Raw genomic sequence first — 41,190 nt, forward strand, 5'->3', positions numbered from 1 at the left:
ACCCGGCAGCACGCGTGGCCGAGCTCACGCCACGGCTGTGGAAGCAGCACTTCGCCGCCAGCCCGCTGCGTTCGGCCTTGCACGGCGTGAGCGTTTAGGCAAGGACGCCGCGCAGCGGCCGCTTACGAGCGTCCGAGCGGGCGGTAGCCTGCTTCCGCTGCCTTGGCTGTCGCCTTGTCGGGCTGGTCGTTCAGGTAGGTCTTAAGTTCGACATAGACGCTGTAGCGGCGACGGTCTGCACGGAAGTCCGCCAAGCGTTGGAAAGTCGCCCCTGCCGGGTCAACGAAGATCGCTGGCAGTGCCTCGGTGCATCGGTGGACACCGATTGGTCCGTACACGAAGGACTCACGGGCTTCGGCTTCGGAATCGTGCTCGGTGCCGTCGAAGCCAATGAGTGGGCGGGTCTTGTCATAAGCCGGACTAGCCGGCGTGGAAGTTGTACGAGTCATGAAAATCCTTTCGGATGGCACTTCGTTGAGAAGAAGCAAGCGTGCTAGGTCTGCACGGCTTGCACACTCACGTAAGTTGTTGATTTACAAGGAAATTTTTGGTTTACAGGGCTGCACAGACCCCTGCACGCGGGTTGCACAGACCCCTGCACAAGATCAGAAAGCCGGTTCTTTGTAGGCGGCTCGGATTTCTTCCAGCGTCATCCCTACCGGGTGGTAGATCGAGACTTGATTGCCGTTGATCCTTGGTCGGCTTCGTTCCATACCTGCCTCAGTGAGCAAGTGGCCCAAGTGCAAATCATTCGGCTTGGACAAGCCTTCTTGTCCGATAGCGGAAATCAAGTCCGCGTATGTGAACACCTTGTTCTCGACCAAGTAGTCAGCCAGGAAAGCAGCGTGCGGGTTCTTGCTCAACGCAATCACTTCTCGCAGACCGTCGCTCACCGGGACCGACTTGTGGTTGAAGCCAGCCAACGGGTATGTGCTGAAGAAGTTGAACACCCTGTCCAACGAGCCGGGCAGCTTCAGCCATGCATCAAGCGAGGCGATGAACTGCTGAGTCTCTTGAAGGCTTTCCCGATGCACTGCACGGGTTAGGACGTACCAACGCCGTTCATCCGCGTCCAGGTATAGCGGACGAGCTTCGTTGCTCGCCAAGATGAAGCGGGTAAAGCACTGCACCATGCCGCCCGCAGCGTACTTCTGCTCGACGAACTGGCGTTCTTCGGTGAGCAAGGACTTCAGTTCAGTCTGTGTCTCGACGGACTTGGCCTTGCAATCGTCCAGCAGAACCAGCAGGTTGTTCTCCAGCAGTGAAGAATGCTTGCCAAGAACGCGGGAGTAGCTGGCGACAACCGATGTGTGGTGCAGCAGCGGCTGAAGAATGTGCTCAACGAGATAGCCCTTGCCGGTGCCAGGAACGGACGGCAGCATGATGTGCCAGGACGGGCGTTCTTCGGGCTTCTGGAAGATGTGAGCCAGCCACTGCAAGAACGTATGCCGTTCGCTATCGGACGGTGCCAGCCGGGCAAAGAACTCATGGAACACCGGTGACACATCGGCATCTTCAGTTGCCGGCTCGTATGCCCGGTACGTGTTGACCCAGGTGCAGCCAGTCAGCGGTTCTTCGTAGAACGGGCCAGACCTTGGGCAGAACTTGGTGCCGACGACATGAGGTAGCGTCCGCGTGATGTAGCTGGCGGAACGCTGCACGCACTCTTTCTTCTGCGTGTGCAGCCACTTGTCGAAGTCGTTGTCGATGAACGAGAACGGAAGAAGCTTGCCGTTGAAGCGGTTGAACAGGCGGGTCTGGTTCGATCCCTCGCTGTCCATCTTGGTGAAGCCCCGAAGCTTCAAGCCTTGGCTGTATTCCTTGTGGAGTGCCTTCTCGTCCTCAGTCAGTTGTCGTTGTTCGGTCTGCACGGTCATTCACTGTCCCCCGGTGGTTGTTGTTCGTCATGGTTTCAATCAGTCGTTCGATGGCAATGGAAGGTGAGGCAATGCCTTGGGCTCGCATGAAGTCATGCAGCACGAGCCAGTGGCCTTCACGAAAGTGAATCGTCTTCTTCAGCATGGCTTCACATGGTCTGAAGCAGCGGCTTGCACTGGGCTGGCGTCATCTTTCCATCGAAGCACAGTTCAAGGATTGCGTTCCAGTGCGGACCCGAACGGGCACGAAGTCGCTTGAGCACTGACTTCACAGACTCGGGCGTCCAAGGTGCTCCGGTAGATGCTGGGATGCCGGATTGGTTGAGTGCATCAGCGATGGCGGCTTGACGCTGGCGGGACGTGATGCCGTTGAGAAGGATGCGAAGCACGCCTTCGTAGTAGGCGAGGCTGTGCCGCGTGTTGCGAGGGAAGATCGTTGTCATGTTTCAAAGCTCCAATGAAAAAGGGCCAGCCGGTAACGGTCTAGCCCTTGGTTAACGAAGAAGTAGCGGGACGTATCGGTACCCGACCACTTGTGTAATGATACAGCATGAGTGTCATATTGTCAATACCCTCAGACGCCTAGCAAGAATGATGCCAATGATGCAGTTTTCGGCTGTTTCCCAAGCGGCCCTAACACGCATGACTGCCAAACAGAACTAGGCTGTCGGTGGCGAGCGGACAGACAGCCGGCCCCTGTTGTGGCTGGCGTCTGACTCTGAAAAATCCGCAGGAAGCGGCCCGGCTTTCCTTGGAAACGAGGCAATCCACACCAGAAATATGAGCCTGCCCGGTGACGGTGCTCGACACAGACCGTACCGGGGTCGGTGGCTGACCTTAGCCCCAAAAATATAGAGATGGCTTGGTGACTGGTGCTGCTTGCCCGGTGGTGCTTTCAGTCCGGTTCGATCTGCTTTGCCAGCAAGGAACCGCTCAAGACCGATCCGAAGGAGTGCGGTGTAGCAGGACGCACGGTGCCGCCAGGAGGCCCGTAGAGGCCCATAGCGGGCTTGTGGGACGGCAGCAGTGGGTAACACCGCCGGTTGTTGGTGTAATCTGCCAGACCATCTTGACGTTCTGCCCGCCCGCACCCTGCGCGCGCACCGCCGTGCAGTGCACCTCGTGCGGCTGGACGCGCAGGCTCGGCTTCATGGCCACGCTCAGGCCTTGGGCGCCCTGGCCGTCTTGGCCGTCTTGGCGGTCTTGGCCGCCGCAGCGGCCGGCGCCGGCATAGCCGTCTCGCGCAGGGACTGCGAGCGCTGTTCCAGCTCCTGGCGCAGCGCGCGGCGCACCTTGGCCTGCTCGAAGCGGCGCTTCTCCTCGGGCGAGAAGGGCCGCAGCGGCGGCACCGGCGCGGGCTTGCGGTCGTCGTCCACGGCCACCATCGTGAAGAAGCAGCTGTTGACGTGGCGCACCACCTGGGTGCGGATGTCCTCGGCAATGACCTTGATGCCGATCTCCATCGACGAGGTGCCGGTGTGGTTGACGCTGGCCAGGAAGGTGACGAGCTCGCCGACATGGATGGGCTGGCGGAACATCACCTGGTCCACCGACAGCGTCACCACGTAGCGCCCGGCATAGCGGCTGGCGCAGGCGTAGGCCACCTGGTCGAGCAGCTTCAGGATCGTGCCGCCGTGCACGTTGCCCGAGAAGTTGGCGGTGTCCGGGGTCATCAGCACGGTCATGCTGAGTTGATGAGCGGGCAGGTGGTTCATGGGCAGACAGCTGGGTGAAGAAAGGGAAGGGGCCGCCGCGCCGTGCGTTCAGTCCACGGCCACCGGCACGCGCGCGGCCAGCGCGCACATCAGCTCGTAGCCGAGCGTGCCGGCGGCATGCGCGACCTCGTCGATCGCAAGCACCGTGCCGCGCGGCCCGCGGCCCCACAGCGTGACCTCGGCACCGGGCTGCGCGCCGGGCACGGGCGTGAGGTCCACGGCCAGCATGTCCATCGACACGCGCCCGATCGTGCGCGTGCGCACGCCCTCGACCAGCACCGGCGTGCCGGTGCCGGCGTGGCGCGGGTAGCCGTCGGCATAGCCGCAGGCCACCACGCCGATGCGCATCGGCTGCCCGGCCGTGAAGGTGCTGCCGTAGCCCACGCTGTCGCCGGGCTGCAGCTGCTGCACGGCGATCAGTTGCGAGCGCAGCGTCATGGTCGGCCGCAGGTCCCAGTGGGCGATGTCGTGCTCGGGGAAGTCCGGCGCGCTGCCGTAGACCATGATCCCGGCGCGCAGCCAGTCGGCGCGCACGCGCGCGTCGCCTCCGGCATGGCGCAGCGTCGCGGCGCTGTTGCTCAGCGTGCGCTCGCCGGGCAGGTCGGCCGTGGCGTCCTCGAAGCAGCGCAGCTGCCGCTCGATGCCGCGCGGGCCGTCGGCGTCGGAGAAGTGGGTCATGAACGAGATCTCGTCCACCTGCGGCAGCGCGTTGAGCCGGGCCCAGGCCGAGCGGAAGGCCTGCGGCGTGAAACCCAGGCGGTTCATGCCGCTGTTGAGCTTGAGGAACACGCGGTGCGGCAGCTGCGTCTTGTGCGCGGCGAGCCAGTCGATCTGCGCCTCGCGGTGCACCGCGTGCCACAGGTCCAGCCGCGAGCACAGCTCCAGGTCGCGCGCTTCGAAAGTTCCTTCGAGCAGCAGGATCGGCCCGCGCCAGTCGAGGCTGCGCAGCCGCTGCGCCTCGTCCAGGTCGAGCAGCGCGAAACCGTCGGCGCCGCGCAGCGCCTGGAACACGCGCTCGATGCCGTGGCCGTAGGCGTTGGCCTTGACCACCGCCCAGACCCGCGCGTCGGGCGCGGCGGCGCGCGCGCGCCCCAGGTTGTGCGTCAGGGCCTCGGTGTGGATCAGGGCTTGGATGGGGCGCGGCATGGCACGGCAACGGACAAAGTGAGCAGCAATTCTGCCTTTGGCCCGCAAGGCGCTTTCACGATGCGGGAGGCCCAAAAGCCGCGTGCTATAACCCCGCGCTTTGGCCCCAGGTGTCCCTCAGGCATTTTCTGGCGCAGGTGCGGGTCCAGGAATGTCCTGACCGGCGCATGCCCAGCGCCCGCTGCGCATGAAAAAAGGCTTCTACACGATCATGTCGGCGCAGTTCTTCAGCTCGCTGGCTGACAACGCGCTGTTCGTCGCGGCGGTCGAACTGCTCAGGAGCTCCGGCGCGGCGGAGTGGCAGCGCGCGGCGCTGGTGCCGATGTTCGCGCTGTTCTACGTGGTGCTGGCGCCCTTCGTGGGCGCCTTTGCCGACGCGGTGCCCAAGGGCAAGGTGATGTTCATCGCCAACAGCATCAAGGTCGCGGGCTGCCTGCTGATGCTGTTCGGCGTGCACCCGCTGGCGGCCTACGCCATCGTCGGGCTGGGCGCGGCGGCGTACTCGCCGGCCAAGTACGGCATCCTCACCGAGCTGCTGCCGCCGTCGCAGCTGGTCAAGGCCAACGGCTGGATCGAGGGGCTGACCATCGGCTCGATCATCCTGGGCGTGCTGCTGGGCGGGCAGCTGGTGGGGCCGCGCCTGGGCGCGGCGCTGCTGGGCTTCGACCTGCCGCTGATCGACACCGGCGTGGACACGCCGGCCGAGGCCGCCATCGCCTCGATGATCCTGTTCTACGCCATCGCCGCGCTGTTCAACCTGCACATCCCGCGCACCGAGGCGCCGCTGCAGCCGCTGGACCTGGGCCCCGCCGGCCTGGTGCGCGACTTCTCGCAGTGCAACGCCCGGCTGTGGGCCGACAAGCTCGGCCAGATCTCGCTGGCCACGACCACGCTGTTCTGGGGCGTGTCCGGGAACCTGCGCTACATCGTGCTGGCCTGGGCCGCCGCGGCGCTGGGCTACAGCACCACGCAGGCCTCGTCGCTGGTGGGCGTGGTGGCCATCGGCACGGCCGTGGGCGCCGTGGTGGCCTCGCTGTTCATGCGGCTCGACCGCGCCACCAGCGTGATCCCGCTGGGCGTGCTCATGGGGCTGCTGGTCATCGGCATGAACTACATCGACGACGTGTGGGTCGCCGCGCCGTTCCTGATCCTGCTGGGCGGCATCGGCGGCTACCTGGTGGTGCCGATGAACGCGCTGCTGCAGCACCGCGGCCACAACCTCATGGGCGCGGGGCGCTCCATCGCCGTGCAGAACTTCAACGAGCAGGCCTGCATCCTGGGCCTGGGCGCGTTCTACACCGGCATGACCAAGCTGGGCATGTCGGCGTTCGGCGCCATCACCATCTTTGGCCTGGTGGTGGCGGCCACGATGGCGCTGATCGGGCGCTGGCACCGGCGCAACTGCCGGCGCCACCCCGACGAGGTCGAGCGCCTGCTGGCCATCGCGCGCACGGACCGGCATTGACGCATTGCGTTCGTCCTGAGGTATCGAAGGATGGACGGCCCTGGCCGGGGTGCTGCCATCGCAGCCTGGCGGATTCACCCTTCGATACCTCAGGGCGAACGGATGGGTAGGCGTCCGTTGGCCGCGAACCCTCCATGACTCCTTCTCTCCTGCCCGCCCTGGCTCTCGTCTTCAACGCCTTCGTCTGGGGCGTGTCGTGGTGGCCGTTCCGGCTGCTGCAGGCGCAAGGGCTGCACCCGCTGTGGGCCACGGCACTGATCTACGTGCTGGCCGTGGCGGTGTTCGCCGTGGGGCGGCCCGGCGCGCTGGCGGTGCTCGCGCGCACGCCGGCGCTGTGGCTGCTGATGGCGTCTTCAGGCACCACCAACGCCGCCTTCAACTGGGGCGCGGCCACCGGCGACGTGGTGCGCGTGGTGCTGCTGTTCTACCTGATGCCGCTGTGGTCGCTGCTGCTGGCGCGGCTGCTGCTGCACGAGCGCCTCGATGCCGGCGCCGCGCTGCGCATGGCGCTGGCCGTGGCCGGCGCGGCCACGGTGCTGTGGCCCGAGGGCGGCGGGCTGCCGCTGCCGCGCGACGGCGCCGAAGGGCTGGGGCTGCTGGGCGGCTTCACCTTCGCGCTGAGCACGGTGCTGCTCAAGCGCCAGGCGCACCAGAGCCCCGCCGCGCGCGGGCTGGCCATGTTCGTCGGCGGCGCGCTGGTGGCCGGCACGCTGGCGGCGCTGCTCACCGCCGCGGGCCGGGCGCCGGTGCCCGTGCTGCCGCCGCCGGGCTGGAGCGCCGCGGCGCTGGCCTTCGCGCTGTGCTTCATCGCCGCCAACCTGGCGCTGCAGTACGGCGCGGCGCGGCTGCCGGCGCACACCACGGCGCTGATCCTGCTCAGCGAGATCGTGTTCGCCTCGGTCTCGGCCTTCGCCCTGGGCGCGGGGCATTTCACGCCGGGGCTGCTGGCCGGCGGTGCGCTCATCGTCTCGGCCGTGGTGCTGGCCGCGCGCCGCGGCGATTGACGCGCCGCGGCGGCGCTACGATTTGCCGCTCCCCACGGCAACGAAGAAGAGTCCGCCATGCACAACAACCACAACGGCAACGGCACGGTCTACGGCTTCGAGGCCCATGCCATCGACGGCCGGCCGGTGTCGCTGATGGAGTACCACGACCGGGTGCTGCTCATCGTCAACACCGCCAGCCGCTGCGGCTTCACGCCGCAGCTCGCCGGGCTGGAGGCGCTGTGGGAGCGCTACCGCGCGCGCGGCCTGGTGGTGCTGGGCTTTCCCTGCAACCAGTTCGGCGGCCAGGAGCCCGGCACCGAGGCGCAGATCCAGGAGTTCTGCAGCACGACGTACGCGGTGAGCTTCCCGCTCATGAGCAAGGTCGAGGTCAACGGCGCGCACGCGCACCCGCTGTGGAAGTGGCTGTGCGCGCAGGCGCCGGGGCTGCTGGGCAGCAAGGCCATCAAGTGGAACTTCACCAAGTTCCTGGTCGGGCGCGACGGGCGCGTCATCCGCCGCTACGGCCCCGCCGAGACGCCCCGGAAGCTGGAGCAGGACATCGAGCGCGCGCTGGGCGCGGGCTAGGCATAAGACTCATTCCCGGCGCCGGGGCGGAGCCTGCGGGGGCAGCACCTATCATTTCGGGTTCTTCGGAGTCCGCCCCATGTTCCAGCACCTCGAGCCCTACGCCGGCGATCCCATCCTCGGCCTCAACGAGCAGTTCCAGACCGACCCACGCCCGCACAAGGTCAACCTGTCCATCGGCATCTACTTCGACGATGCCGGCCGCATCCCGGTGCTGGAGAGCGTGCGCCGCGCGGAAAGCCAGCTGCTCGAAGCCGGCGCGCCGAAGTCCTACCTGCCCATCGAGGGCGCCGCCGCCTGCCGCGCCGAGGTGCAGAAGCTGCTCTTCGGCCCCAAGCACGAGGCCGTCGCCAGCGGCCGCGTCGCCACGCTGCAGACCGTGGGCTCCAGCGGCGGCCTCAGGGTCGGCGCCGACTTCCTGAAACGCTGGTTCCCCGACGTCGCCGTCTGGGTCAGCGACCCGACCTGGGACAACCACCGCGCCATGTTCGAAGGCGCCGGGCTGCCCGTTCACACCTACCCGTACTACGACGCCGCCACCGGCGGCCTGCGCTTCGACGCCATGTGCGCCGCGCTGCGCGAGGTGCCGGCCGGCTCCGTCGTGCTGCTGCACGCCTGCTGCCACAACCCCACCGGCGTGGACCTGACACGCGAACAGTGGCTGGAGCTGATCCCGATCCTGAAAGAGCGGCAACTGCTGCCCTACCTGGACCTGGCCTACCAGGGCTACGGCGACGGCATCGAGGAGGACGCCTTCGCCATCCGCGCGCTGGCCGACGCGGGGCTGCGCTTCTTCGTCGCCAACTCCTTCTCCAAGAGCATGAGCCTCTACGGCGAGCGCGCCGGCGCGCTGAGCGTGGTCTGCGCCGACGCCGCCGAGGCCGAGCTGGTGCTCGGCCAGCTCAAGGCCACCGTGCGCCGCAACTACTCCAGCCCGCCCATCCACGCCGGCTTGGTGGTGGCGCGGGTGCTGGGCGACACGCAGCTTCGCGCGCAGTGGGAGGGCGAGGTGGCGGCCATGCGCGAGCGCATCGCCGCCATGCGCCGCAGCCTGCACGGCGTGCTCACCGCCCAGCTGCCGGGCCGCAACTTCGACTACTTCCTGACCCAGCGCGGCATGTTCAGCTACACCGGCCTCTCCGCCGGGCAGGTGGACCGGCTGCGCGAGGAGCACGCCGTCTACCTGGTGCGCTCCGGGCGCATGTGCGTGGCGGGCCTCAACACCGGCAACGTGCAGGCCGTGGCCGACGCGATGGCGGCAGTGCTGGCCTGAGCCCCGTCAGGCGGTGGCCGGCGCCACCGCCTCCAGCAGCCGCTGGCGCAGCCAGCGCAGCGCCGGGTTGGCGTCCTGGCGCACGTGCCACAGCATCTCCACCTGCACGCTGGCCAGGTTCAGCGGGATGGGCTGCACCGCCAGCTCGTCGTGGTAGCCGGTGGCGGGCAGGAAGTGGCGCGGCAGCACCGTCAGCAGGTCCGAGCGCGTGACCACCAGCCCGGCGGTGAAGAACTGGTTCACCGTCAGCACGATGCGGCGCTGGCGCCCCACTGCCTGCAGCGCCTCGTCCACCAGGCCGTGCGGACGGCCCGAGAAGCTCACGAGCAGGTGGTGCGCCTCGCAGAAGGCGTCGAGCGTGAGCGGCCCCTGCGCCAGCGGATGCCCGCGGCGCATCACGCACACGTACTCGGTCTCGTACAGCCGCGCGTGGCGCAGCGTGGCCTCGGGGCCCTGCGCCTGCAGCGCCGGGATCACCCACGGGAAGTGCCCGATGGCGATGTCCACCTCCGCGCGCTCGACCAGCGGGCGCGGGTCGCGGGTGGTCAGCGGCACGAAGCGCAGGTTGGCCAGCGCGCGCTCGCGCTCGATCGTCTCCACCAGCGCCGGCGCCAGCAGTGCCGCCGTGGCGTCGGCCAGCGCGACGCGAAAGCTCACCGCGTCGGTGGCCGGGTCGAAGCTGTCCGGCGCCAGCGCCTGGCGCAGCGCGGCCAGCGCCGCGCGCACCTGCGGCCACAGCGCCTGCGCGTGCGCCGTGGGCACCATGCCGCGCGCGCCGCGCGTGAACAGCTCCTCGCCCACGGCGTCGTGCAGCCGCTTCAGCGCGTGGCTCAGCGCCGGCTGCGTCATCGACAGCACGGCCGCGGCGCGCGTGAGGCTGCCCTCGGCCATCACCGCGTCAAAGACGCGCAGCAGGTTCAGGTCCAGCGTTCGAAAGTTCATGGTCCACAGTGTTATGCGCGTCGTTTATACCGCTGTTGCCCACTCTTCAATTGTGTAAATTAGGTGGAAACCCTAATCTTCAGTCCGTCGAGAGATTCGATGTTTGTCTGAAACGAAGGAACCACCATGACTGCCATCACTGCTTCCGCTTTCAGCCGCGTGGCGCCGCGGGGCGCCGTGGTCGCGGCCGAGGTCTTCACCCGTGTCCTGAACGGCCTGCGCGTGATGTTCGCGCCGGCGCCGCGCAGCTTTGCCCAGGAAGTCGCCGAGGTGCGCGCCCTGGCCCATGCCCTGCGCAACGAAGACCCGCGCCTGTCCACCGAGCTGATGTGCGCCGCCGACCGCTACGAGCGGCACTACGTCGGCTGATCGAGCCGATGCTGGGCGGCCCGTGAGGGCCGCCGCACACCATGAAGAATTCGGGCCCGTCAGGGCCCGATGCCTTTCTGGGGTCACCTGGGTGCGTTGTCGTAGCCAGTTCGTGATGCAACCCGTTCGTCCTGAGGTATCGAAGGACGAATCCGACAGGCTGGGACGCAGCCCGGAAAAGGCTGGATCAGTGACCCGTTCGCACTGAGGTATCGAAGTGCGAAGCCGGCAGGCTGCAATGGCGGCATCGCGGCGTGGGCCGTTCATCCTTCGATACCTCAGGACGAACGGACCTCGTTCACACCAGCGGCGCCTCGATCCCCTCCGCCGCGAACAGCCGCTGCACCGCCGGGCGCGCCAGCAGCCGCTGCAGGTACGGGCCCAGGTGCGGCAGGTCGCGCGCCGGGCGGTCGAAGTGGCGGGTCCAGCGGCACAGCATCAGCGCGTAGGCGTCGGCCGCGCCGTAGTCGGGGCCCAGCAGCCAGTCGCCGCCGCCTTGCGCCACCTGGGCCACCTGCGCGTCGAGCTGCTGCAGCATGCGGTGGATCTGCGCCTCGGCCTGGGCGCGCACCTGCGCCGCGGCCACGGCGTCGCCGCTGTCCACCATGCGCTCCGGGTAGAACCAGTGCATGAGCATGGCCTGCAGCGTGTTGCTCAGCCACAGCATCCACTGATACAGCCGCGCCCGCTCGGCCGTGCCCACCGGCGGCGCCAGCCGCGCCTGCGGAAACCGGTCGGCCAGGTGCAGGCAGATGGCCGCCGACTCGTACAGCACCAGGCCGTCGTCCACCAGCACCGGGATGCGCCCGTTCGGGTTGAGCTTGAGGTAGGCCGGCGACTGGTGCTCGCCGCGGTCGCGGTCCACGAACTTCAGTTCGAAGGGCACGCCGATGTCCAGCAGCAGCAGGTGCGGCGCCATGCTGGCGTTGCCGGGGTGGTAGTAGAGCTGGATCGAGGGCGGTGTCGGAGAGGGCTGCATCGCGCGGTCAAGTCACTGCAAAAGGGAGTGAAGGATGCACCGGCCGCGGCGACGTGGCCGGGCCGGCGCGGCGCGCGCGCGGGCATCGGGCAGGGGCGGGGCAGCGCGCGCGGGTGCCGGGCTAGGATGGCCGTGCACAAGTTCACACCGAGAAGGAGAGCCGCCGATGCCTGGACGCCGCGATTGTCTGGCCGCCCTGGGAGCGCTGGGGGCCCTGGCCGCGCTGCCGGCCTGGGCCGCCGCGCCGCCGCCGCCCATCCGCGTGCCGCCGCTGCAGATGCGCGAGCGGCGCCTGGCCAACGGGCTGCAGGTGCTGACGCTGCCCGACCGCAGCACCGCCACCGTCAGCGTGCAGGTCTGGTACCGCGTCGGCGGCAAGGACGACCCGCCCGGGCGCTCCGGCTTCGCGCACCTGTTCGAGCACATGATGTTCAAGGGCTCGCGCCACATGGGCGCGGCCACCTTCGACCGCCTCACCGAGGACGTCGGCGGCAGCAACAACGCCTTCACCGCCGAGGACGTCACGGCCTACTTCAGCACCGTGCCGTCGAACCACCTGGAGCGCATCCTGTGGGCCGAGGCCGAGCGCATGGGCTCGCTGGTCATTGACCAGGCCAACTTCGACAGCGAGCGCGCCGTGGTGCAGGAGGAGTACCGCCAGCGCGTGCTCGCCGGCCCCTACGGGCGCCTGTTCAACGCGCTGCCGCAGCACGGCTACATCGCGCACCCGTACAAGCGCCCGGTCATCGGCAGCATCGAGGACCTCAATGCCGCCACGCTGGAGGACGTGCGCGCCTTCCACGCCACCTTCTACCGCCCGGACAACGCCACGCTCATCGTCTCGGGCGACTTCGACCAGGGCCAGCTCGACCCCTGGGTGGACCGCTACTTCACCCGCATCGCCCGGCCCGGCACGCCCATTCCGCGCGTGACGGTGCAGGAGCCGCGCCGCACCGAGAGCAGCCGCGTGCAGGTGTTCGGCCCGAACGTGCCGCTGCCGGCGGTGGCGCTGATCTGGCAGGGCCCGCGCGCCGACCACCGCGACACCGCCGCGCTGCACGTGGCCTCGTCACTGCTCTCCGGGGGCGAGTCCTCGCGCCTGAACGAGTCGCTGGTGTACCGCGAGCAGTCGGCGCAGGCCGCCGGCTTCAACACCGACTTCAACGCCGACGCCGGGCTGCTCATGGCCTACGCCATCGCCGCGGGCGGGCGCGAGCCGGCGCAGCTGGAGCAGGCGCTGCTGCGCGAGATCGAGCGGCTGGCCAACAAGCCCATCCCGGACGCCGAGCTGGAGAAGGTGCGCACCCAGGTGGTCACCGGCGAGCTGGCCGGGCGCCAGACGCCGCACGGCCGCGCCCAGAGCGTGGGCTGGTCCGTGATCCTGCGCAACGACCCGCGCGCCGCCGACCGCGAGCTCGCCGAGCTGCAGGCCGTGCGCGCCGCCGACGTGCAGCGCGTGCTCAAGAGCTACGTCCTTGGGCGTCCGCGCGTGACGCTCGACTACACGGAGAAGAAGGCGTGACCGTGCTGAACCCGAAAGCCCCCCGACTCCTGGTCACTGCCGCCGCCGCGCTGCTGGCGCTCGCCGGCGCCGCGCGCGCCGCCACGCCCGGCGTGGACGGCCCGCCCGAACCCCAGCCGCCGCGCCCGGTGGTGCTGCCGCCGATGCCCGAGGAGCGGCTGCCCAACGGGCTGCGCGTGATCGTGGCGCCGCGCACGGGCATCCCGCTGGTCAGCGCGCGGCTGCTGGTGCGCGCCGGCCCCGAGACCGACCCGCCCGGCTTGGCTGGCCTGTCCAGCATGGCCGCCACGCTGCTGTCCAAGGGCGCCACGCGCGGCGGCCGCGCGGTGGACGCCACGCTGCTGGCCCAGCAGGCCGAGGCGCTGGGCGGCTCGCTGGACACCGGCAGCAGCTGGCGCGCCACCACGGTGGCCATGACCGTGACCACGCCGAAGCTCGACGCTGCGCTGGCGCTGATCGCCGACGTGGCGCGGCGCCCGACCCTGGCCGCCGACGAGCTGGAGCGCGCGCGCACGCAGTCGCTGGACTCGCTGCGCGTGGCGCTCTCCAGCCCCGGCACCGTGGCCGGCATCGCCGCGCGCCGCGCCTGGTGGGGCGAGTCGCCCTACGGCGTCGCGGTCACGCCGGCGTCGCTGCAGAAGATCTCTGTGGCCGACGTCAAGGCGTTCCATGCGCGCACCTTCCGGCCCGACCAGGCCGCGCTGGTGCTGGCCGGCGACGTGGACCTGGCCACGGCGCTGCGCCTGGCGCGGCGCCACTTCGGCGACTGGCGCGCCCCGGACACGCCCGTGCCGCCGCTGGTTGCCGCCGAGCCCGCGCCCGCGCCCCAGCCCACGGTGCTGGTGGACATGCCCGGCGCCGGCCAGAGCAGCGTGATGGTGGTGGGCCCCTTCGTCGCGCTGGACAAGGAGGACCGCATTACCCGCCGCATCGGCCAGAGCGCCAACGTGCTGCTGGGCGGCGGCTACTCGGCGCGGCTGAACCAGGAGGTGCGCATCAAGCGCGGCCTGAGCTACGGCGCGCACAGCGAGGCCGAGGCGCACCCCGGCGGCGGCATGTGGAGCGCCAGCGCGCAGACGCAGAACAGCACCGCGCCGCAGGTGCTGCAGGTCATGCGCGACGAGATGGAGCGGCTGCGCCGCGAGGCGCCGGCGGCCGCGGAGCTGGAGGCGCGCAAGTCCACCCTCATCGGCGGCTTCTCGCGCCGGCTGGAGACCGTGGGCGGGCTGGCCGCGACGGTGTCGGCGCAGGTGTCGCAGGACCGGCCGCTGGCCGAGCTGCGCGGCTTCGTCGAGGAGATCAACGCCGTCACGCCGGCGCAGGTGCAGGCCTTCGCGCAGAAGTACTGGACCCCCGGCGCGCTGCGCGGCGTGATCGCCGGCGACCTCAAGCTCGCGGGCGACCTGCAGCCGCTGGGCGCGGCGCAGCGCCTGACGGTGCCGCAGCTCGCCGGCACGCCGGCGGTGCCGCCGGCCTCGCCGGTGGCGGCCCCGGCTTCCGAGCCGGCGTCCTCGCCCGTGCCTTCCGCCACCGAGCCCTCGCCGGCGACGCCGGCCACCACCGAGCCGCCGCCGCGCTGACGCGGCGCACGCCGACCCGCTCACCCGTTCACACCGCGACCCGACCGTTCCTTCGCTGGACAGACAGGAGAAAACGCCGATGAAGCCCATAGCCGTCATCACCACCGTCGCCACCGCCGACGACGCCCGGCGCCTGGCGCGCGCGCTGGTGGAGCGCCACCTGGTGGCCTGCGCGCAGATCTCGCCGATCGAGAGCGTGTACATGTGGGAAGGGAAGATGCAGCAGGAGGGCGAATACCGCCTGATGCTGAAGACCGTGGCCTCGCGCTACGCCGCGGTGGAGGAGGCCATCCGCGAGCTGCACCCCTACACGCTGCCCGCCATCTACGCGCTGGCGCTGGAGCGGGTGCACGGGCCCTACGCGGACTGGGTGGGGGAGTACAGCGGGGGGTGAGGGGCGGCGGCCCGACGGCCGCCATGCGGGCCGGCGGTCAGCGCCGCCGGCCCGCAATGAATGCCCAGCGATGCGATGTGTCAGGCAGGCGTGCCGCTGCCTGATCAGCTCAAGCGGTCCAGGGCCAGCCGCAACTCCTGCTCGAACCGCTTGGTCAGGGCGCTCTTGACCTTGTCCGTCGATGAAGGGAAATAGCGCTCCAGTTTCATGCGCTCGGCGTAGACGGCCTTGACGATCTCGGCATCGGAAAGCCCGTCGAGGTTCATGCCGCCGAGCGCATTGGCAAATACCTTGTTGGCGGGCCCATGTTGCACTGCGACGGACCAGGCCACGTCGCGCAGGGTCGAGGAGCGCTGCGACAGGTCAAGGCCAGGTTTGCCGAGCAGGGTGACTGCAAAAGGCCGGTAGTGCGTATGCTCGATGAAGTCATGCTGGGATCTGAAGAATTCCGGTCTGGCAGCCAGCTTTCTCCAGGTTTCCTTGAAATTCTCGTCTCCGGCACGGGCGGCCGCGGCGCCACCGGCATTTTCAAGCTCGGCGGAAAGCTCCGGGAATTTCTTGGAAAGGAAGTCAAGGAATTTTCCCATCGTCCCGGTCAGGGTGGCAATCTGATAGGCGCCATATGAAAAGCCGCCCGTGCTGTCGCGCCCGATGGCCGCGGGATCGCCATTGCTCTCGAAGCGGCTTGACAGCGAGCCCAGTTCCTCTTCATCCGCCGCAACCGGTCCGGAGCGCCGCAGGGCCGGCGCAGGCCCGGCATCGTCCCAGGTGACCACTACGGTCCAGTTGCCATCGGCCTGCTCGATCATCTGGGCAAACTGCCCGGGCTTGGATCTGGCCTCGTTGAACATGAACTGGGCCTGGGCGTGAGACAGGCCCGTGCGCGCAATCTTCTGAATCATGATGGCCTCCTTGGCTGCAGCGAAAGGTTACTTGCAGATCGACCGGATCAACGAGCCGATTTGTGGGTCATCCAGTGCCTGCTGACGCAGTTTCTCGAACCTGGTTTCGGAGCTGGTCAGGAAATCGCTGACGGGAGTGCCAGGGGCCGCGGGATCGAGCCCGTTGGTCTTCAGCCACGGATACAGGCGGTCCTGCAGGCCTGGTTTCAGTTTTGCCTCAGGTGTCAGGCATTTTTCCAGCGTGCGACTGGTTTGCGTATCGGCGGCCTTGCTGACCAGGAAACCCTGGCCCTTCAATTGCTCGGTAATTTCCGCCTCCGTGGGCAGCCTCTTGATCAGCTCCTGTTCCGCTGCAACTTGAGCGTTGCTGGACTGCTTCGTGAGGCTGGAAATGGCGCCGAAGATGCTGCCGGCATTGTAATAGTCGTCCAGATCGCGGCGTGCTTGCAGCATGGGGTAGCGGGTGGTATCGACGAGCATGCCGAGCCTGATTCTTGCAAGCACTTGGTCGCGTCGCGCGTCCATTTGCGAAAGCAAGGCGGGCAGGGTCGTATCAAAATAGACGTTCTTGTCGATGGAAACCTTGCTGCCGATGATGACGGCCGACAATGCGCTGGTGGCGGTCTTGGTGCTGACGTCGCTGACGCCGGCGCCAACGGCATTCAACAGCAGGGTGGCAATATCGGTGCTTACCGAGGAGCCGACCCGTTGGGTATAAAGGCTTTGCTTGTAGGTCAGGTATGCTTGGTCAATCAGGCCGACCCTGATTTCGATAAATTGATTGCGCAGGCTTCCCCTATCCTGATCGGAATTGGCTTTGTAAACTTTTTCCAGATAAGTGGCGTGCAGCGCGTCATCGCTCTCAAGGTTGACCGCCGGACTCCATTTCGGAGCGCCTTGCAAACCGGCGCAGCCTTGCAGGGCCAGGCATGCCGCCAACAATAATCTATATTTCCCGAAGGCGGGCTGCCTGGTCTGTCGATGGCTCACGAGCGTCTCCTTCTGTGCTCACGAAAAGCATCCCCTCGATACTGCCCGGGTGTCTCGTCCTTGTAGCACGGGCTTCAACCGGCGCCAATTCTCCAAAGGCTCGGTTTCCGGTTGCCGTTCTTTTCGGGAAATGGGCTAACTTATTGCCTGGGTGCTGTCAAGATATGTTGGAAAATCCAGTCATCCAGATTGTCCGTGCGGCGCAGCGCATGGGCCCGTTGCTCGAAATGCCCTGAACGGATCGCGCCGGCTCCACGGGTTTCAACAGGTAGTCCCCCGCGGCGCGCTCGAAAGCCCGCAGCGCGTACTCATCGTGCGCGGTCGATCAACAGTGTATTGAAGCCTAAACTTGATGTTTGCTTCAAGCGTTCATTTCATCGGCCTGGAAATTGAGATATTTGTCAAATGCACACCCTTCAGGAGCTTGGTGAAGCCATCGCGGCGCGGCGCCGCGAGTTGAAACTGCGCCAGCAGGTGGTAGCGGCACAGGCCGGCATCACGGTCGAGTCGCTGTCGCGGCTGGAGCGGGGGCGGCTGGCGGAGTTCGGCACACGCAAGCTGCTGGCGGTACTGGCCGTGCTGGGGCTGGAGCTGAACGTCATGCCTGAAGGCCGCGCCGGCACGCTCGACGAGCTGCGCCGCGAGCGCAGCCAGGCCTCGCCGTCATGAAGCTCGGCGTGTACGTGCTGGGCCGCGACGTGGCGGTGCTGGAGCCCGCGGGCGACTTGGCCTACTACGCCGGCACGGCGCCGGACGATTTCCATATCGCTGACCATGCTCGGCTTTCGCAACCCGGGGCTGATGCGCGTGCCGCCGGAGCTGGCCGTGCAGGGCGGCCACAGCGACTGCCGCAACCGGCGCATGCAGCACATGTTCCGCCTCGTGGGCTACGGCGACCAGGCCGGCTCGGGGCTGCTCAAGATCTTCCGCAACTGGGCCGGGCAGCATTGGCGGCGCCCGGTGCTGCACGCGCTGCGGGAACCCGAGCAGACGCAGATGGAGCTGCGCATGAGCAGCCTCGTGCCGCCGGAAACGCTGTCCGAGCTGGAGGCGCACCTGGGATTCCGCTTTGCGGCGCTTGTGCGAGGGCCGTTTCGTGGGCCGCAAGGTGTTGGCCCGCCTGTTGAACCGGAATCCCGACGATTTGTTCAAGCGCACCTTGAATCCCATGGTCCAAAGTCAGGAGCTTTTGTTGGCCTTTGCATCCGCGACCGATCCGCGGCAGGCCTACACCACGAACCAGAAGAGCAGTACCGCCGAATGAACACTGCCTCCCTCATCCAGAAAGTCTGGAATTTCTGCCACACCCTGCGCGACGACGGCGTGGGCTATGGCGACTACCTGGAACAGTTGACTTACCTGCTGTTCCTGAAGATGGCGCACGAGTACACGCAGCCGCCTTATGACCAGGAGCCCCGCATTCCCGCCGGGTTCGACTGGCCCAGCCTGCGCGGCAAATCCGGCGAGCCGCTGGAGGCCCAATACCTGGCGGCGCTGCACGAGCTGGGCAAGCAAAAGGGCATGCTCGGCGCCATCTTCTTCAAGGCACAGAACAAGATCCAGGACCCGGCCAAGCTCGCTCGCTTGGTAAAACTCATCGACGAGGAAACCTGGGTCGGCATGGACGCCGACACCAAGGGCGATTTGTACGAGGGCTTGTTGCAGAAGAATGCCGAGGACACCAAGAGCGGCGCCGGCCAGTATTTCACGCCGCGCGCGCTGATCCAGGCCATGGTGGCCTGCATGCGCCCGCGGCCGATGCAGACCATTGCCGATCCGTCCTGCGGCACGGGCGGTTTCTTCCTGGCGGCCAATGACTGGATCCAGGGCACCGGCCAGTGGCTGGCGGAAAACCAAGCCTGGCTGAATTACGGGCACGACGGCCTGAACGACGCGGAACAGGATTTCCTGCGCGACGAGACTTTCAGGGGCAATGAAATCGTCGCCGGTACGCGGCGGCTGTGCCTGATGAACTTGTTTTTGCACGGCATCGGCGACATGGTGAGCGAGCCCTCGATTCGCTTGGCCGACGCGCTGATTGCCTCGCCGGCTGAAACGGTGGATCTGGTGCTGGCCAATCCGCCCTTCGGCAAGAAGAGCAGCATGACCATCACCAACGAGGAAGGCGAGGAGGATCGCGAGGCGCTGACCTACGAGCGGCAGGATTTCTGGCAGACCACGGCCAACAAACAGCTCAATTTCCTGCAGCACATCGCCAGCATGTTGAAAACCACCGGCCGCGCGGCGGTGGTGCTGCCCGACAACGTGCTGTTCGAGGGCGGCGCGGGCGAGAAAATCAGGCGCAAGCTGCTGGAGAATTGCGACGTCCACACCATATTACGCCTGCCCACGGGAATCTTTTACGCCCAGGGCGTCAAGGCCAACGTCGTGTTTTTCGACAACCGGCCCAAGGACGGCACGGTGCATACCAAGGGCATCTGGTTCTACGATTTGCGCACAAACCAGCATTTCACGCTGAAGACCCGGCCGCTGAAATTGACGGACCTGCGTGATTTCATCGCCTGCTACAACCCGGAAAACCGGCACGAGCGCCGGGAAACCGAGCGCTTCAAGTATTTCAGCTACGAAGACCTGGTTGCCCGGGACAAAGCCAGCCTGGACGTGTTCTGGCTCAAGGACGACAGCCTCGACCACCTCGACGATTTGCCGACGCCGGACGTGCTGCAGCAGGAAATCATCGAGCACTTGGAGGCGGCGCTGGCGGCGTTCCGGGACGTGGCGGCGGGGTTGCCGGTGTTTGCCAATCCCGCCCAAAAGCCATGAAAACCCTGTACCTCGCCGGCCCCGACGTCTTCTTCCGCGACGCCGCCGCCCGCTACGACGCGCTGCGCGCCCTATGCGCCGCCCACGGCCTGCAGGGCATCGCCCCGGTGGACGGCGAGCCGCTGCCGCCGGGCCTCGGCCCGTCGCAGCAGGCCGAGTGGATCTACCAACACAACATGGCGCTGCTGCGCGGCTGCGACGCGGTGCTGGCCAACGTGATGGCGTTCCGCAACCCGGTCGAGCCCGATTCCGGCACCGTCTTCGAGATCGGCGCCGCCGTGGCGCTGGGCAAGCCGGTGGCGGTGTACGACGCGGCGCTGTCGCGCAGCACCGCCGAGCGCGTGCGCGCCGCCTTCGGGCAGGCGCCGGGCGGCGCGCCGGGCGCGCAGTTCGACGCCACCCACGGCTTCCTGATCGAGGACTTCGGCGAGGCGCTGAACCTCATGCTGTCGCGCTCGTGCTCGGTGCACCTGGACGCGGCCGAGGCGGTGGCGGAGTTGGCGCGGCGGCTGGGGTGAGGGGGTTTCCCGCGCCTGCTCACTGCTGTCCGAAGAATCTGCTTGTGGCACCCCGTCGGCCGCGACGCCTCGCACCCCGATTCGTCATTCCGGCGAAAGCCGGAATCCACGCGCACTGCTGCGCTGGCATGGCTGACGCCAGCACGTGCCGGCACCGGCCAGCGGGACAACGCGGCGTTCGTGGATTCCGGCTTTCGCTGGAATGACGAAGCAGTAGGCGGGATGCCCGTGCTGCCGGGATGCCGGTCGTTCTCCACTCTCCCCGGACATCAGCCTTCGCCCGCCCGGCGCCGCCCATCCCATGACCTCGCCGCCCATCCTCCCCTTCGTCCTGCTGGCCCTGGCCATCGCCGCCGCCTGGCTGCCGGCCCTGCGCCTGGGTCGCGGCCCGGCGCTGCCGCCCGCGCTGCCGCTGGGCGCCGCGGCCACGCTCGCGGCCTGGTTCACGGGCGTGATCGACGGGCGCGCCCTGGCGGCGGCCGCGGTGCTGGCCGCGCTGGCCCTGGCCTCGCGCACCGTCACCGCCCCGGCACCGCGCCGCGTGCTGGCCGCGCTCGCGCTGGCGCTGGCCTTCGCCCTGGGGCTGCGCCTGGTGCCCGGCTTCGCCCCGGCCGTGTTCCTGGACGGCATCCGCCTCGCCCCGGATTCGGCGCCGTTCCGCTTCACGCTGGGCTTCGACGCCGGCCTGGCCGGGCTGGTGATCGTGCTGACGTTCTGCCGCCGCGCGCAGAGCCTGGCCGAGCTGGCCGCGGTGCTGCGCCGCGCCGCGCCCGTGGCGCTGGGCACGGCGGCGCTGGTGCTGGCGCTGGGCACCCTGGCCGGCATCGTGCGGCCGGACCTGAAATGGCCCGGCTTCACCCCGGCGTGGCTGCTGAAGATCCTGCTGTGGACCTGCGTGCTGGAGGAGGGCTTCTTTCGCGGCGTGATCCAGGAGCGGCTGGCGACATGGCGCCCCATCGCGGATCGGCCGGCGCTGCGCGCGCTGCCCGTGCTCGTGGCCGCCGCGCTGTTCGGGCTCGCGCACCTGGGCGGCGGCGCCGCCTATGCCGCGCTGGCCGCGCTCGCCGGCCTGGGCTACGGCTGGGCCTACGCGCGCACGCGCCGCATTGAGGCGGCCATCGCCGCGCATTTCACGCTCAACGCCGCGCACTTCATCGGCTTCAGCTATCCGCACCTGCTCAGGAGCTGAGCAGCCCTTGCAGCCCCTGCAACGCCGCGCGTGCTGCGGTGGAAGCGGTAGGTGTCACTCCGCCACCACCTGCCGCACCGCGCGCTCCCAGCGCGCCATCAGCTCCTGGGCGCGGTCGCGCTCCATGGTCGGCGTGAACACGCGCTCCGGCCGCCACTGCGCCGCCAGCTCGTCGAGCACCTGCCACACGCCCGCGCCCAGGCCGGCAAGGTAGGCCGCGCCCAGCGCGGTGGTCTCGGTGACCTGGGGCCGCAGCACGGGAATGCCGAGCAGGTCGGCCTGGAACTGCATCAGCAGGTCGTTGACGCAGGCGCCGCCGTCCACGCGCAGCTCGCTCACCGGCAGCCCGCCGCCCTCCTGCGCGTCGCGGCTCATGGCCTGCAGCAGCGCCGCGCTCTGGAAGGCGATGCTCTCCAGCGCCGCGCGCGCCACGTGCGCGGCGGAGCTGCCGCGCGTCAGGCCCAGGATCGCGCCGCGCGCCTCGGCATTCCAGTACGGCGCGCCCAGCCCGGTGAAGGCCGGCACCACCGTCACGCCGCCGCTGTCGGGCACGCTGCCGGCCAGGGCCTCGACCTCGGCGCTGGCGTCGATGGCGTGCAGCCCGTCGCGCAGCCACTGCACCACCGCGCCGCCGACGAAGACGCTGCCCTCCAGCGCGTACTGCGCCGCCGCGCCCGGCTGCGCCGCCGCCGTGCTGACCAGCCCGTTGCGCGAGCGCTGCAGCCGGTTGCCGGTGTGCATGAGCAGGAAGCAGCCGGTGCCGTAGGTGTTCTTGGCCATGCCCGGCGCGAAGCAGGCCTGGCCGAAGAGGGCGGCCTGCTGGTCGCCGGCCATGCCGCACACGGGGATGGCCGCGCCGAAATGCGCCGCGTCGCTGTCGCCGAAGCGGTGGCTCGACGGCAGCACCTCGGGCAGCAGCGAGGCCGGGATGTCCAGCGCCGCGAGCAGTTCCTCGTCCCAGCGCCGGCGCGCGATGTCCCAGAGCATGCTGCGCGAGGCGTTGCTCACGTCGGTGGCATGCACGCGCCCGGCCGTGAGCTGCCACAGCAGCCAGCTGTCCACGGTGCCGAAGGCCAGCTCGCCGCGCTGCGCCGCCGCGCGCGCGCCGGCCACGTGGTCGAGCAGCCAGCGGATCTTGGTGGCGGAGAAGTAGCTGTCGATGACCAGCCCGGTGCGCTCGCGCACCAGCGGCTCCAGCCCCTGCGCCCGCAACTGCGCGCACAGCGGCTCGCCGCGGCGGTCCTGCCAGACGATGGCGTGGTGGAGGGGCCGGCCCGTGGCGCGCTCCCACAGCAGCGTGGTCTCGCGCTGGTTGGCGATGCCGATGGCGGCCACGTCGCGCGCCGACAGCCGCGCCTGCGCCAGCGCCCGGCGCGCGGTGTCGAGCTGCGAATTCCAGATCTCCATCGGGTCGTGCTCGACCCAGCCCGGCTGCGGGAAGCGCTGCCGCAGCTCGCGCTGCGCCTGCGCCACGACGCGGCCGGCGGCGTCGAAGACGATGCTGCGCGAGCTGGAGGTGCCCTGGTCCAGGGCCAGCAGGTAGCTCATGGGCGGTCTCCTTTCAAGGTGGCCTGCGCCGCGCGCATGGCGAAGCCGGCCAGAGAAGGAATGCCGTCATCCCGACGAAAGCTCACTGCTGCCCGGGACAACTTCTGCGCGCGGCATCCCGTCAGCCACGACGCCCCGTACCCCGATCCGTCATTCCGGCGAAAGCCGGAATCCACGCGCACCGTGGCGGTGGAACGGCGGGCGCCGGCACATGCCTGCGCAGGCCAGCGAGGCACTGCGGCGTTCGTGGATTCCGGCTTTCGCCGGAATGACGGAGTAGTAGGCGGGATGCCCGTGCTGTCGGGATGCCGGTCGTCCTCCGCTTTCCCCAGACAGCCGCCGAAATGACGGTGCTGTTTCCTCCGGCCGGCACCGCGGCTTGCCTGCCGCCTGCCTCAGCCTTTCTTCAGAACACCCCCGCCTTCTCCGCCGCCCCCATGAGCGTCTTGGCCATGTCGCCCATGCCGGCGTTGAGGTCGCTGGAGCCGCTGCTGGCGCGCGCCGACCACAGCAGCCGGCCGCTGCCGGTGTCGGTGAAGCTGCCGTTGGCGGCGTAGCCGGGGGTGTAGGACGAGCCGGCCGCGCCGCCGATGGGCACCGACACGCCCACGCCCGCGCCGCCGCGCCCGCCGAAGCTGAAGCCGCCGATGCCGATGGAGAACGGCGAGTAGCCCGGCCCCGCCGCGCGCGTGGCGTCGGGCGTGACCGAGGTCAGCAGCAGCGCGCGCGCGCCCGCGGCCCGCGCCTCGCCCACGTAGGCCTCGGCGCCGCGGCCCACGCTGCCGGTGCCCGGCGCCTGCGCCGAGCGCACGGGGGTGAGTCCGCGCGCGGTCAGCTCCTCGGCCATGCGGTCCAGGCACAGCTGCTGCAGCGTGGTCTCGGCCGCCTCGCACACCACCAGCACGCGCGCGCCCTGCAGCGGGCGCGCGGTGCCGCCGGCGAGCTGCGGGTCGGCCCAGGTGGCGTCGGGCCCGCTGGCGCAGCCCGCGAGCAGCGCCGCGGCCAGGGCGGCCGGCACGGAAAGACGAAGGGTGCGCCCCAGGGGCGCGGGCAGGGTGGAAGGGGTCGCTTTCATGGCTGTCTCCTGCATTGCAGGGCAGGCAAGCGACATGCCCTGCACGGGGCAGACCGAAGGAGGTTTTCACCATGGCGATTCCCACATCCCGTCCCCCGGCCCGCCACTTCTCGATGATTCGCGAATTCGCGCTGGCGGACTTCTTCACCCTGGGCAACGCCGCCTGCGGCATGGCCGGCGTGCTGCTGGCCATGGGCTTCATGGCCGACGGCGAGATCCGGCAGTTCCTGCTGGCCGCGGCCATGGCACCGCTGGCGCTGGCCTTCGACGTGCTCGACGGCCGCGTGGCGCGCTGGCGCCGCCAGGCCTCGGCGCTGGGGCGCGAGCTCGACTCGCTGGCCGACATCGTCTCCTTCGGCGTGGCACCGGCGGTGCTGGCCTACGCCGCAGGCATGAACGGCGGCTGGGACCTGGCGGCGCTGATCTACTTCGTGTGCTGCGGCGTGAGCCGCCTGGCGCGCTTCAACGTCACGGCCGAGTCGCTGTCCGAGGGCGGCGACAAGGTCAAGTACTTCGAGGGCACCCCGATTCCCACCAGCGTCGTGCTCACCGCCGTCCTGGCCCTGGCCGCCTGGCAGGGCCGCATCGGCGACGACCTGTGGCTGGGCGCCTGGGACCTCGGCCCCTGGACGCTGCACCCGCTGGTGCTGATGTTCGTGCTCTCGGGCTCGCTGATGATCAGCAAGACGCTGCACATACCGAAGCTGTGAGGTGAGGGCACGGCGTACGGGCCGGACCGGTTTCAGGCCGCCGGCCCGTCCACCTCCAGCACCACCGTCACCGTGAAGGTGCTGCCCTGGCCCGGTGTGCTCTGCAGCGCGATCTCGCCGCCCATGAGCCCCACCAGCCGCCGCACGATGGACAGGCCCAGACCCGTGCCGCCGAAGCGCCGCGTGGTGGAGGCGTCGGCCTGGGCGAAGGGCTCGAAGATGCGCTGCTGCAGCGCCGGCTCGATGCCGATGCCCGAGTCGCTGACTTCCAGGTGCAGCCGTACCCGGCCCGCTTCGGGCGTGTCGCCGTGCACCCACAGCCTCACCTCGCCGCGCTCGGTGAACTTCACCGCGTTGCCCAGCAGGTTCAGCAGCACCTGGCGCAGGCGCAGCGCGTCGCCGCGCAGCCGCGCGGGCAGCTGCGGCGCGCGCTCCAGCCGCAGCGCCAGGCCCTTGGCCGCGGCCTGCGGCTGCACCAGCGCGCTCAGCGTCTGCAGCAGCGCGTCGAGATCGAAAGGGGCGAGCTCCAGGCGCAGCTCGCCGGCTTCCACGCGCGAGAGGTCGAGCACGTCGTCGGTGAGCGCGAGCAGCTGCGTGCCGGCCTGCTCGATGTGGCGCACGAAGTGCCGCGCCCGCGGCGGCAGGTCCTGCAGCTGCGCCATGAGCTGGCTCAGCCCGATGACGGCGTTGAGCGGGGTGCGGAATTCGTGGCTCATGTGGGCGAGGAAGGCGCTCTTGGCCTCGCTGGCGGCCTCGGCCTGGCGCGTGCGCTGCTCCAGCGCCCGCTCCAGCGCCTTGCGCTCGCTCAGGTCCACGATCACGGCCAGGAAGCCGTGCGGCTGGCCGCGGTCGTCGCGCAGCAGGCTCAGGCTCAGCAGCCCGGGGAAGCGCGTGCCGTCGGCGCGCACGTAGGTCCACTCGCTGCGCTCGCCGTCGCGCGGTGCGGGGCCGTGGCGCAGCGCCTGCCGCAGCCCGGCCGGCAGCTCCGTGGCGTGCTCCACGATCTCGGCCGGGAACTGGTGCACCCGCTCGCGCAGCTCCACGGGGTCGTAGAAGTCCAGCATCGAGCGGCCCAGCGCCTGCGCCGCGGGCAGGCCCAGCATGCCTTCGGCGGCCGGGTTGAAGGCGATGACGCGGCTTTCCAGGTCGGTGGCGACGATGGCGCTGGCCGCGCTGTCGAGGATCGCCTGCAGCTCCGCGGTGCGCAGCCGCACCTGCTGCTCCAGCGTGGCGTTGATCTCCCCGAAGCGCGCCTGCGCCGCGCGCTGGCGCCGTGCCGAATGCAGCCGCGCCTGCAGCAGCAGCGCCAGCAGCACCGACGCCCCCGCGCCGATGGCCGCCGGCGCCAGCGGGTTGCGCAGCGGCAGCCGCGCGGCGAAGGCCGGCAGCGCCTGCACCTGCACCTGCCAGCGGCGCCCGTACAGCGGCAGCACCGCCTCGCGCAGCGGCAGCGCCGCGCCGGCGCGCCAGTCCGCCGAGGCGTGGAAGGCCACGGGTGCCTGCGGCAGCGTCACGTCGCTCACCGCCAGCGCGACGCCGTCTCCGCGGTCGAAGTCGTGCAGCACCTCGTCCATGACCATGCGCACGCTGGCCCAGCCGAAAGCCTCGGCCTCGCGCTGCGGCGGCGGCGGCAGCACGTGGCCGCTGCGGTAGATGGGCAGCATCAGCGCGAAGGCGCGCGGTGCACGGCTCGGGTCGTTCTCCAGCGCGAAGGGCGCGCTCAGCCGGGCCTCGCCGCTGCGCGCGGCCTCCAGCGCGGCGGCGCGCCGCGGCGGGTCGGAGGCGATGTCCAGGCCCAGCATGGCCTGGTTGCCTTCGCGCAGTGGCGTCACGTACTGGATGACGAAGCGCTCGTCCGGGTTGGGTGCGACTTCACGGATGCGGAAGTCATCGAAACCCTCGCGCCGCATACCGGCCACGAAGGCAGCCTCGCCGGCCGGGTCCACGCGCCGGATGAAAGCCACGCCGCCCAGGCCCGGCAGCAGCCGCTCCATGTCCAGCGAGGTGCCGAAGCGCTCGAACTGCTCGCGCGTGATCTCCTGCACCGATCGCCCCGCCACGGCGATGGCACTGCGCGTGGCCACCACGCCGGTCTCGTAGGTCTGCATGCGCCGGCGCAGCCGCTCGGCCATGCGCTCGGCCTCGGTGGCCAGCGCCACGTCCACCCAGGCGGCGTTGTCCCGGCGCTGCCACAGGCCCGCCGCGGCACTGGCCAGCAGCCCGGCCAGCAGCAACGCCAGGGGCCAGGCCCAGGGCACGGCGGTGGGGGTGGTGTCGGATTTCAAAGTGCACGCTGGCGGGCTTGTCGCCATGCTGGAGCAAGTCGGCGCCCCGCTCTGTTGCATGCAGCGCAATACGCCGGGGCTTTCTTTTCGTTTCACGCGGATTGAGGGCGGGAAACATGCACCGCGCGCAAATCCGGGGCCGGCTGGCTCAAGTGCGCCGTTCGGCAGGCAGGCCGCGCGGCGCAGGGACAATCCGCGCCGATGTGGATCGGAACTTTCTTTGCCCTGGCCGCCGGACTGATGTGGGGCCTGGTGTTCGTGTCGCCGTTGCTGTTGCCCGAGTACCCGGCGGCGCTACAGTCCTTCGGGCGCTACCTGGCCTTCGGGCTGATCGCGCTGCCCCTGGCCTGGCTCGACCGCGCGCGGCTGCGCGAGCTCTCGCGCGCCGACTGGGTGGAAGCGCTGAAGCTCGCGCTGATCGGCAACCTGCTCTATTACCTGTGCTTGGCCGCCGCCATCCAGCGCGCCGGCGGGCCGCTGCCGACGATGATCATCGGCACGCTGCCGGTGGTGATCGCGCTGGTGTCGAACCGACGCAATGCCTGGCGCGACGGCAAGCTGCCGTGGGGGCGGCTGGCGCCCTCGCTGGGGCTGATCGGCGCGGGCATCGCGATGGTCAACCAGGCCGAGCTGGCGCACCTGCGCGCCGACCCGGCCGCCGCGCCCGGCGCGTACCTGGTGGGCGCGCTGCTGGCCGTGGCCGCGGTGGCGTGCTGGACCTGGTACCCGATCCGCAATGCCGACTGGCTGCGCGCCCACCCGGACCGCAGCCCGCGCACCTGGGCCACGGCGCAGGGCTTGGCCACGCTGGTGCCGGCGCTGCTGGGCTACGCGGCGTTCCTAGGCTGGTCCGCCGTCCATGCGGACGGGGACGCCTTCAGCCTGCCCTTCGGCCCGACGCCGCTGCGCTTCGTGGCGCTGATGTTCACGATCGGGCTGTTCGCCTCGTGGCTGGGCACGCTGTGCTGGAACGAGGCCAGCCAGCGCCTGCCCACGGCCATTGCCGGGCAATTGATCGTGTTCGAGACGCTCGCGGCCCTGAGCTACGCCTTCCTCCTGCGCGGCACCGCGCCGCCGCCGGCGACCCTGGCGGGCGTCGCGCTGCTGGTGGCGGGGGTGATGTGGGCGCTGCGGGTGAAGCCGCGGGCAGTGGTGGCTTGATGCGAGGGCAGCCGCCCCTTTCGTGACTTCCTCCGGATTGCCGGTCCTCATGTCCCGCGCCCGGCGGCCGATAGCCATCTCATGAAACTGCGATTCCTCTCCGCGCTGTGGCGGCGCCTGGGGCTGCGCCCGTCCGTGCCGGCGGGGGCCGCGCCGGGCGACGCCGTGCTCGATGGCGCGCGCGCGCTCGACGGTGAAGTCGTGCAGCAGCTGCAGCACGCGGTGACGATCTCCGCCGAGGCGACCATGGACGTGCTCACGCGCGCCACCACGCTGCAGGAGCATTCCGGCCAGCTCATGGCCTACCTCGGCCATGCCCAGGCGCAGAGCGACGCGATGCAGGCCAGCATCGAGCAGAACACCCACGTCATCCAGGAGCTGGCCGCCTTCGTCGAGCAGCTGCCACAGCAGATCGCCAGCGAGCGCGTGCACTTCCAGCGCGTGGTGGGCGAGGTGCGCAAGCTCGCCGAGATGACGGAAGCCATCCGCGCCATGGCGCGACAGACGGAGATCCTGTCCATCAACGCCGCCATCGAGGCCGCGCGCGCCGGCGAGGCCGGGCGCGGCTTCGCGGTGCTGGCCGCCGAGGTGCGGCGCCTGGCCACGCAGAGCAACGAGTCGGCGGTGAGGATCGAGCAGGACATCGGCAGCCTGGTGGCCACCATCGACGACGCCTTCAAGGGCGAGTTCGCCAAGCGCGCCGCGCACAACGAGGCCGAATCGCAGCGCTTGGCCGGGCTCACGCGCGAGCTCGACCACAGCTACGTGGACATGCGCCAGTTCTACGGGATGCTGATGACGGCCATCACGCACCACAACACGCGGCTCGACGCCGACATCGGCGGGCTGCTGCAGGCCTGCCAGTACCAGGACGTGTTCAAGCAGATCATCGACCGCGCCGAGCCCGCGCTGGCGCAGCGCCACGCGCTGATCGAGGCGCTGGTGGCGCGGCTGCGCACCGGCGGCGAGGCCGCGGACATCGAGGCGCAGGCCGCCGCGCTGGTCGCGAACTACCGCGCCGCCGAGGCGCGCCACAACAGCGTGCGCCCCTCCGAAGTGGCCGCCGGCACCGCCACGGGCGGCGTCGAGTTCTTCTGATGACGGTTTCCCCAGCTCATGTACTAAGCCGACCAACATTCCGTTCGCCCTGAGGTATCGAAGGGTGGACGGCCCTGGCCGTGCAGCCGCCATCCGAGCCTGCCGGATTCGGCCTTCGATACCTCAGTCCGAACGGATTGGGCAGCCAGCGGCAGCAGGCCTCCATACCAGCCTCGCGGATTCGTCCTTCGATACCTCAGGACGAACGGACCCAACCAACGACTACTGACATTCCTGCCATGGCCCGCATCCTCCTGATCGACGACGACGAGACCTTCCGCGACACGGTGTCGCAGTTCCTGGAGCTGGACCGGCACCAGGTCACCGAGGCGGCCGACGGCGCCGCCGGCCTGAAGCGCTTCGCCGAGGGGGCCTTCGACGTGGTGCTCACCGACATCCTGATGCCCGGCATGGACGGCGCGCAGCTGATCCTGCGCATCCGCGAGCGCAGCCCGAAGCAGCCGATCGTGGCGATGTCGGGCGGGCGCCGCGTGATCTCGCCGGAGTTCAACCTGCAGACCGCGGCCCTGGCCGGCGCGACGGCGCAGCTGGCGAAACCCTTCTCGCGCGCGCAGCTGCAGGCGGCGATCTCCAGGGCGCTGGCCTCGGCCGGGGGCAAGGCGTGAAGGTCGCGCCGCTGCCGCCCGACGAGGCCGCGCGGCTGGCGCTGCTGTGCGCGCTCAACATCCTGGACTCCGCGCCGGAGGAAGCCTTCGACCGCATCACGCGGCTGGCCTCCACGCTGCTGAAGACGCCGATCGCGGCCGTGTCGCTGATGGACGAGCACCGCGGCTGGTTCAAGTCGCGCCGCGGCCTGGAGGTGTCGGAGACGCCGCGGGCGCTGGCCTTTTGCGCCTACGTGATCCAGCAGCGCGAGATGCTGGTGGTGCCCGATGCGCGGCTCGACGAGCGCTTCGCCGGCAGTCCGCTGGTGCGCGGCGAGCGGGGCTTGCGCTTCTACGCCGGCGCGCCGCTGCACTCGGCCGAGGGCATCGCACTGGGCACGCTGTGCATCATGGGCCACGAGCCGCGCGAGCTCGCCCCCGAAGAGGTGCAGGTGCTGGCCGACCTGGCCGAGATCGTCAGCCGCGAGCTGATGGTGCGCGAGCTGGCGCTGCGCTCGGGCGATGCGCTGATCTTCCGCCTGGAACTCGACCAGGACGGCGGCCGCCGCTTCACGCATGCCTGCGACGGCATCGCCGCGCTGGCCGGGCTGACGCTGGCCGAGCTGCTGGCCGACGCCACGGCGCTGCTGCGCCAGGTGCATGCCGAGGACCGCGAGCGGCTGCAGCAGCTGCTGCGCCAGCCGCCGGTGGAGGGCAATGCGCGCATCCGCTTCCGGCTGCTGCACGCGCGCCACGGCAAGCAGCTGTGGTGCGAGGCGCGCGCCAACGTGCGCTACGGCCTGGGCGGCCGCATCGTCTGGAGCGGCTGCCTCTCCGACGTGACGCAGCAGGTGGAAGCCGAGAACCAGTGGCGCGAGCACGACCGGCTGCGCGTCACCGCCGTGCTGGCCACGGGCGTGGCGCACGACTTCAACAACCTGCTGGGCTCGATGATGGGCCTGGCCGAGATCTGCCGCGACCAGGCCGAGGAGGGCTCGCGCCAGCGGCGCAACCTGCAGCGCATCCTGGACAGCGGCGAGAAGGCGGCGCGGCTGACGCGCCAGCTGCTGGACTTCGCGCGCCAGAGCGCGCCGGTGCTGCAGACCACGCGGCTGGGCGCGCTGGCGCTGGAAGCCGCGCCGCTGCTGCGCGTGGCGCTGCCCCCGGGCGTGGAGCTGGCCGTAGAGGTGGCGCCGGGCCAGGACGCGCCCGTGGCGGTGGACCGCGGGCAGATGGAGCAGGTGCTGCACAACCTGGTGCGCAATGCCGGCCACGCCATGAAGGAGCGCGGCGGCACGGTGCGCATCCGCGTCGGGACGCGCGACGCGGGGCACGGCCCGCTGCAGGAGCGCTCGCTGGTGCTGACGGTGCTCGACAGCGGCTGCGGCATTCCCGCGGCCGACCTGGCGCAGGTGTTCGAGCCCTTCTTCACGACCAAGCCGGTGGGCGAGGGCTCGGGGCTGGGGCTGTCGTCCTGCCACGGCATCGTCACCAGCCACGGCGGGCGGATCGTGGCGCGCAGCACGGTGGACGTGGGCTCGGAGTTCGAGGTGTGGCTGCCGGTGAGCGACGTGGCCGCGGTGGAAGCCGAGGCGGCAGGCGTGCCGGCGGACTGAGACCTTTGTGGGACGAGCCGCACAGGGCTCTTCAGGGAATATCGCTTGCACGCCGGCAGCGACCTTTTCCCACCGGAGATCCACTCATGGCCAATCCCCAGCAAACGCAGGAAGTCGCGCAGCGCTTCATCCACGCCCTGAACCATCTTGAGGACGAGGGCGACGGGGCGCTCGACGAGCTGCTGGACCTGTTCGCCGACGACGCGCGGCTGCGCAACCCGGTGATCCAGCGCGAGCGGCAGGAGCTGCAGGGCCGCGAGGACATCGCGAGCTTCTGGCGCGAGTACCGCGAGTCCTTCGCGGACATCCATTCCGACTTCTCGGAAGTCACCGCCAACGAGCACGCCGCGGGCTTGTTCTGGCACTCGCACGGCACCGACAAGACCGGCAAGCCCATCGAGTACGACGGCGTGACGCTGCTGCGCCTGGACGACAGCGGGCGCATCGCGGACTTCCAGGGGTATTACGACAGCCGGGAGCTGGTGACGGGGGCGCCGGCGAGGAGTTGAGGCGTCGGCTGAAGGTCTGGGGCGGCGCGCTGCCGGCCGGGCGAAGCGGGGAGCGATTGGCAGCCCGACAGCCATGACGCTTCGCACCCCGATCCGTCATTCCGGCGAAAGCCGGAATCCACGCGCACCACGGCGGTGGAACGGCTGACGTTGGCGTGTGCCGACGCCAGCCAGCGAGGCACCCCGGCATTCGTGGATTCCGGCTTTCGCCGGAATGACGAAGTAGGGTGCGGACTGCCCGTGCTGACGGCCGACAGGCGGTTGCCTACGTCCCCGGATGGCAAGGCGTCTAGCGAGGCCCGCACCCGCCGGTCCATGACCTCCGTGCCAGCGCCTTGTCCACCACCTCCACCCAGTGCCGCACCGGCGTGCCGGTGCCGCTTTGCAGGCGCTGGATGCAGCCCACGTTGGCGGAGACGATGCAGTCGGGCTGCGTGGGCAGCAGCTGGCGCAGCTTGCGCTCGCGCAGCTGGTGCGATAGCTCCGGCTGCAGCACCGGGTCACGGACGTCAACAGCGAAGACCAGCTGGCGCAGCACATGGTGCTCACGCCGTACCGGTGCGCCGGGGCAGTGCTGACTCCCGGAACTGCTCCGACAGCTGCAAGCTGATGGTGAAGACCCGGCGCTGAAGCCTCGGACCGAAGCTGCGCCGGCCCCCAAAACGGCTTCGCGCACGGCCGGTGCATCCACCCGCCGTGCGCGAAGCTTCGAGGTTCGGGTTTGGCGTGCCGGCCGGGCAGGGCCCGGCCGGGTGCCTGGTCAACCCGGGGTCAGGGCAGGGTCACGCCCATCAGCGGGTCGGTCCACTTCAGCACGTGCATCGACACCATGGTCAGGATGCCGGCCAGCGTCACGTAGTACAGGGTCGGGATGACCGTGCGGCGCAGCGTGAAGCCTTCCTTGCCCAGCAGGCCCACCGTGGCCGAGGCGGCCACGACGTTGTGGATGGCGATCATGTTGCCGGCGGCGGCACCGATGGACTGCGCGGCAATGATGGTCGCGCCGCTGACGCCCAGGGCCTGCGCCACGCTGTACTGGTACTGGCTGAGCATCAGGTTCGACACGGTGTTCGAGCCGGCCAGGAACGCGCCCAGGGCGCCGACGGTCGGGGCGAAGAACGGGTAGACGTCGCCCACCGAGGCCGCCACCCAGCGCGCCATGGAGATCGGCATGCTGGCCAGCTCGTTCGCGTTGACGCCCGACTGGATCATGATCCGCACCATCGGCACCGTGAACACGAGCACGAAGCCCGCGCCCAGCAGCGTGCCGGTGGACTCGCGCGCGGCGCGGGCGAACGAGGCCAGCGACATGCGGTGCAGGAACAGCGTCACCAGGCACACGAACACCAGGATGCCGCCGGGCAGGTACAGCGGCTGGAAGTTGCCGTTGATGCCGGTCTCGCCCAGCAGGTTGCGGGCGTTGAAGGCGATGGACTGCAGCCACTTCTTGAACGGGTCATGGGTGCGGCTGACCACCAGGATGGCCGCCAGCAGCACGTAGGGCAGCCAGGCCACGATCGGCGAGATGCGGCGGCTGGTGAGCTCGTCGAGCTTCATCTCCAGGTCGCCCATCCAGTGCGCGGGCCACTCCTTCGGCGGCGCGAAGTCCCAGGTCTGGCGCGGCACCAGGAAGCCCGCGCGCGCGGCCAGCGCCACGATGGCCAGGCCCAGCAGGCCGCCCAGCAGCGAGGGGAACTCGGGGCCGAGGAACACGCCCGCGAGCACGTAGGGCACCGTGAAGGCAAAGGCCGAGAACAGCGCGAAGGGCAGCGCCGCCAGGCCCTCGGTCCAGGAGCGGTTGCGGCCGAAGAAGCGGGTCATGAACATGACCAGCAGCAGCGGGATGAGCGTGCCGCAGATGGCGTGGCCGATGGCCACGCGGCTGACGACGAGGTCGAAGAAGTCGGCCCACTGCAGGCCCTGGCCCTGCAGCGCCGCCGTCATGGCCTCGCGCTGCACGCCGCCCTGCACGCCCACGATCAGCGGCGTGCCCACGGCGCCGAAGGACACCGGGGTGGACTGGATCATCATGCCGAACATCACGGCGGCCAGCGCCGGGAAGCCCACGGCCACCATCAGCGGACCGGCCACCGCGGCCGGCGTGCCGAAGCCCGAGGCGCCCTCGATGAAGGAGCCGAACAGCCAGGCGATCAGGATGACCTGGATGCGGCGGTCGGGGCTGATGCCGGCGAAGCCGCTGCGGATGCTGGCGATGCCGCCCGAGTGCTTGAGCGTGTTGAGCAGCAGGATGGCGCCGAAGATGATCCACAGCACCTGCACGGTGATGATCAGGCCTTCGAGCGTGGCGGCGGCCACGCGGTTGAAGCTCACGCCCCAGGCGAACAGCGCGATCAGCGCCGTCACGATGTAGACGATGGGCATGGCGCGCTTGGCCGACCACCCCAGCCCGACCAGCAGGATGCCGGCCAGGGCTATGGGTGTGAATGCCAACAGGGCCTGTAGGCCGAGACTCATGTTTTATCTCCTCGCGGATTGATGGAAAAAGGCTCGGGCGCGCCCGCCCCGCCGGTGGGCCAGGGCGCGCCTTTCGATGTCGTGCGTTGTCTTGTCGTGTCCGGCCCGCGCCCGCGGGCAGGTTCGGTGCCGGGGCGTCAGGCGGCCAGGGCCTCGTCCACCACCTCCACCCAGTGCCGCACCGGCTTGGCCGTGCCGCTTTGCAGGTGCTGGATGCAGCCCACGTTGGCCGAGACGATGCAGTCGGGCTGCGTGGGCAGCAGCTGGCCGAGCTTGCGGTCGCGCAGCTGGTGCGACAGCTCCGGCTGCAGCACCGAGTACGTGCCCGCCGAGCCGCAGCACAGGTGCGCCTCGCCCGCGGCCAGCGTCACGTCGAAGCCCAGGGCGCGCAGCCCCGACTCCACGCCGCCGCGCAGCTGCTGGCCGTGCTGCAGCGTGCACGGCGGGTGGAAAGCCAGGCGCTGCGGCAGTGCACTGGCCGGTGCGCCGGGCTGCGCCGGGGCCTTGGCGGCAAGCTTGGGCTGCAGCAGCGGCACCAGGTCGGGCAGCAGCTCTGATAAATCCTTGGTGAGCGCGGAGATGCGCGCGGCGCGCTCGGCATAGGCCGGGTCGTGCCTCAGGGCGTGGCCGTAGTCCTTGACCATCACGCCGCAGCCCGAGGCGTTCATGACGATGGCCTCGACCTGGCCCAGCAGCGGCGTCCAGGCGTCCACGTTGCGGCGCATGTCGTTCAGGCCGCCTTCCACGTCCGACAGGTGCGAGCGGATCGCGCCGCAGCAGCCGGCCTTGGGGGCCACCACGGTCTGGATGCCGGCGGCGTCGAGCACGCGCGCGGTGGCGGCGTTGATGTTGGGCGCCATGGACGGCTGCACGCAGCCGGCGAGCATGAGCACCTTGCGCGCATGCTCGCGCCGCGGCCAGTCGTGGGCGCGCGGCGGCGTCTTCTCGGGCACCTTCTCGCGCAGGTTGGCCGGCACCAGCGGGCGCAGCGCCTGGCCCAGCTTGAGCGCCGGGGCGAACAGGGGCGAGGTCAGGCCTTCCTTGAGCAGCCAGCGCTTGGCGCGCTCGGACGCCGGGCGCTGCACCTTCTTCTCGACGATGTTGCGGCCGATGTCGGCCAGCGCGCCGTAGTTGACGCCGGAGGGGCAGGTGCTCTCGCAGTTGCGGCAGGTCAGGCAGCGGTCCAGGTGCAGCTGCGTGGCGCGCGTGGGCTCGCCGCCTTCGAGCACCTGCTTCATCAGGTAGATGCGTCCGCGTGGGCCGTCGAGCTCGTCGCCCAGGATCTGGTACGTCGGGCAGGTCGCGGTGCAGAAGCCACAGTGCACGCACTTGCGCAGGATCGCCTCGGCTTCCTGGCCTTCGGGCGTGTCGCGGAATTCGGGAGCGAGGTTGGTTTGCATCGATGCTCGGGATCAGAGATCCGGATAGAGGCGGCCGGGATTGAAGACCCGGTCGGGATCGAACGCGGTTTTCAGCTGGCGATGGATGCGCGCCAGCGGCGGCGACAGCGGCGCGAACACGCCGGGCGCCTTGTCCTGCGCGGCGTAGAGCACGGCATGGCCGCCGGCGCGCTGGGCGGCCTCGCGCACCTGCGCGGCCGGGGCGTCACTGAGCAGCCAGCGCTGCGCGCCGCCCCACTCGACGAGCTGGTTGCCGCCCAGCGCCGCCAGCGGCGCGGCGGTCTGCGGCACGGACAGGCGCCACAGCGCGCGCCCGCCCTGCGCCACCGCCGTGGCGGCCAGCTGGAAGAAGTCGTCGCGCTGGTCGCGCAGGTTCCGCCAGAAGCTGGCGGCGGATTCGTCGTCCACCACCTCGCCGCCGAGCTTGGCCGTGGCCGAGTCCACCGCGGCGCGCGCGCCGGAGAGGCGCAGCAGCAGCGTGCCGTTCCACCAGGCGCTGGCGTTGAGCGGCAGCGGCTGGCCGCCCCAGGCGTTGAGCTTGTCCAGCGCCTGCGCCTGGTCGAGCTGGAAGCGCAGCGTGCGCGTGGCCACTGGCAGCGGCAGCACCTTGAGGCTGACCTCGCAGATCAGGCCCAGGATGCCCATCGAGCCGGCGAGCATGCGCGCCACGTCGTAGCCGGCGACGTTCTTCATCACCTGGCCGCCGAAGCGGACCACCTCGCACTGGCCGTTGAGCAGCGTGGCGCCGAGCACGAAGTCGCGCACGCTGCCGGCGGTGGCGCGCGCCGGGCCGGCCAGGCCCGCGGCGACCATGCCGCCGACCGTGCCGCGGCCGCCTTCGCCCTCCAGGCGCGGCGGCTCGAAGGGCAGGAACTGCCCCTTGCCGGCCAGCGCGGCCTCCAGCTCTTCCAGCGGCGTGCCGGCGCGCACGGTCACGACCAGCTCGGTCGGCTCGTAGCTGCTGATGCCGCTCAGCGGGCGGGTGTCGAGCACCGCGGCGCCCCGCGGCGCCTCGCCGTAGAAGCGCTTGCTGCCGTGGCCGCGGATCTCCAGCGTGCCGCGCGCGGCGCGGGCGGTCTGCACCTGGTCGATCAGGCGCGCCAGGACGGGGTCGTTGTTGATGGCATCCATTTCAGAAGCGCTCCAGCTCGGGGAAGGGCAGCAGCCCCTTCTTCACGTGCATCTTTCCGTACTCGGCGCAGCGGTGCTTGCTGGGCACGACCTTGCCGGGATTGAGCGTGCCCGCGGGGTCGAAGGCGGCCTTCAGGGCGAGCATCTGCTCGCGCTCGGCCGGGCTGAACTGCACGCACATGGAGTTGAGCTTCTCGACGCCCACGCCGTGCTCGCCGGTGACGGTGCCGCCCATGGCGACGCTGGTCTCCAGGATGTCGGCGCCGAAGAGCTCGCAGCGGTGCAGCTGGTCGGGGTCGTTGGCGTCGAACATGATCAGCGGGTGCAGGTTGCCGTCGCCCGCGTGGAACACGTTGGCGCAGCGCAGCCCGTACTTCTTCTCCATGTCCTGGATCGCCAGCAGGATGTCGGCCAGGCGCTTGCGCGGGATGGTCGAGTCCATGCACATGTAGTCGGGGCTGATGCGCCCCGAGGCCGGGAAGGCGTTCTTGCGCCCGCTCCAGAACTTCAGCCGCTGGCCCTCATCGGCGCTGACGGTGATGCCGGTGGCGCCGCAGCCCTCCAGCACCGCCACCATGCGGCCGATCTCCTCCTCGACTTCCTCGGGCGTGCCATCGCTCTCGCACAGGAGGATGGCTTCGGCGCTCAGGTCATAGCCGGCATGAACGAAGTCCTCGACCGCGGCGGTCATGGGCTTGTCCATCATCTCCAGCCCGGCGGGGATGATGCCGGCGGCGATGACGCTGGCCACGGCGTCGCCGGCTTTGCGCATGTCGTCGAAGCTGGCCATGATGCAGCGCGCCAGCTGCGGCTTCGGCACCAGCTTCACGGTCACCTCGGTGATCACGGCCAGCATGCCCTCGCTGCCCACCAGCACGGTGAGCAGGTCCAGCCCGGCGGCGTCCAGGGCGTCGGAGCCGAACTCCACCGCCTCGCCTTCCACCGTGAAGCCGCGCACCTTGATCACGTTGTGCACGGTCAGGCCGTACTTCAGGCAGTGCACGCCGCCGGAGTTCTCGGCGACGTTGCCGCCGATGGTGCAGGCGATCTGGCTGCTGGGGTCGGGCGCGTAGTACAGGCCGTGGGGCGCGGCGGCCTCGCTGATGGCGAGGTTGCGCACGCCGCACTGCACCACCGCCGTGCGGCTGACCGGATCGACCTTGAGGATCCTGTTGAACTTGGCCAGCGACAGCGTCACGCCCAGGGCGTGCGGCATGGCGCCGCCTGAGAGGCCGGTGCCGGCGCCGCGCGCTACCACCGGCACCTGCAGGCCGTGGCAGGCGCGCAGCACGGCGGCCACCTGCTCCTCGGTTTCGGGCAGCGCCACCACCAGCGGCGACTGGCGGTAGGCGGTGAGGCCGTCGCACTCGTAGGGCGTGGTTTCCTCGTCGCGCCACAGCAGCGCGTGCGCGGGCACGGCGGCCTGCAGCGCGGCCACCACCTGCGAGCGGCGTGCCGAGCGTTCGGCGGCCGTGGACGTGTCTTGTGAAGCGTTCATGAACGGCCTCGTGAGGCGTGGAGTCGGTGATGCGCGGCGCGCAGCAGGCGCAGGCCGGCCGATGGGCGGACCCAGCGGGCGTGTCAGCGGCAAGCGGGACGTCATCGACAGGGCCCGGCAGAAGCCGGAACCCTGGCCTACAGGCGGAGCAACCGGGAGACCCCGGCCGCTACCTTCTGGTGGGCGCGACTGTAGTGAGGGCCGTCAGGGCGGAAATGAAGATTGTTCATATCCGGCATGAACGTTTCTCACAACACGTCAGCCAAACGTCAGCTTTGTCACGCGAGCGACGTTTTGACCCATTCGACGAAGGCGGCGCATTCCCAGCGCTCGAGCGTGCCGGGCTTCCAGCACAGGAAGTGGTGGTGCGGCGAGGGCACGGTGCGCGTGGACAGGCGCAGCAGCCGCCCGTTGTCGAGCCAGGTCTTGGCCAGGCGCAGCCGCGCCAGCGCCACGCCGAAGCCCGCGGCCGCGGCGTCGAGCATCAGCCCCACGTCGTTGAACTGCGCGCCGCCGCTGCGCGGCTCGGGCAGGTCGATGCCGCAGGCGCGGAACCACGTGCCCCAGGGCTCCAGCGGGCTGCGGATGAGCCGCGCGCGCGCCAGCACCTCGGCGCTGTCGAAGCCGTCGAAGGGGCCGGCCTCGTTGACGTACTCCGGGCTGCACACCGGGCAGACCTCGTCGCGCAGCACGCACAGCTGCTCCACGTCGGCATAGGGGCCGGTGCCGAAGCGGAACTCCAGGTCGGTCTCCTCGGCCTTGACGTCGAGCAGCGGGATGGCGACCTGCATGATCAGCTCGACCTCGGGGTACGCATGCCGGAACAGCGCCAGCTTGGGCAGCAGGATCTCGCGCGAGAAGGTGGGCGTGACGGCCAGGCGCAGCCGCACCGGCGCGCCGGTGCGCGCCGCGGCGCTGCCCGGCAGCTGCTGCAGCGCCTGCAGGCCCTGGCGCACGTGGCGCAGGTAGGCCGCGCCGTCGGTGCTGAGCGTGAAGTCGCCGCGCGCGAAGAGGCGCACGCCCAGTTGCGATTCGAGCTGGCGCATGCGGTGGCTCACGGCGCTGGGGGTGACGCTGAGCTCCTCGGCGGCCAGCGTCACGCTGCGCAGCCGCGCCAGCGCCTCGAAGCTCTGCAGGCAGTGGATGGGCGGGATGCGCGGCGGGGACATGCGTTGGCGTTCAGGACGCGGTGAACACCGTCAGCACCCCGGTGTAGCCGTAGAGGTGGTGGTGGCCGATCTCGCCGCCGGCGAAGAAGCCGGCCAGCGGCACGTCGCCCAGCGCGTGCTGCACGATCTGCAGCTCGGCCGAAGGGGCGCCGAAATGCGGCCCGCCGCGCCCGGCGCAGCTGATGTAGAGGGCACCGGCGATGCGCGAGGCGGCGGCCAGCTCCGCGCCGGCGCCGCCGGGCGCGGCCGGGGTCTCGATGCCGGCCTCGATCTCCTCGCGGATCTCGGCGCAGATGCGCACCAGGTCGCGCCGCGCGGCCACGGCGTCGCGCTGGCAGAAGGCGATCTGCTGGCCGACCTCCACCGCCTCGGCGATGGCCACGCCGCGGCGCCCGGGCTCCAGCCCGATGAGGTGGCGCACGCGCGTGTTCTCGCCGAACTGGCCGCCGCGCGCGAGCGTGGCCTCGCGCGCGTCGCTCACGCCGGCCAGCGTCGAGCGCAGCCGCGGCAGCGCCACGGTGGGCTGCGACAGGCTCACGCCGGTGTCGGCCAGCAGCGCGTCCAGGGCCGGCTCGCCGTCGAGCTCCAGCACCAGGTGCTCGTTGGCCGCGGTCACGCGCCGCACCGGGCCCACCGGGGTGCAGCCCTGCGTCACGCGCGAGATCAGCCCCACGTCGGCGCCGAAGGCCACGCCCGAGAGCCCGCCGCGGAATACGCCGTCGGCCACCTGCAGCGGCTGCGAGCGCGCCGAGGGCAGGCCGCCGAAGAGGTAGCCCGAGGCGGTGCGCTCGCTCATCTCGGCGATGAGCTCGGCGAGTTCCGGCGTGGTGGCGTCGGCGTGCACGAGCGCGGTGTGGGCATCCGGACCCAGCGGGTGCGTGCCGGAGAAGACCTGGAAGCTGCCGGTGGGAAAGTGCCCCAGCATCAGCACCAGCGCGGGCTCGTCGAAGTACTCCACGCCGTTGCCGCACACGCCCACGCCGGTGCCGCCGACCCAGGCCACGCCGGGCCAGTCGTGGCGCAGCGCCTGCAGCAGCTCCTCGGCCTGCGGCGCGTACATGTCGCTGAAGTAGACGAAGCCCAGGTTCGGGACGGGCAGGTGCTGCTGCCGCTGCGTGGCCCGCTGCGCGCGCAACTGGGCGTTGGCGATTTCCAGGGCGTAGCGCCAGTCGGGATGCGTGGCGTGGGCGTGCAGGAAGGTGTCCATGGTGCAGTGTGCGGGCGCGCGTCGCGCGTTGTCATGCGGCATTGCGGCAGCGCGGGCGCGGCCGCGCCGGGAGTCGGTGTCAAGCCGCCATGGCGGGCAAACCGGGCGCCCGAAAAAAAACCGGCGCTGCCGCGCCGATGGTGGCCGCCGGTCAGCGCGCGGGCCGCTTGCGCGCGGCGGCCCTGGCCGCGGCGCCGCCGCTGGCGTCGGGCGTGTCGGGGGCCTGCGCCGCGCCGCCGGCGTCGGCGCCGGACGCCTGGGGCTGAGGCGTGGCGGCCGAGGTGCTGGCCTTCGTGGTCGCGGAAGCCGCCTTGCTGGCCGGGCCCGCGGCCGGCGCCATGGACATGGAATTGGCCAGCGTGGTGCGCGCGGCGTCGGCCGCGGCCGCGCCTTCCTGCAGCGCGTGCGCGGCGAGCTGGCCGAACTGCTGCGTCAGCGCGCTCCACCACTGCATCGGGTCCACCGCGGGGGCGGCAGGCTTTTCGGC

Annotated in this window: 37 protein-coding genes and 2 pseudogenes; 18 read left to right on the top strand and 21 right to left on the bottom strand. The window is 70.2% G+C overall.

All coding sequences use genetic code 11. The annotated features are described in order from the left end of the window. Positions 1 to 122 precede the first annotated feature (122 nt). From FJ694_RS27655 to alr, 6 genes are all read right to left on the bottom strand, one after another. Positions 123 to 488, bottom strand: coding sequence for a hypothetical protein (locus FJ694_RS27655; protein WP_157270770.1), 366 nt, complete (start codon positions 486 to 488; stop codon positions 123 to 125). 117 nt (positions 489 to 605) lie between these two features. Continuing rightward, positions 606 to 1,877 carry a primase-helicase family protein gene (locus FJ694_RS27660; protein ID WP_157270771.1) on the bottom strand — a complete coding sequence of 424 codons (1,272 nt, stop codon included), beginning with the start codon at positions 1,875 to 1,877 and terminating at the stop codon, positions 606 to 608. Further along, on the bottom strand, positions 1,843 to 2,022 hold the full coding sequence (locus tag FJ694_RS36820; protein WP_198321029.1) for a hypothetical protein: 180 nt from the start codon (positions 2,020 to 2,022) through the stop codon (positions 1,843 to 1,845). Before FJ694_RS36820 ends, FJ694_RS27660 begins: the two co-directional genes overlap by 35 nt. Before the next feature lie 4 nt (positions 2,023 to 2,026). After that, the gene (locus tag FJ694_RS27665) at positions 2,027 to 2,320 is read right to left on the bottom strand and encodes a recombinase family protein (protein ID WP_157270772.1); all 294 of its coding nucleotides are present in this window, start codon (positions 2,318 to 2,320) and stop codon (positions 2,027 to 2,029) included. A 717-nt stretch (positions 2,321 to 3,037) separates the two neighbouring features. Then, on the bottom strand, positions 3,038 to 3,592 hold the full coding sequence (locus FJ694_RS27670) for an acyl-CoA thioesterase (protein WP_157270773.1): 555 nt from the start codon (positions 3,590 to 3,592) through the stop codon (positions 3,038 to 3,040). Between the two features lie 48 nt (positions 3,593 to 3,640). Continuing rightward, positions 3,641 to 4,738, bottom strand: coding sequence for an alanine racemase (alr, locus tag FJ694_RS27675; protein WP_157270774.1), 1,098 nt, complete (start codon positions 4,736 to 4,738; stop codon positions 3,641 to 3,643). Positions 4,739 to 4,925: 187 nt separating this feature from the next. On the opposite strand from alr, the gene lplT reads away from it, so the two are divergent. From lplT to FJ694_RS27695, 4 genes are all read left to right on the top strand, one after another. Continuing rightward, complete coding sequence (lplT, locus tag FJ694_RS27680) at positions 4,926 to 6,203, top strand: lysophospholipid transporter LplT (protein ID WP_157270775.1); 1,278 nt, start codon at positions 4,926 to 4,928, stop codon at positions 6,201 to 6,203. Between the two features lie 134 nt (positions 6,204 to 6,337). Continuing rightward, entirely contained in the window at positions 6,338 to 7,207 is an 870-nt protein-coding gene (locus FJ694_RS27685) for an EamA family transporter (RefSeq protein ID WP_157270776.1), read from the top strand. A 57-nt stretch (positions 7,208 to 7,264) separates the two neighbouring features. After that, complete coding sequence (locus FJ694_RS27690) at positions 7,265 to 7,774, top strand: glutathione peroxidase (RefSeq protein ID WP_157270777.1); 510 nt, start codon at positions 7,265 to 7,267, stop codon at positions 7,772 to 7,774. 79 nt (positions 7,775 to 7,853) lie between these two features. Next, on the top strand, positions 7,854 to 9,047 hold the full coding sequence (locus FJ694_RS27695) for an amino acid aminotransferase (RefSeq protein WP_157270778.1): 1,194 nt from the start codon (positions 7,854 to 7,856) through the stop codon (positions 9,045 to 9,047). Positions 9,048 to 9,053: 6 nt separating this feature from the next. On the opposite strand, the gene FJ694_RS27700 is transcribed toward FJ694_RS27695, so the two are convergent. Further along, positions 9,054 to 9,989, bottom strand: coding sequence for a LysR family transcriptional regulator (locus tag FJ694_RS27700; protein ID WP_157270779.1), 936 nt, complete (start codon positions 9,987 to 9,989; stop codon positions 9,054 to 9,056). Between the two features lie 126 nt (positions 9,990 to 10,115). Here FJ694_RS27700 and FJ694_RS27705 point away from each other — a divergent pair, with 126 nt between their 5' ends. Continuing rightward, positions 10,116 to 10,358: a hypothetical protein gene (locus tag FJ694_RS27705; RefSeq protein ID WP_157270780.1), complete on the top strand. Its 243-nt coding sequence runs from the start codon at positions 10,116 to 10,118 to the stop codon at positions 10,356 to 10,358. A 298-nt stretch (positions 10,359 to 10,656) separates the two neighbouring features. On the opposite strand, the gene FJ694_RS27710 is transcribed toward FJ694_RS27705, so the two are convergent. Further along, positions 10,657 to 11,337 (bottom strand): glutathione S-transferase family protein, encoded by a 681-nt coding sequence (locus FJ694_RS27710; RefSeq protein WP_157270781.1) that lies wholly within the window; start codon positions 11,335 to 11,337, stop codon positions 10,657 to 10,659. Between the two features lie 166 nt (positions 11,338 to 11,503). Here FJ694_RS27710 and FJ694_RS27715 point away from each other — a divergent pair, with 166 nt between their 5' ends. The 3 genes from FJ694_RS27715 (at position 11,504) to cutA (ending at position 14,833) form a co-directional block, all read left to right on the top strand. After that, positions 11,504 to 12,859 (top strand): M16 family metallopeptidase, encoded by a 1,356-nt coding sequence (locus FJ694_RS27715; RefSeq protein WP_157270782.1) that lies wholly within the window; start codon positions 11,504 to 11,506, stop codon positions 12,857 to 12,859. After that, entirely contained in the window at positions 12,856 to 14,439 is a 1,584-nt protein-coding gene (locus tag FJ694_RS27720) for a M16 family metallopeptidase (RefSeq protein WP_157270783.1), read from the top strand. The genes FJ694_RS27715 and FJ694_RS27720 overlap by 4 nt, the downstream gene beginning before the upstream one ends. A gap of 79 nt (positions 14,440 to 14,518) precedes the next feature. Beyond that, the gene (gene cutA / locus FJ694_RS27725) at positions 14,519 to 14,833 is read left to right on the top strand and encodes a divalent-cation tolerance protein CutA (RefSeq protein WP_157270784.1); all 315 of its coding nucleotides are present in this window, start codon (positions 14,519 to 14,521) and stop codon (positions 14,831 to 14,833) included. Between the two features lie 104 nt (positions 14,834 to 14,937). Here cutA and FJ694_RS27730 read toward each other — a convergent pair whose 3' ends face one another. Both FJ694_RS27730 and FJ694_RS27735 read right to left on the bottom strand, forming a co-directional pair. Further along, positions 14,938 to 15,735 carry a VgrG-related protein gene (locus FJ694_RS27730; RefSeq protein ID WP_157270785.1) on the bottom strand — a complete coding sequence of 266 codons (798 nt, stop codon included), beginning with the start codon at positions 15,733 to 15,735 and terminating at the stop codon, positions 14,938 to 14,940. A 27-nt stretch (positions 15,736 to 15,762) separates the two neighbouring features. Then, positions 15,763 to 16,725, bottom strand: a complete 963-nt coding sequence (locus FJ694_RS27735) for a hypothetical protein (RefSeq protein WP_157270786.1) — start codon at positions 16,723 to 16,725, stop codon at positions 15,763 to 15,765. A 405-nt stretch (positions 16,726 to 17,130) separates the two neighbouring features. Here FJ694_RS27735 and FJ694_RS27745 point away from each other — a divergent pair, with 405 nt between their 5' ends. From FJ694_RS27745 to FJ694_RS27760, 4 genes are all read left to right on the top strand, one after another. Then, complete coding sequence (locus FJ694_RS27745) at positions 17,131 to 17,394, top strand: helix-turn-helix domain-containing protein (protein WP_157270787.1); 264 nt, start codon at positions 17,131 to 17,133, stop codon at positions 17,392 to 17,394. Between the two features lie 105 nt (positions 17,395 to 17,499). After that, complete coding sequence (locus FJ694_RS27750; protein WP_232540248.1) at positions 17,500 to 19,509, top strand: N-6 DNA methylase; 2,010 nt, start codon at positions 17,500 to 17,502, stop codon at positions 19,507 to 19,509. Continuing rightward, positions 19,506 to 20,027, top strand: a complete 522-nt coding sequence (locus FJ694_RS27755; RefSeq protein ID WP_157270788.1) for a nucleoside 2-deoxyribosyltransferase — start codon at positions 19,506 to 19,508, stop codon at positions 20,025 to 20,027. Before FJ694_RS27750 ends, FJ694_RS27755 begins: the two co-directional genes overlap by 4 nt. Positions 20,028 to 20,328: 301 nt before the next feature. Further along, positions 20,329 to 21,216 (top strand): CPBP family intramembrane glutamic endopeptidase, encoded by an 888-nt coding sequence (locus FJ694_RS27760; protein WP_157270789.1) that lies wholly within the window; start codon positions 20,329 to 20,331, stop codon positions 21,214 to 21,216. Positions 21,217 to 21,270: 54 nt separating this feature from the next. Here FJ694_RS27760 and glpK read toward each other — a convergent pair whose 3' ends face one another. Next, on the bottom strand, positions 21,271 to 22,764 hold the full coding sequence (gene glpK, locus FJ694_RS27765) for a glycerol kinase GlpK (RefSeq protein ID WP_157270790.1): 1,494 nt from the start codon (positions 22,762 to 22,764) through the stop codon (positions 21,271 to 21,273). Positions 22,765 to 23,170: 406 nt separating this feature from the next. After that, the gene (locus tag FJ694_RS27770; protein WP_157270791.1) at positions 23,171 to 23,839 is read right to left on the bottom strand and encodes a hypothetical protein; all 669 of its coding nucleotides are present in this window, start codon (positions 23,837 to 23,839) and stop codon (positions 23,171 to 23,173) included. Between the two features lie 71 nt (positions 23,840 to 23,910). Here FJ694_RS27770 and FJ694_RS27775 point away from each other — a divergent pair, with 71 nt between their 5' ends. Further along, positions 23,911 to 24,549 carry a CDP-alcohol phosphatidyltransferase family protein gene (locus tag FJ694_RS27775; protein ID WP_157270792.1) on the top strand — a complete coding sequence of 213 codons (639 nt, stop codon included), beginning with the start codon at positions 23,911 to 23,913 and terminating at the stop codon, positions 24,547 to 24,549. A gap of 32 nt (positions 24,550 to 24,581) precedes the next feature. On the opposite strand, the gene FJ694_RS27780 is transcribed toward FJ694_RS27775, so the two are convergent. Next, positions 24,582 to 26,834, bottom strand: coding sequence for a sensor histidine kinase (locus tag FJ694_RS27780; RefSeq protein WP_198321030.1), 2,253 nt, complete (start codon positions 26,832 to 26,834; stop codon positions 24,582 to 24,584). Between the two features lie 201 nt (positions 26,835 to 27,035). On the opposite strand from FJ694_RS27780, the gene FJ694_RS27785 reads away from it, so the two are divergent. The 5 genes from FJ694_RS27785 to FJ694_RS27805 all read left to right on the top strand — a co-directional run bounded on the left by FJ694_RS27785 (position 27,036) and on the right by FJ694_RS27805 (position 31,823). Then, a complete protein-coding gene (locus FJ694_RS27785; protein ID WP_157270794.1) occupies positions 27,036 to 27,995 on the top strand; it encodes a DMT family transporter in 960 nt (319 codons plus the stop codon). 81 nt (positions 27,996 to 28,076) lie between these two features. Further along, positions 28,077 to 29,093 (top strand): methyl-accepting chemotaxis protein, encoded by a 1,017-nt coding sequence (locus FJ694_RS36825; RefSeq protein WP_198321031.1) that lies wholly within the window; start codon positions 28,077 to 28,079, stop codon positions 29,091 to 29,093. Between the two features lie 239 nt (positions 29,094 to 29,332). After that, on the top strand, positions 29,333 to 29,719 hold the full coding sequence (locus tag FJ694_RS27795; protein WP_157270795.1) for a response regulator: 387 nt from the start codon (positions 29,333 to 29,335) through the stop codon (positions 29,717 to 29,719). Next, positions 29,716 to 31,314, top strand: coding sequence for a GAF domain-containing sensor histidine kinase (locus FJ694_RS27800; protein ID WP_157270796.1), 1,599 nt, complete (start codon positions 29,716 to 29,718; stop codon positions 31,312 to 31,314). Before FJ694_RS27795 ends, FJ694_RS27800 begins: the two co-directional genes overlap by 4 nt. An 86-nt stretch (positions 31,315 to 31,400) precedes the next feature. After that, positions 31,401 to 31,823, top strand: a complete 423-nt coding sequence (locus FJ694_RS27805) for a nuclear transport factor 2 family protein (protein WP_157270797.1) — start codon at positions 31,401 to 31,403, stop codon at positions 31,821 to 31,823. A 289-nt stretch (positions 31,824 to 32,112) separates the two neighbouring features. Here FJ694_RS27805 and FJ694_RS27810 read toward each other — a convergent pair. The 8 genes and pseudogenes from FJ694_RS27810 to FJ694_RS27845 form a co-directional block, all read right to left on the bottom strand. Further along, positions 32,113 to 32,319, bottom strand: a pseudogene (locus tag FJ694_RS27810) (hypothetical protein); the annotation flags it as partial. A 275-nt stretch (positions 32,320 to 32,594) separates the two neighbouring features. Beyond that, positions 32,595 to 34,298 (bottom strand): L-lactate permease, encoded by a 1,704-nt coding sequence (locus FJ694_RS27815; protein WP_157270799.1) that lies wholly within the window; start codon positions 34,296 to 34,298, stop codon positions 32,595 to 32,597. A gap of 137 nt (positions 34,299 to 34,435) precedes the next feature. After that, complete coding sequence (gene glcF, locus FJ694_RS27820; RefSeq protein WP_157270800.1) at positions 34,436 to 35,698, bottom strand: glycolate oxidase subunit GlcF; 1,263 nt, start codon at positions 35,696 to 35,698, stop codon at positions 34,436 to 34,438. A 12-nt stretch (positions 35,699 to 35,710) separates the two neighbouring features. Next, positions 35,711 to 36,820 carry a glycolate oxidase subunit GlcE gene (glcE, locus tag FJ694_RS27825; RefSeq protein ID WP_198321032.1) on the bottom strand — a complete coding sequence of 370 codons (1,110 nt, stop codon included), beginning with the start codon at positions 36,818 to 36,820 and terminating at the stop codon, positions 35,711 to 35,713. Positions 36,821 to 36,830: 10 nt separating this feature from the next. Then, positions 36,831 to 38,327, bottom strand: coding sequence for an FAD-linked oxidase C-terminal domain-containing protein (locus tag FJ694_RS27830; protein ID WP_157270802.1), 1,497 nt, complete (start codon positions 38,325 to 38,327; stop codon positions 36,831 to 36,833). A gap of 278 nt (positions 38,328 to 38,605) precedes the next feature. Then, positions 38,606 to 39,496, bottom strand: a complete 891-nt coding sequence (locus FJ694_RS27835; RefSeq protein WP_157270803.1) for a LysR substrate-binding domain-containing protein — start codon at positions 39,494 to 39,496, stop codon at positions 38,606 to 38,608. Positions 39,497 to 39,506: 10 nt separating this feature from the next. Next, the gene (locus tag FJ694_RS27840) at positions 39,507 to 40,703 is read right to left on the bottom strand and encodes an FIST signal transduction protein (RefSeq protein ID WP_157270804.1); all 1,197 of its coding nucleotides are present in this window, start codon (positions 40,701 to 40,703) and stop codon (positions 39,507 to 39,509) included. A gap of 151 nt (positions 40,704 to 40,854) precedes the next feature. Next, positions 40,855 to 41,190: pseudogene (locus FJ694_RS27845) on the bottom strand (PhaM family polyhydroxyalkanoate granule multifunctional regulatory protein); the annotation flags it as partial.

The sequence above is a fragment of the Azohydromonas aeria genome, from assembly GCF_009760915.1.
Taxonomy (GTDB): Bacteria; Pseudomonadota; Gammaproteobacteria; order Burkholderiales; family Burkholderiaceae_C; genus Azohydromonas; species Azohydromonas aeria.

Excerpts from the sequence above, each read along its gene's own strand:
- FJ694_RS27760 (WP_157270789.1), top strand. The coding sequence starts at position 20,329 with ATGACCTCGCCGCCCATCCTCCCCTTCGTCCTGCTGGCCCTGGCCATC.
- FJ694_RS27840 (WP_157270804.1), bottom strand. The coding sequence starts at position 40,703 with ATGGACACCTTCCTGCACGCCCACGCCACGCATCCCGACTGGCGCTAC.
- FJ694_RS27770 (WP_157270791.1), bottom strand. The coding sequence starts at position 23,839 with ATGAAAGCGACCCCTTCCACCCTGCCCGCGCCCCTGGGGCGCACCCTT.
- FJ694_RS27745 (WP_157270787.1), top strand. The coding sequence starts at position 17,131 with ATGCACACCCTTCAGGAGCTTGGTGAAGCCATCGCGGCGCGGCGCCGC.
- glcF (WP_157270800.1), bottom strand. The coding sequence starts at position 35,698 with ATGCAAACCAACCTCGCTCCCGAATTCCGCGACACGCCCGAAGGCCAG.
- FJ694_RS27660 (WP_157270771.1), bottom strand. The coding sequence starts at position 1,877 with ATGACCGTGCAGACCGAACAACGACAACTGACTGAGGACGAGAAGGCA.
- FJ694_RS27730 (WP_157270785.1), bottom strand. The coding sequence starts at position 15,735 with ATGATTCAGAAGATTGCGCGCACGGGCCTGTCTCACGCCCAGGCCCAG.
- cutA (WP_157270784.1), top strand. The coding sequence starts at position 14,519 with ATGAAGCCCATAGCCGTCATCACCACCGTCGCCACCGCCGACGACGCC.
- lplT (WP_157270775.1), top strand. The coding sequence starts at position 4,926 with ATGAAAAAAGGCTTCTACACGATCATGTCGGCGCAGTTCTTCAGCTCG.
- FJ694_RS27670 (WP_157270773.1), bottom strand. The coding sequence starts at position 3,592 with ATGAACCACCTGCCCGCTCATCAACTCAGCATGACCGTGCTGATGACC.
- FJ694_RS27715 (WP_157270782.1), top strand. The coding sequence starts at position 11,504 with ATGCCTGGACGCCGCGATTGTCTGGCCGCCCTGGGAGCGCTGGGGGCC.
- FJ694_RS36825 (WP_198321031.1), top strand. The coding sequence starts at position 28,077 with ATGAAACTGCGATTCCTCTCCGCGCTGTGGCGGCGCCTGGGGCTGCGC.
- FJ694_RS27830 (WP_157270802.1), bottom strand. The coding sequence starts at position 38,327 with ATGAACGCTTCACAAGACACGTCCACGGCCGCCGAACGCTCGGCACGC.
- FJ694_RS27750 (WP_232540248.1), top strand. The coding sequence starts at position 17,500 with ATGCTCGGCTTTCGCAACCCGGGGCTGATGCGCGTGCCGCCGGAGCTG.
- FJ694_RS27710 (WP_157270781.1), bottom strand. The coding sequence starts at position 11,337 with ATGCAGCCCTCTCCGACACCGCCCTCGATCCAGCTCTACTACCACCCC.
- FJ694_RS27795 (WP_157270795.1), top strand. The coding sequence starts at position 29,333 with ATGGCCCGCATCCTCCTGATCGACGACGACGAGACCTTCCGCGACACG.
- FJ694_RS27700 (WP_157270779.1), bottom strand. The coding sequence starts at position 9,989 with ATGAACTTTCGAACGCTGGACCTGAACCTGCTGCGCGTCTTTGACGCG.
- FJ694_RS27665 (WP_157270772.1), bottom strand. The coding sequence starts at position 2,320 with ATGACAACGATCTTCCCTCGCAACACGCGGCACAGCCTCGCCTACTAC.
- FJ694_RS27685 (WP_157270776.1), top strand. The coding sequence starts at position 6,338 with ATGACTCCTTCTCTCCTGCCCGCCCTGGCTCTCGTCTTCAACGCCTTC.
- FJ694_RS27775 (WP_157270792.1), top strand. The coding sequence starts at position 23,911 with ATGGCGATTCCCACATCCCGTCCCCCGGCCCGCCACTTCTCGATGATT.
- alr (WP_157270774.1), bottom strand. The coding sequence starts at position 4,738 with ATGCCGCGCCCCATCCAAGCCCTGATCCACACCGAGGCCCTGACGCAC.
- FJ694_RS36820 (WP_198321029.1), bottom strand. The coding sequence starts at position 2,022 with ATGCTGAAGAAGACGATTCACTTTCGTGAAGGCCACTGGCTCGTGCTG.
- FJ694_RS27705 (WP_157270780.1), top strand. The coding sequence starts at position 10,116 with ATGACTGCCATCACTGCTTCCGCTTTCAGCCGCGTGGCGCCGCGGGGC.
- FJ694_RS27755 (WP_157270788.1), top strand. The coding sequence starts at position 19,506 with ATGAAAACCCTGTACCTCGCCGGCCCCGACGTCTTCTTCCGCGACGCC.
- FJ694_RS27815 (WP_157270799.1), bottom strand. The coding sequence starts at position 34,298 with ATGAGTCTCGGCCTACAGGCCCTGTTGGCATTCACACCCATAGCCCTG.
- FJ694_RS27805 (WP_157270797.1), top strand. The coding sequence starts at position 31,401 with ATGGCCAATCCCCAGCAAACGCAGGAAGTCGCGCAGCGCTTCATCCAC.
- FJ694_RS27690 (WP_157270777.1), top strand. The coding sequence starts at position 7,265 with ATGCACAACAACCACAACGGCAACGGCACGGTCTACGGCTTCGAGGCC.
- glpK (WP_157270790.1), bottom strand. The coding sequence starts at position 22,764 with ATGAGCTACCTGCTGGCCCTGGACCAGGGCACCTCCAGCTCGCGCAGC.
- FJ694_RS27785 (WP_157270794.1), top strand. The coding sequence starts at position 27,036 with ATGTGGATCGGAACTTTCTTTGCCCTGGCCGCCGGACTGATGTGGGGC.
- FJ694_RS27695 (WP_157270778.1), top strand. The coding sequence starts at position 7,854 with ATGTTCCAGCACCTCGAGCCCTACGCCGGCGATCCCATCCTCGGCCTC.
- FJ694_RS27835 (WP_157270803.1), bottom strand. The coding sequence starts at position 39,496 with ATGTCCCCGCCGCGCATCCCGCCCATCCACTGCCTGCAGAGCTTCGAG.